Annotated in this window: 45 protein-coding genes and 1 pseudogene (1 of these 46 only partly in view); 22 read left to right on the forward strand and 24 right to left on the reverse strand. The window is 68.0% G+C overall.

The genetic code is table 11. The features are described from left to right. A protein-coding gene (locus ABY44_RS26445) for a PLP-dependent aminotransferase family protein (protein ID WP_060171167.1) crosses the window boundary here: on the forward strand, window positions 1–767 show its 3' portion. 718 nt of this gene lie to the left of the window's left edge; the window shows 767 of its 1,485 coding nt (coding positions 719–1,485); its start codon lies off the left edge, out of view; it ends in the stop codon at window positions 765–767. Window positions 768–848: 81 nt separating this feature from the next. Here the strand turns inward: ABY44_RS26445 and ABY44_RS26450 are convergent, their stop codons facing one another. The 3 genes from ABY44_RS26450 to ABY44_RS26460 form a co-directional block, all read right to left on the reverse strand. Further along, window positions 849–1,124: a hypothetical protein gene (locus ABY44_RS26450; protein ID WP_027791352.1), complete on the reverse strand. Its 276-nt coding sequence runs from the start codon at window positions 1,122–1,124 to the stop codon at window positions 849–851. A 97-nt stretch (window positions 1,125–1,221) separates the two neighbouring features. Further along, window positions 1,222–2,634: a cytochrome-c peroxidase gene (locus tag ABY44_RS26455; protein ID WP_060171164.1), complete on the reverse strand. Its 1,413-nt coding sequence runs from the start codon at window positions 2,632–2,634 to the stop codon at window positions 1,222–1,224. Beyond that, window positions 2,631–4,094: a metallophosphoesterase family protein gene (locus tag ABY44_RS26460; protein ID WP_060171162.1), complete on the reverse strand. Its 1,464-nt coding sequence runs from the start codon at window positions 4,092–4,094 to the stop codon at window positions 2,631–2,633. The genes ABY44_RS26455 and ABY44_RS26460 overlap by 4 nt, the downstream gene beginning before the upstream one ends. A 199-nt stretch (window positions 4,095–4,293) precedes the next feature. Here ABY44_RS26460 and ABY44_RS26465 point away from each other — a divergent pair, with 199 nt between their 5' ends. Then, window positions 4,294–5,142 (forward strand): class I SAM-dependent methyltransferase, encoded by an 849-nt coding sequence (locus tag ABY44_RS26465; protein WP_060171160.1) that lies wholly within the window; start codon window positions 4,294–4,296, stop codon window positions 5,140–5,142. A gap of 99 nt (window positions 5,143–5,241) precedes the next feature. Here the strand turns inward: ABY44_RS26465 and ABY44_RS26470 are convergent, their stop codons facing one another. From ABY44_RS26470 to ABY44_RS26490, 5 genes are all read right to left on the reverse strand, one after another. Further along, a complete protein-coding gene (locus ABY44_RS26470; RefSeq protein WP_021156648.1) occupies window positions 5,242–5,553 on the reverse strand; it encodes a hypothetical protein in 312 nt (103 codons plus the stop codon). 58 nt (window positions 5,554–5,611) lie between these two features. Beyond that, window positions 5,612–7,633: a BCCT family transporter gene (locus tag ABY44_RS26475; protein ID WP_027791357.1), complete on the reverse strand. Its 2,022-nt coding sequence runs from the start codon at window positions 7,631–7,633 to the stop codon at window positions 5,612–5,614. A 318-nt stretch (window positions 7,634–7,951) separates the two neighbouring features. Beyond that, window positions 7,952–9,139, reverse strand: a complete 1,188-nt coding sequence (locus tag ABY44_RS26480) for a porin (protein WP_027791358.1) — start codon at window positions 9,137–9,139, stop codon at window positions 7,952–7,954. Between the two features lie 107 nt (window positions 9,140–9,246). Continuing rightward, window positions 9,247–11,667, reverse strand: coding sequence for a glycoside hydrolase family 31 protein (locus ABY44_RS26485; protein ID WP_060171158.1), 2,421 nt, complete (start codon window positions 11,665–11,667; stop codon window positions 9,247–9,249). A gap of 27 nt (window positions 11,668–11,694) precedes the next feature. Further along, window positions 11,695–12,966, reverse strand: coding sequence for an MFS transporter (locus ABY44_RS26490; RefSeq protein ID WP_060171156.1), 1,272 nt, complete (start codon window positions 12,964–12,966; stop codon window positions 11,695–11,697). A 472-nt stretch (window positions 12,967–13,438) separates the two neighbouring features. On the opposite strand from ABY44_RS26490, the gene ABY44_RS26495 reads away from it, so the two are divergent. The 8 genes from ABY44_RS26495 to ABY44_RS26530 all read left to right on the forward strand — a co-directional run bounded on the left by ABY44_RS26495 (window position 13,439) and on the right by ABY44_RS26530 (window position 22,821). Then, window positions 13,439–14,383: a MurR/RpiR family transcriptional regulator gene (locus ABY44_RS26495; protein ID WP_027791360.1), complete on the forward strand. Its 945-nt coding sequence runs from the start codon at window positions 13,439–13,441 to the stop codon at window positions 14,381–14,383. Then, window positions 14,380–15,381, forward strand: coding sequence for an isoaspartyl peptidase/L-asparaginase family protein (locus ABY44_RS26500; RefSeq protein ID WP_060171155.1), 1,002 nt, complete (start codon window positions 14,380–14,382; stop codon window positions 15,379–15,381). Before ABY44_RS26495 ends, ABY44_RS26500 begins: the two co-directional genes overlap by 4 nt. Before the next feature lie 29 nt (window positions 15,382–15,410). After that, window positions 15,411–17,324 carry a dipeptide ABC transporter ATP-binding protein gene (locus tag ABY44_RS26505; RefSeq protein WP_027791362.1) on the forward strand — a complete coding sequence of 638 codons (1,914 nt, stop codon included), beginning with the start codon at window positions 15,411–15,413 and terminating at the stop codon, window positions 17,322–17,324. A 127-nt stretch (window positions 17,325–17,451) separates the two neighbouring features. Continuing rightward, window positions 17,452–19,014 (forward strand): glutathione ABC transporter substrate-binding protein GsiB, encoded by a 1,563-nt coding sequence (gene gsiB / locus ABY44_RS26510; protein WP_027791363.1) that lies wholly within the window; start codon window positions 17,452–17,454, stop codon window positions 19,012–19,014. A 79-nt stretch (window positions 19,015–19,093) separates the two neighbouring features. After that, entirely contained in the window at window positions 19,094–20,014 is a 921-nt protein-coding gene (gene gsiC / locus ABY44_RS26515) for a glutathione ABC transporter permease GsiC (protein WP_042972832.1), read from the forward strand. Window positions 20,015–20,021: 7 nt separating this feature from the next. Next, the gene (gene gsiD / locus ABY44_RS26520) at window positions 20,022–20,915 is read left to right on the forward strand and encodes a glutathione ABC transporter permease GsiD (RefSeq protein WP_021156639.1); all 894 of its coding nucleotides are present in this window, start codon (window positions 20,022–20,024) and stop codon (window positions 20,913–20,915) included. Further along, entirely contained in the window at window positions 20,915–21,997 is a 1,083-nt protein-coding gene (locus ABY44_RS26525; RefSeq protein ID WP_060171153.1) for a P1 family peptidase, read from the forward strand. Before gsiD ends, ABY44_RS26525 begins: the two co-directional genes overlap by 1 nt. After that, window positions 21,994–22,821, forward strand: a complete 828-nt coding sequence (locus tag ABY44_RS26530; RefSeq protein ID WP_060171151.1) for a M55 family metallopeptidase — start codon at window positions 21,994–21,996, stop codon at window positions 22,819–22,821. The genes ABY44_RS26525 and ABY44_RS26530 overlap by 4 nt, the downstream gene beginning before the upstream one ends. 35 nt (window positions 22,822–22,856) lie before the next feature. Here the strand turns inward: ABY44_RS26530 and ABY44_RS26535 are convergent, their stop codons facing one another. Continuing rightward, window positions 22,857–23,636, reverse strand: coding sequence for an alpha/beta fold hydrolase (locus tag ABY44_RS26535; RefSeq protein WP_059492357.1), 780 nt, complete (start codon window positions 23,634–23,636; stop codon window positions 22,857–22,859). 143 nt (window positions 23,637–23,779) lie between these two features. Between ABY44_RS26535 and ABY44_RS26540 the strand changes: the two genes are divergently transcribed. Next, window positions 23,780–24,559 carry an AraC family transcriptional regulator gene (locus ABY44_RS26540; protein WP_060171150.1) on the forward strand — a complete coding sequence of 260 codons (780 nt, stop codon included), beginning with the start codon at window positions 23,780–23,782 and terminating at the stop codon, window positions 24,557–24,559. A 467-nt stretch (window positions 24,560–25,026) separates the two neighbouring features. Here the strand turns inward: ABY44_RS26540 and pcaG are convergent, their stop codons facing one another. From pcaG to ABY44_RS26555, 3 genes are all read right to left on the reverse strand, one after another. Then, window positions 25,027–25,620 carry a protocatechuate 3,4-dioxygenase subunit alpha gene (gene pcaG / locus ABY44_RS26545; RefSeq protein ID WP_059683233.1) on the reverse strand — a complete coding sequence of 198 codons (594 nt, stop codon included), beginning with the start codon at window positions 25,618–25,620 and terminating at the stop codon, window positions 25,027–25,029. Between the two features lie 3 nt (window positions 25,621–25,623). Next, window positions 25,624–26,331, reverse strand: a complete 708-nt coding sequence (pcaH, locus tag ABY44_RS26550; protein WP_059683235.1) for a protocatechuate 3,4-dioxygenase subunit beta — start codon at window positions 26,329–26,331, stop codon at window positions 25,624–25,626. 274 nt (window positions 26,332–26,605) lie between these two features. Further along, window positions 26,606–27,172, reverse strand: a complete 567-nt coding sequence (locus ABY44_RS26555) for a YiiX/YebB-like N1pC/P60 family cysteine hydrolase (RefSeq protein WP_060171148.1) — start codon at window positions 27,170–27,172, stop codon at window positions 26,606–26,608. 120 nt (window positions 27,173–27,292) lie between these two features. On the opposite strand from ABY44_RS26555, the gene ABY44_RS26560 reads away from it, so the two are divergent. From ABY44_RS26560 to ABY44_RS26575, 4 genes are all read left to right on the forward strand, one after another. Continuing rightward, window positions 27,293–28,030, forward strand: coding sequence for a helix-turn-helix domain-containing protein (locus ABY44_RS26560; protein WP_060171146.1), 738 nt, complete (start codon window positions 27,293–27,295; stop codon window positions 28,028–28,030). Window positions 28,031–28,107: 77 nt separating this feature from the next. After that, window positions 28,108–29,094 (forward strand): pca operon transcription factor PcaQ, encoded by a 987-nt coding sequence (pcaQ, locus tag ABY44_RS26565; RefSeq protein ID WP_060171144.1) that lies wholly within the window; start codon window positions 28,108–28,110, stop codon window positions 29,092–29,094. Between the two features lie 128 nt (window positions 29,095–29,222). Then, window positions 29,223–29,582, forward strand: a complete 360-nt coding sequence (locus tag ABY44_RS26570) for a type II toxin-antitoxin system RelE/ParE family toxin (RefSeq protein ID WP_060171258.1) — start codon at window positions 29,223–29,225, stop codon at window positions 29,580–29,582. Between the two features lie 73 nt (window positions 29,583–29,655). Beyond that, window positions 29,656–29,952, forward strand: coding sequence for an XRE family transcriptional regulator (locus ABY44_RS26575; protein ID WP_027791374.1), 297 nt, complete (start codon window positions 29,656–29,658; stop codon window positions 29,950–29,952). Window positions 29,953–30,111: 159 nt separating this feature from the next. On the opposite strand, the gene ABY44_RS26580 is transcribed toward ABY44_RS26575, so the two are convergent. From ABY44_RS26580 to ABY44_RS26595, 4 genes and pseudogenes are all read right to left on the reverse strand, one after another. After that, window positions 30,112–31,386, reverse strand: coding sequence for an APC family permease (locus ABY44_RS26580; RefSeq protein ID WP_431642654.1), 1,275 nt, complete (start codon window positions 31,384–31,386; stop codon window positions 30,112–30,114). A gap of 135 nt (window positions 31,387–31,521) precedes the next feature. Continuing rightward, window positions 31,522–32,046, reverse strand: coding sequence for an Lhr family helicase (locus tag ABY44_RS26585; RefSeq protein WP_431642664.1), 525 nt, complete (start codon window positions 32,044–32,046; stop codon window positions 31,522–31,524). After that, window positions 32,041–36,051 (reverse strand): annotated as a pseudogene (locus ABY44_RS26590) (DEAD/DEAH box helicase); the annotation flags it as partial. The pseudogene ABY44_RS26590 and the gene ABY44_RS26585, both read right to left, overlap by 6 nt. Window positions 36,052–36,272: 221 nt before the next feature. Continuing rightward, the gene (locus tag ABY44_RS26595) at window positions 36,273–36,797 is read right to left on the reverse strand and encodes a metal-dependent hydrolase (protein WP_027791377.1); all 525 of its coding nucleotides are present in this window, start codon (window positions 36,795–36,797) and stop codon (window positions 36,273–36,275) included. A 421-nt stretch (window positions 36,798–37,218) separates the two neighbouring features. Between ABY44_RS26595 and ggt the strand changes: the two genes are divergently transcribed. Then, window positions 37,219–38,940 (forward strand): gamma-glutamyltransferase, encoded by a 1,722-nt coding sequence (gene ggt, locus ABY44_RS26600; RefSeq protein ID WP_027791378.1) that lies wholly within the window; start codon window positions 37,219–37,221, stop codon window positions 38,938–38,940. 86 nt (window positions 38,941–39,026) lie between these two features. On the opposite strand, the gene ABY44_RS26605 is transcribed toward ggt, so the two are convergent. Beyond that, entirely contained in the window at window positions 39,027–39,950 is a 924-nt protein-coding gene (locus ABY44_RS26605) for an alpha/beta fold hydrolase (RefSeq protein ID WP_060171138.1), read from the reverse strand. Window positions 39,951–40,302: 352 nt separating this feature from the next. On the opposite strand from ABY44_RS26605, the gene ABY44_RS26610 reads away from it, so the two are divergent. Further along, a complete protein-coding gene (locus ABY44_RS26610; RefSeq protein WP_027791380.1) occupies window positions 40,303–40,752 on the forward strand; it encodes a winged helix-turn-helix transcriptional regulator in 450 nt (149 codons plus the stop codon). Window positions 40,753–40,796: 44 nt separating this feature from the next. Here ABY44_RS26610 and ABY44_RS26615 read toward each other — a convergent pair whose 3' ends face one another. The 7 genes from ABY44_RS26615 to ABY44_RS26645 all read right to left on the reverse strand — a co-directional run bounded on the left by ABY44_RS26615 (window position 40,797) and on the right by ABY44_RS26645 (window position 48,481). After that, the gene (locus tag ABY44_RS26615; protein ID WP_027791381.1) at window positions 40,797–41,408 is read right to left on the reverse strand and encodes an ANTAR domain-containing response regulator; all 612 of its coding nucleotides are present in this window, start codon (window positions 41,406–41,408) and stop codon (window positions 40,797–40,799) included. Window positions 41,409–41,414: 6 nt separating this feature from the next. Then, window positions 41,415–42,557, reverse strand: a complete 1,143-nt coding sequence (locus ABY44_RS26620; RefSeq protein WP_060171137.1) for a transporter substrate-binding domain-containing protein — start codon at window positions 42,555–42,557, stop codon at window positions 41,415–41,417. Between the two features lie 32 nt (window positions 42,558–42,589). Continuing rightward, on the reverse strand, window positions 42,590–44,149 hold the full coding sequence (locus ABY44_RS26625; RefSeq protein WP_060171135.1) for a nitric oxide reductase activation protein: 1,560 nt from the start codon (window positions 44,147–44,149) through the stop codon (window positions 42,590–42,592). Then, window positions 44,146–44,985 carry a CbbQ/NirQ/NorQ/GpvN family protein gene (locus ABY44_RS26630; protein ID WP_060171133.1) on the reverse strand — a complete coding sequence of 280 codons (840 nt, stop codon included), beginning with the start codon at window positions 44,983–44,985 and terminating at the stop codon, window positions 44,146–44,148. Before ABY44_RS26630 ends, ABY44_RS26625 begins: the two co-directional genes overlap by 4 nt. Then, complete coding sequence (locus ABY44_RS26635; RefSeq protein ID WP_021159494.1) at window positions 44,985–45,467, reverse strand: AmiS/UreI family transporter; 483 nt, start codon at window positions 45,465–45,467, stop codon at window positions 44,985–44,987. Before ABY44_RS26635 ends, ABY44_RS26630 begins: the two co-directional genes overlap by 1 nt. A gap of 68 nt (window positions 45,468–45,535) precedes the next feature. Next, window positions 45,536–46,573 carry an aliphatic amidase gene (locus ABY44_RS26640; RefSeq protein WP_021159493.1) on the reverse strand — a complete coding sequence of 346 codons (1,038 nt, stop codon included), beginning with the start codon at window positions 46,571–46,573 and terminating at the stop codon, window positions 45,536–45,538. A 492-nt stretch (window positions 46,574–47,065) separates the two neighbouring features. Continuing rightward, window positions 47,066–48,481 carry a TolC family protein gene (locus ABY44_RS26645; protein ID WP_060171131.1) on the reverse strand — a complete coding sequence of 472 codons (1,416 nt, stop codon included), beginning with the start codon at window positions 48,479–48,481 and terminating at the stop codon, window positions 47,066–47,068. A 278-nt stretch (window positions 48,482–48,759) separates the two neighbouring features. Between ABY44_RS26645 and ABY44_RS26650 the strand changes: the two genes are divergently transcribed. The 5 genes from ABY44_RS26650 (at window position 48,760) to ABY44_RS26670 (ending at window position 53,921) form a co-directional block, all read left to right on the forward strand. Further along, entirely contained in the window at window positions 48,760–48,936 is a 177-nt protein-coding gene (locus ABY44_RS26650; protein ID WP_006479216.1) for a hypothetical protein, read from the forward strand. A 225-nt stretch (window positions 48,937–49,161) separates the two neighbouring features. Next, window positions 49,162–49,347 (forward strand): hypothetical protein, encoded by a 186-nt coding sequence (locus tag ABY44_RS26655; RefSeq protein WP_027791386.1) that lies wholly within the window; start codon window positions 49,162–49,164, stop codon window positions 49,345–49,347. Window positions 49,348–49,491: 144 nt separating this feature from the next. Next, complete coding sequence (locus ABY44_RS26660) at window positions 49,492–51,612, forward strand: peptidase domain-containing ABC transporter (protein WP_059683259.1); 2,121 nt, start codon at window positions 49,492–49,494, stop codon at window positions 51,610–51,612. Continuing rightward, complete coding sequence (locus ABY44_RS26665) at window positions 51,609–52,613, forward strand: hypothetical protein (RefSeq protein ID WP_060171256.1); 1,005 nt, start codon at window positions 51,609–51,611, stop codon at window positions 52,611–52,613. Before ABY44_RS26660 ends, ABY44_RS26665 begins: the two co-directional genes overlap by 4 nt. A gap of 12 nt (window positions 52,614–52,625) precedes the next feature. Continuing rightward, a complete protein-coding gene (locus ABY44_RS26670; RefSeq protein WP_027791389.1) occupies window positions 52,626–53,921 on the forward strand; it encodes an HlyD family secretion protein in 1,296 nt (431 codons plus the stop codon). Window position 53,922: the final 1 nt, after the last annotated feature.

Genomic DNA, 53,922 nt, shown 5'->3' on the forward strand with positions numbered 1-53,922 from the left:
TCCCGGCCAGCCCGACGACCGGCCTGTCGATCGAGGCGCTCGAAGTGGCGCTGACCGCGTATCCGGACATTCGTGCCGTGGTGGTTGTGCCGAACCTGCAGAACCCGCTCGGCTGCGTGATGCCCGACGGGCGCAAGGCCGCGCTCGTCTCGCTCTGTTCGCGCCACGGCGTGGCCGTGATCGAGGACGAGCCCTATCGCGAACTCGTCGAAGCGCCGCAGACGGTCAAGCCGGTCAAGGCATGGGACCGCGACGGCACGGTGATCTACTGCCCGTCGTTCAACAAGGTGCTGGCCCCCGGGATGCGGCTTGGCTGGATAAGCGCGGGGCGCTGGCACGCGCGCGTGAAGATGCTGAAATTCGCGCACAGCCGGCACAATGCCGCGTTACTGCAGGCCGTTGCGGCCGAATTCGTCGGTTCGGGCGCGTTCGATCGCCATCTGCGCCGGTTCCGCGAACAGCTGCGCGTGCAGCGCGACGTGACGATCGACGCGATTGCACGGCATTTTCCGGCCGGAACCCGGATGAACCAGCCGCCGGGCGGGATGCTGCTGTGGATCGCGTTGCCGGACGGCGTGCGCTCCGAGGCGCTGTTCGATGCCGCGCTGGCGCACGGGGTCAGGATCGCGCCCGGGGCGATCTTCTCGAATTCCGACCGCTTCGACGGCTATATCCGGCTTGCTTGCACGCGCGTGTTCGATGCGGCGCACGAAGCGGCGTTCGAAACGCTCGGCCGCCTCGTGCGGGAAGCCATGGCGCCCAGGTAGGCGCGGTGGCCGCCGGCCGGGCTTGCGAAACCGCAAGCGCACTGGCTTTCCGGGCCATCGACGCAGCCAGCCGCCGCCATTTCATCGGCTGGCCGAGTGTGTGGCGAGGTGCTGGCGGATCAGCGACAGGTAACGATCGCCGACCGAGAAATCGCGCGCGGCGCGCGGCCGTTCGGCCTGGCGCAGCGTGGCCGGTGCGCTCATGCCCAGATAACGGCAAACGGCGGACGGGAAGGGCTTGCGTGTATGCCCGAGCTGGCGAGCCGCGCGCTCGACGCGGGCGTCGCCGACCTGGGCGCGGAGCCATGCCAGCACCTGGCGATCGGCGTCGTTGACGATACGAACGAGTTGTTCCATCACGCACCTCACTGTTCATAAATACAGTGCTGTAAATATAACCAGTGTTTTGGGCGACCGCAAGCGGATGCACGCGCGGCTGGCCGTTCGGCCAGGATCAGCGAGCCGGCGCGGCGGTGCGCGTGACCCGGGCAACAGCGGCCGCAGGGGTGACCGAGGCAGCGGGCGCCGCGGAGGCGGTGCCCCCCGTATAGCGCGCGTCGGTCAGCGTGCCGAGGAACGCGACGATGTCGTCGATCTCCGCGTCGGTCAGCGCGGGCGGCGTGCCGGGCCGGCGGTTCATCGGCGTCGAGTTGACGTTGATGTTGCCGCGATAGGCGGCCGGCACATCGTCGAACGTTCCGGCCCCGTGATACCAGAAGCCCGGGTCGGTCGAGCGCGTGTTGTAGAACGCGACCGCGTCGCGCAGCGTCGTGAACACGCCGTTGTGCATGAACGTCTGCTTGAGCGCGACGTTGCGCAGCCCCGGTGTGCGCAGGTAGCCGCACCATTGCGTCGGCTCGGGCCAGCGCAGCCGCCGGGCGGTGTCGCACAGCCCGTTGTCGAAATGCCGCGGATCGCGGTTCGCCGGCAGCGCGCGGTTGCGCGGCACCGCGATCGCGTCGTAGCCGAAATCGGTGAAGAGCGAACGCTCCGGTCGGCTCGACGTCTCCGACAGCGTGTGGCAGCTCGTGCAGTTGCCCTTGTCCGGATTCCGGAACAGCGCGAGGCCGCGCATCTCGGCCGGCGCGAGCGGCTTGCGCGTGCGCAGGAACGCGTCGAAACGCGACGTGAACGGCGCCATCTCGTCGCTCTGCAGATAGGCCTCGACGGCCAGGCCCAGCGCCCGCACCAGTTGCCCGGGATCGCGCCGCACCGACGCGCCGAAGCGCGCGGCGAGATCGGGCGCGAGTTCGGTTGCGTCCACCTTGCGCAGCAGCGCGGCCGGCGACCGGTTGTTCATCTCGTTCGGATCGAACAGCGGCCCGCGGATCTGCTCGGCGAGCGTATCCGCGCGGCCGTCGCTGAACAGGCCGCCGAACGGCGACGGTGCGGGCGCGTCGTCGTCCTGGTAGAAGTGGCGGCGCGGCACGTAGCGCACATAGAGCAGCGACGGCGCGTTGCGCTGGCTGAAACGCCCGGGACGGCTGCCTTCCGGCACGCCGGGCCCCGCGAGCGAGGCGGCCGACAGCGTCGGCGCGAACGCGCGGCCCGGGTCGTGGCAGCCCGCGCACGACATGCCGCGCGGCTCGGACAGCCGTGAATCGAAGAAGATCCGGCGGCCGAGCGCGACGAGCGTCGGGTCGGGCGCGAAGCGCGCGGTCGCCGCATCGATCTTGCCCGTCACCTGCGGCGTGCCGTTGCCGATCGTGCCGACGACTCGCGACGGCGGCGCACCGGGAAGCAGGACGGTTTCGGCCGGCGCGGCGTGCGCCGCGAGCGTCAGGCCCGCGAGCACGGCAGCGGCCAGCGTGCGCAGCGTTTGCCGGCCGCGCGCGTGGCGGTCGGCACATCGAACTCCTTCACTCACGGCGCGATGAACCCCGTCTTGTCGCAGGCGAGCGTCCTGCCCGACTGGTTGCACGACGCGAGCAGCTTGCCGGCCGCCGAATACGCGTGGAAGACCCAGCCCGTCGCCGGGGCGGCCCGGCGTTCCATCATCAGGAAGCCGAAGCTGTTGTTGTGCGACAGCCGCTCGATCACGGCGCCCGGTGCCGGTGTCAGGCCGGCCGGGAACGGGTCGGGCAGCGCGACGTCGAGATTGTCGCCGCCGTTGCCGGACACGATCGTCGCCGGGTGCCCGGACGAGAAGTTGATCGCCTGGAAATCGTGCACGTGCCCGTGCAGCGCCACGTGCACGCCGGGCGGGTAGTACGCCTGGGCGTTGAGGCTCGACATCACCGACTGCAGCGCGAGGTTGCCGGGCGCGGGCGTGCTGCCGGCGATCGGCGCGAACGCGAGGATCGGATGGTGGTTCGTGAAGATCGTCGTCGTCATGCCGGCCGTCGACGCGAGCGCGGCGACCGTCTGGAACTGCTTCTGGTAGATGCCGAACTGCGCGTCGGTCGTCTTGAGCGGCGTGCGGCCGACCTTCGCGGTGTCGAACACGATCACCTGCGAGCCGCCGCCGAGCGATACCGCATAGGGTTCCGAATAGTTCGCGTTGCTGTCGTTGGCCGGATCGTCGCACGAGCGCGCGGCCGAATACGGGCGCGGATCGAGGAAGCGGAACCAGCCCTGGCCCGCGCGTGCGCATTCCTCGTGGTTGCCGCGCACGACGACCCACGGGGCCTTCGCGAGCAACGGCGCGGCCGGGCGGAACAGGTCGGCCTGCCATGTATCCCAGCCGTAGCCCCACGGGCTGTCCTTGCAGCCGGCGATGTCCGGCGGGCATGCGTTTTCGCGGTAGTGGTAGTCGCCGATGTGCATCACCAGGTCGGGCGACAGCTTCGCGACGCTGGCCGCGATCGTGTCGAGCGGCCAGACCGTCGCGTCGTTGCACGCCTGCCATGCGTTGTCGGCCTTCTTCATGCGGCAGCCGGTGTCGGCGATGATCGCGATGCGTTGCGGCTGCACCTTCGGCAGCGGCAGCGTGCGGCCCGCGACGCTCGCCGCCAGCGCGCCGGCCGGCAGCGTCGCCTCGCAGACGGACACCGGGAAGCTCGACGGCTTCGAATCGGACGGATCGCTGGCGGTCGGCCGCTGGGCGATGGTCGCGGCGCCCGCGCGCAGGGACATGCGCGACAGCTTGCCGTCGACGCTCAGTTGCGGGCACAACGGATCGCTGGCCGACGCGGGGGTGTAGTTCGTGATGACGCGCGCGATCGCCTGGTTCGTATCGCCGATCTCGACCCATGCGGCCTGGACGTTGACCGACGCACTCGCCGGATCGTCCGGCGAATCGATGTGGTTCGAGCACGCGGACAGCGCGGCGAAAGCAACAAGGGGAGCGCAGCGGACGAGCAGGGCGCGCGGGAGGAGTCGTCGCATGGGAGGCACCGTAGGAAAGTCGTCGACGATACGCAACATGAATGTAAGAAATATGAAAAACGGGGCGCGACGGAGGGTTCGCGCGCGGGCCGGGCGTCGACGTTGCGGCGGCGGGTCGCGGCCACGGGGGCTTGACTTCAAGCCGGCTTGAAGCAGCAAAGTGCGATGCACGATCAATGAACCGGAAAGGGAATCGACGATGGAAACCAGACGTCCCAATGACGAACAATCCGCGCTTTGGAACGGCCCGTCAGGGCGCGCCTGGGTCGAGACGCAGGCGCTGATCGACCGGATGTTCGAGCCGTTGGAGCGGTTGCTCGTGGAGGCGGTTGCCGCGTCGTCCGCGCGCAGCGTGCTCGACGTCGGCTGCGGCACGGGCGCGGTCACGGTTGCGATCGCGCGGCGGCTCGGCGCGCATGCGCAATGCACGGGTATCGATATCTCGGCCCGGATGATCGACGCCGCGCAGGCGCGTGCCGAACGCAGCGGCGTCCACGCCCGCTTCGTGCGTGCCGATGTGCAGACGCACGCGTTCGAGCCCGCGAGCGTCGACCTGATCGTGTCGCGCCTCGGCGTGATGTTCTTCGACGATCCGGTTCGCGCGTTCGCGAATCTGCGGCAGGCGGCGCGGCCGGATGCGCGGATGCGGTTCGTCGCATGGCGCAGCGCGGCAGACAATCCGTTCATGACGATCGCCGAGCGGGCCGCGGCGCCGTTGCTGCCGAACCTGCCCGCACGGCGGCCCGGCGCGCCGGGGCAGTTCGGCTTCGGCGACCGGCAGCGGATCGCGTCGGTGCTGGCGGACAGCGGCTGGGCGGACGTGGCGATCGAGCCGGTCGAACTGGCGTGCGCGCTGCCCGCGTCCGCGCTGGACGACTACATCACCCGGCTGGGCCCGGTCGGGCTGGCGTTGCTGGAAGTGGACGACGCAACGCGGCGGCGCGTGGTCGACACGATGCGTGCCGCATTCGAGCCTTACGTCGACGGCGCGGAAGTGCGCTTCGATGCGGCATGCTGGCTCGTGACGGCGCGTGCACCGTCCGTGTGACACGTTGCGGCGAGGAAGCGGATCGGGGAAGGGGCGGCCGCTTCGCCCCGCGCGTTGCCGTTCGCGCGGGACGTGGCCGGGCTGCATGACATACGCGCGTCAGCGTCGCCGCGCGCGCAGCATCAGCCACGCGCAACCGCCGGCGACCAATGCGAGACCGAGCAGGACGGCTTCGACGCCGAGCGCGAACCCGGGCGGCATGTCTCCGGTGTCCGGCATCGGCGACAGGTTGATGCCCATCGCGACGGCGCCGCCGGCGAGCAGCGCCGCGCAGACGATCCAGTAGACCTTGCCGCGCGGCGCCGCGGCGCGGATCCGCCACAGCGCGATGCCGGCTCCGCCGAGATAGAGCACGGCGAGCGTGCCGAGCGCGATGACGTCGGAGGCGCGGCTTTGCAGGAGCCCGGTCATCGTGCGGCTCCGTCGGGCGTGGCAGGCCGCCGCGGCGCGGCAATGACGGCGGGCAGGGTCATTCGGCCTCCGTCGCATGCCCCGGCGCGCGGCTCAGCAGATGCGTGCGCTTGTCGGCCGCGAGCGACACGTAGCGTTCGTACTGGCGCAACACGTCGGCAATCACTTCGTCGCCGCGCAGGTATTCGACGTCGTAGCCGAGCCGCCCGTCCTCGAAGAACGTGACGATCCCGTACACGTGGGCCCGTGCCGCTTCCGGCCCGGCCGTCTCGCGCACGAGGAACGCGGCCGCCGATTTCACCGTCACGCGCACGCCGTACACGAAATCGCGGTGGTCGGCGGTCGGCACGGTCAGGCGCACGGCGTCGTCGCTGTCGCGCTGCACGTGCGCATCGACGCCGCCCGCGCGCAACTCGTCGGCGACTTTGCGCAGCGCCGGCTCGACCGTTTCGGCGACGAACTGGCGTGCTTCGGCTTCGGTCGTCTGCCGCAGGATGTGCGTCAGGCGGTGGCGCCAGTGCTGGCCGGTCCAGAAGCTCGTCGCGGGCGCGACGTCCTGCGAATAGTGCACGCGGTCGGCCGCGAGCCCGCGCCACAGCCCGTAGCAGAGCGCGATCATGATGATCGCGACCGGCAGCGCGGCGATCAGCGTCATCGCCTGCAATGCGCCGAGCCCGCCTGCGACGAGCAGCACCGCGGCCGTCACGCCGAGCAGCGCGGCCCAGAACAGCCGTTGCCAGACGGGCGAGTGCGCGTGGCCGCGCGTCGCGATCTGGTCGATCACGAACGCGCCCGAATCGGCGGACGTCACGAAGAACACCGCGATCAGCACGATCGCGGCGATCGACAGCCCTTGCGACAGCGGCAGGAAATCGAAGAAGCGGAACAGCAGCGCGTCGACATTGGTGGCCGTCTGCGCGAGCGCGCCGGCCGCGCCATGCGTATCGAGCCAGATCGCGCTGTTGCCGAACACGGTCATCCACACGAGGTTGAACGCGGTCGGCACGAGCAGCACGCCGATCACGAACTGGCGGATCGTGCGGCCGCGCGAGATGCGTGCGATGAACATGCCGACGAACGGCGACCACGACACCCACCATGCCCAGTAGAGGATCGTCCAGCCGCCGAACCAGCCTTCCTCGCGCGGCGACGCATACGCGTACGTGCGGAACGACAGGTCGACGAGGCTCGACAGGTACTGGCCGATGTTGTCGCCGAGCGCGCGCAACAGGAACGCCGTCGGGCCCGTGACGGCCACGAACGCGAGCAGCAGGAACGCGAGCAGCAGGTTCAGTTCGGACAGCCGCCGCACACCCTTGTCGAGGCCGCTTGCGGCCGACAGCCCTGCGAGGATCACGACGAGCGCGACGAGCCCGATGCGAAACGCATTGCTGCCCGTATCCCAGCCGGCGACCGTATGCAGGCCCGCGCTGATCTGCATCACCCCGTAGCCGAGCGTCGTCGCGATGCCGGCGACCGTGCCGACCAGCGCGAACGCGTCGACCGTGTGGCCGATCCAGCCGTTGATGCGCTCGCGCAGCACCGGATACAGCCCCGAGCGGAGCGTCAGAGGCAGGTTGTAGCGGAAGCCGAAGTACGCGAGCACGAGCCCCATCAGCCCGTAGATCGCCCACGCGTGGAAGCCCCAGTGGAAGAAGGTCATCAGCATCGCCTCGCGGGCAGCGGCGGGCGTGCCGGGGTCGACGGTCGGCGGCTTCAGGAAGTGCTGCATCGGCTCGCCGACGCCGAAGTACATGAGGCCGATGCCCATGCCGGCCGCGAACAGCATCGCTGTCCACGACACGAAGCTGAATTCGGGTTCGGCATCGTCGGGGCCGAGCCGGATGTTGCCGAAATCGCTCGCGGCGATCAGCACGAGAAACACGAGGAAGCCGGTGACGGCGAGCACGTAGAACCAGTCGAAGCGCGCGACGACCCATTGCTGGCCGGCGGAGAACAACGCGCCGGCTTCGCTCGGGAGCAGTGCGCACACGACGAGCAGTGCGCCGATGACCGCGAGCGCGGGCAGGACGACCTGCGGCTTGAATGTCGTGCGGGGCGAGGGGCGGGAATCTGGCATGGCTGGCATCCAGTTGTGGGCGCAACGAGGCGCGACGCCGCCCGGCGCGCGTGTCGCGCGTCGGACCCTGATACGGCGTGCGTCGAGTGTACCGCGGTGTCAGGACTGCAAGAAGGGGTATGCAGGAGGGTTGAACCTGACGAATTGTAAGGTATCGAGGGGATCGAGAAAACCCGTGCAGTTTGCGCGGCGTGCGGACGGGGCGTTGAAAACGCCCCGCGGCGGCCGCGTATCGGGTGCCCGGACAGCACGCGGGCATCCGAGCAATGCGTGTCGCCCGGGGCAGGGGCAGCGCGCCAAAGGCGCTGCCGCGATGGCTCAGAACGTGACGGCGATGCCGGCCATGCCGACGAACTGGCCGTGCGTCGTCGAAGGCGTGAGCTGCTGCGAATCGCCGACGATCGGCGCCGCGTCGATCACGTGGCCGGCACCTTGCGCACCGAGCGTCCGGCCGCTCGAATGCGTGTACGCCTGCAGCGCATAGAGCGTCGTGCGCTTCGACAGGCTGTAAGACTCCTTCAGCGAATACTGCTGGTAGCGGGCCGCGCTGTCGATGCCGTTCGCCTTCGATGCGAGCGTATACGCGAACGCGCCGGCCACCGAGAATGCCGGCGTGAAGCGGTATGCGGCGAGCGCGCCGTAGGTGTTGAACACGGCCGTGTCCGTGAACGCGGAGCCGTTGCCGGGCAGGTACTTCACGTTCGAATAGTTGACGCCCATCGTCAGGTTGCCGAGCGTGTAGTTGCCGGCCGCCGCGACCTGCTCGACGGCCTTCGCGGTCAGGTAGCCCTGGTTCAGCACGGACACCGCGAAGCTGCCCGACGCGGCGGTCGCCGGATTCAGGAAGCCTGCCGACGAGCCCGAGCTGTTGATGCGCAGGTAGCCGGCCGCGACGCCGATCGGCCCGTTCGCATAACGCAGTGCGGCGCTGAACGTGTTGCCCTTGCCGGTCGCGCCGGCAATGCCGCCGAATGCGTACATCGCGCTCGCGGTCAGTCCGGCGAAGGTCGGCGACGTATAGGTAACCGAATTGTTCACGCGGATCGTCGTGTCGAGGCCGTCGATGTCGCCCGGGTGCGCGCCTGTCGCACCGGTCAGCCAGCTGCTCGACGCGTACGGGCCGACGAACAGGAAGTAGGGCGTGTACTGGCGGCCGGCCGTCATCGTGCCGTAGCGATCGTTGCGCAGGCCGACGAAGGCCTGGCGATTGAATATCAGGCCGGCGGCGGATTGCGCGCCGTTGTTCAGGTTGAAGCCGGACTGCAGGTCGAAGATCGCATGCGTGCCGCCGCCCAGATCCTCGTCGCCGCGCAGCCCGAACTTCGACGCATACAGGTTGCCGTCGCGCATGTAGAGGTTCGAATGGCCCTGCTGGTTGTTCACGTACGCGAGCGAATCGTCGACGACGCCGTACAGCGTCACGCTGCTCTGCGCATGGGCGGCGGTCGCGCCGAGCGACGCGGTCGACAAAATCAGGATTGCATAGCGGTTGACGGGTGCTTTCACTGTCGATCTCCGGATCTCTTCATCTTTTCAAGGTGGGGGGGAGGCTCGATCGCCTCCTCTGTGGCGGGCGGCGGGCCGCATGAACGGCCCGCCCGATCGGGTTTGCTTCAGTTGTCGAAGGCGACGACGATGCGGCGCCATGTACCGCTCTGCGCATCCTGTTCGACGCGTGCGCCGCGCACGGCGACCGCGCCTTGCACCGACGCGGGCAGCAGGATCTCGACGCGGTCGGCCGGGCGTGCCGGGCGGCCGTCCCAGCGCACCGACACGTCGAGCACGCCCGACGCCTCGCGGCCGGTTTCGACGCGCCACAGCCCGTATTCGCCGTCGCGCCATGCTTCCGTCTCGCCGTCGTCCTCGATGCATTCGCCGTACGCGACGCCGTCCTCGACGCGCGGCGCGACGACGAAGCCGCGCGTGTCGGCACGTGCGCCGAAATGCTGTTCCGCGACGTTCAGCGGCAGCACGCGGCCCTCGCGCAGCAGCATCACCGGCGTGTCGAGCGGGGCGGGCAGCGTTACGCTCGCGCCGCCGTCGAACGACCGCGCGCTCGCACAGCACATCCAGCGCGCGCCCGACGGCAGGTAGACGGTGCGCTCCGTCAGGCCCGGATCGACGACCGGCGCGACGAGCAGCGCGTCGCCGAGCATCATGTCGTCGCATGCGTCGTAGCAGCGCGCGTCACCGGGGAAATCGGCGAAGGTCGGCCGCAGCACGGGCTCGTAGCGCGTCGTCGACAGCCACAGCAGGTGATAGAGGTAGGGCAGCAGCCGGTAGCGCTGCTTGATCAGCGATGCGACCTGCGCGGTGATCTCCGGGTACATCCACGGTTCGTTGACGCTGCCGTCGTCGTTCCACGAATGGATGCTGAAGCGCGGCATGAAGATGCCGAACTGCACCCAGCGCAGCAGCAGTTCGGGCGACGGCGCGGGCCCGGAGAAGCCGCCGATGTCGTGGCCGATGTTCGACACGCCCGACAGCGCGAGCCCGAGGCCCATCTTCAGGTTGTAGCGCAGCGTTTCCCACGACGTGTAGTTGTCGCCGGACCAGGTCTGCACATAACGCTGCATGCCGGCGCCGCCGGAGCGCGACACGAGGAACGGGCGCTGCGCCGGTGCATGCGCACGCTGCGCTTCGCGCGACGCGCGCATCATCAGCATCGTCTGCAGCACCTTCGCCTCGCGCGCGGGAAACGGCTGGCCGAAGCCGTGCGCGATCGCGTCGGGCGACCAGATCTCGTATTCGTTGTTGTCGTTCCAGGTCGACTCGATCCCGTATTCGAGCAGCGCCGACGTGACCTGCTCGCGCCACCAGCGGTACGCGTCCGGCTGCGTGAAGTCGAGATACGCGCCGACCTCGTCCCAGAACTGCACCCAGGCCGGCTCGCCGGACGCCGAGCGGATCAGCAGCCCGCGCGTTGCGGCGTCTTCGAAGGCGGGATGGTCGCGCAGCAGGCACGGCTTGATGTTCGCGCACAGGCGGATGCCGTGGTCGCGGTAATGCTGCACGAAGCCCTTCGCGTCGGGAAACTTGTCGCGGTTCCAGTTGAACACGTAGCGCTTCGCGCCGATCGACGTATAGCCCGACGACAGGTGGAACGAATCGCACAGGATGTCGTGCGTGTCGCACTGTTCGACGAACTGGTTCATCTGCTGCTGCGCGTCCGGCGCATCGGTGTAGCTCATCGTCGAGCCCGAGTAGCCGAGCCCCCATTTCGGCGTGCGCGCGGGGCGCCCCGTGAGCCACGTGAAGCGCCGCGCGGCCGCGAGCGGCGTGTCGGGCGACGCGATGAAGTAGTAGTCGAGATCGCCATGCTCGGCGACGAAGTAGCGGTACGGGCCGTGATAGTTGTCGAGCTCGCGGCCCATGTCGAACGCGCAGTCCGACAGCGTGTCGTAGAACAGCCCGAACCCCTGGCACGCATCGGGCGACCACGTGATGTAGAACGGGATGTGCTTGTACAGCGGGTCGGTATGTTTCGCGCTGTAGCCCATCGCGTCGATGTTGCGCATCTCGAAGCGCGCGCCGGTGCGGTCGAGCTCGCCCGCGCGTTCGCCGAGGCCGAACACCTTGTCGCCGCGGTCGCGGGCGACGTAGTGATATGCGCGGTCGTCCCACCAGCCGAAGTTGTAGGCCTGCGTCGGGCGGTCGGCAAGCGCGACGCGCCACGCGCCGTCGGCGCCGCGCATCGACCACGTGCAGTGGCCGCCTTGCCGGCTCACGGCGAGGCGGATCTGCGCGGTTTCGATGTACACGCCGTCGTCGTCTTCCAGGAGCGTATGGGAGGGCAGCGCGAAGCCGCTCAGGTCGAGGCGGTCGCGCCCTTCGAGCGGCACGTCGTCGAGGCCCGGCGCGATCGTCCACGTGCGCGGGTTGCGCGCCGTCGCATCGGGCAGCACGCGTACCCGCACGATGTCGTCCTCGAGCACGAAGATCTCGAGGGTCGCGCCCGTATCGGACGCGAGCAGCACACGGTTCGCGTGCTGGCCGGCGACGCGGAACACGGGCGGATGAAGAAGCGAAGTCATGAATGCGGTTCCAGTTAGGGGCGAAGGTCAGGCGTGCCGTGCGAGCAGGCGTTCCTGCTTCGACTGCCCGCGGATCAGCACCGCGAGCAGCGTGACGCCGATGATGTCGAACAGGCCGAGGCACGCGAACAGCGGCGCATAGCCGATCTTGTCGGCGAGCGCGCCGACCAGCAGCGAGAAACCGAGCCCGCCGATCCACGCGGCCATCCCGGCGAAGCCGCTCGCGGTGCCGACTTCCTCGGAATCGAACACGTCGGCCGACAGCGTGTTGACGAGCGCGGAGATCATCTGGTGCGCGAAGCCGCCGACGCAGAACAGCGCGATGGCCGTGTACGGCGACGACACGAGCCCGATCATCGCGGGCCCGAGCATCAGCACCGCGCCGAGCGCGACGCCGGCGACGCGCGACCACACGAGCGGCAGGCTGAACCGCTTCGCGAGATACGGCGACAGGTAGCCGCCCGCGATGCCGCCGGCGTCGGCCGCGAGAAACGGCATCCACGCGAAGATCGCGATCTGCGTGAGCGGCATGTGGCGCTCGGTCGCAAGATACAGCGGAATCCAGAAGCTGAAGGTCTGCCACGCAGGCTCGGCGAAGAAGCGCGGCAGCGCGATGGCCCAGAAGCGCCGCGCGGTGACGACGTCGCGAATGCGGCGCTTCGACACGGGCGGCATCGTCGCCTGGCCGTCGCGGATCAGCGTGCGTTCCTGCGGCGTGATGCGCGGATGGTCGGCGGGCGACCGGTATTGCGTGTACCAGAGCGCGGCCCACAGGAAACCGAGCGCGCCGGTGGCCATGAACGCGGCCTGCCAGCCGAACCGCATCGACAGGAACACGACGAGCGGCGGCGCGATCGCGGCGCCGAGCGACGTGCCCGCGTTGAAATAGCCGACCGCGACGGATTTTTCGCGATCGGGAAACCATTCCGCAACCGCCTTCATCCCCGACGGAATCGCGGCGGCTTCGAACAGGCCCAGGAGGCCGCGCAGGATGCCGAGCGACAGCCAGCCCGATGCGAAGCCGTGCGCGACGCCGACCACCGACCACAGCATTGCGAACAGCGCGAACCCGAGGCGCAGGCCGATCAGGTCGACGATGAAACCGCACACGGGCTGCATGATCGTGTAACCGATCTGGAATGCGCCGACGATGTACGAATACTGCTGCGTCGAGATCGCGAACACGTGCTTCAGCTCGGGGGCGAGCACCGCGAGGGAATTCCGTGCGAGGTAGTTGAGGATCGTGCCGAGACATACGAGCACGATGATCCACCAGCGCAACGCCTTGACTGTCTTCACTGCTGTCTCCTGTCGGGCAGGGCCGGCGCGCGGCGCCGGCCCGATCCATGACGACCATCCGTTCGGGATGGCCTGTTTCGCTTTATTCGTACGATGTCCGATCTTGATCGGTGCCAGTTTTCCCGGTTTGACGCGGAATGATGGCGTTCAAGCGAACACTTCGCCGTTGTTGGAGGCTGAAGTTATCGGACGACTGATCATTTTCGAACATCGTATGTTCGAATTCGAATCCGGTCAACGCGAAATTGCATTCGAACGAACTTGCTTGGGGTTTTCCCCATGGGCAGGCGCAGGCGACGCACGTGCAGACCTGCGGCGATCACGCGCCAAAGGCCCGTGCGGCGGGGCTGTGCGGGCGTCGGGCGATCGCGGGGCGGGGGAACGGGGCGCCACAACCCGGATGAAAATTTATTTCTTTTCGCAATTGGGATTGTGTAAATTCATTTCCATCATTCTTTCAACAACCCTTCGCATGACGCCTCTCGCTCCGCACGATGCCAGTCACGACGAACCCGCGATCGCCGAACGGATCGCGTCGGCGATGCCGTTGATGACGCCGATCCACCGGCGCATGGGCGAGTTCGTGCTCGCGAATCCGTTCCGCGCGGCGACGATGCGCATCGACGAACTCGCGCAGGCCGTGAATGCGTCGATCGCGACCGCGAACCGTTTCGCGAAGGCGCTCGGTTTCGACGGCTATCCGGCGATGCGCGCGGCGCTCGTGCGCGGCTTCGAGGCGACGCTCGGGCCGGTCGAGCGGCTGCGTTCCGCGCAGGAGCAGGAGTCCGGGGTGCGCGGTGCCGCATGGATCGACGCGGTATTCGACCAGGCCGTCGCGAACATCGAGAACACGCGCGCGCAACTGGACGCGGCCGATGTCGAGGCCGCGGTCGAGGCGATCGTCGGCGCGCGGCGCGTGCTGATCCTCGGCGCGGGGTCGAGCGCGTTCCTCGCCGGGCTGATGGAGCACGGGCTGTCCGTCTGCCACGACAACGTGCAGTCGCTCGCGCTGCTCGGCGGCCCGTCGCACGCGGCACGGCGGCTCTATACGGCCGACTCGCGCGATCTCGTGATCGCGCTCGCGTTTCCGCGCTACGTGAAGGACACGATCGAACTGGCCCGCCGCGCGGCGGCGCGCGGTGCACGCGTACTCGGTATCTCCGACGGCCCGCAATCGCCGCTGGCGCCGATCGCGTCGCTGAACCTGTACGTCAAGGCCGAACGGCGCTTCGCGGCCACGTCGGAAGCCGCCGTGCTCACGATGATCGAGGCGCTGATCGACGCGGTCGCGCTGCGCACGCACCGGTCCGCGAAATCCGCCGCCGAGATGACCGAATTCCTGCTGCCGTGGCTCATGCAGCCGCAAGCGACGCAGCCGGCCGCCAACCCTTCTTCCCACCGTCCGAAAAAAACATGACTTCACCCGCGATCGTTGCGATTCACGGCGGCGCAGGCACGATCCTGCGCGATGCGATGGATTCCGATACCGAACGTCAGTACCGTGCCGAGCTGACCGCGATCCTGACGGCCGCCCAGCAGGTGCTGGCCGACGGCGGCAGCGCGCTCGACGCCGTCACCGTCGCGGTGCGGATGCTCGAGGACTGTCCGTTGTTCAACGCCGGGCGCGGTGCCGTCTATACGGCCGAAGGCAAGCATGAACTCGACGCGGCGGTCATGGATGGCGCGACGCTCGGCGCGGGTGCGATCTGCTGCGCGACGCGCGTGCGCAATCCGGTGCTCGCCGCGCGGCGCGTGATGGAGGCGAGCGAACACGTGCTGTTCGCCGGCGCGGGGGCCGATGCGTTCGCGGCCGCACAGGGGCTCGAACTCGCGGAGCCCGGCTATTTCGACACCGAAGCGCGTCACGCGCAGTGGGTCAAGGCGCGCACGGCAGCCGGCGCGATGCTCGACCATGACGCGGCGACGTTCGCGTTCGGCAAATCACAGTCGCAGCCGCAGCCGGCCGAGCCGCTCGATCCGGACCGCAAGCACGGCACGGTCGGCGCGGTCGCGTGCGACCGGCACGGTCACATCGCGGCGGCGACGTCGACGGGCGGCATCACGAACAAGCAGCCGGGGCGCGTCGGCGATTCGCCGATCATCGGCGCAGGCTGCTATGCGGACGACGCGACCTGCGCAGTGTCGTCGACGGGCACCGGCGAGATGTTCATCCGGCTCGCGACCGCGCATGACGTTGCCGCGCAGATCGCGTATCGCGGCGCGTCGCTCGCCGATGCCGCGCACGACGTCGTGATGAACAAGCTGCCGCGCCTCGCGGGCCGCGGCGGGATCATCGCGGTCGACGCGCAGGGCAACGTCGCGATGCCGTTCAACACCGAAGGGATGTATCGCGGTTACGCGCGCGTCGGTGAAGCGCCGGTGGTCGGCATCTACCGCGACGACGACACGGCCTGATCCCTGCCAGCACGAAGAGGAAATCCACGATGACTTCGAGCCGTAACCCGTCCGGCCTGGTGCTGCCCGAGCAGCGCGTGGTGGCCGTCGACGACCTGTCGGTCACGTTCCGCCGCGAAGGCGCGACGTTCGACGCGGTGCGCAACGTGTCGTTTCACGTCGATCGCGGCGAGACGCTCGCGATCGTCGGCGAATCGGGCTCGGGCAAGTCGGTCACGTCGCTCGCGCTGATGCGGCTCGTCGAGCACGGCGGCGGCGCGATCACGAACGGCCGGATCGCGTTCCGCCGGCGCGGCGGCGCGCTCGTCGATCTTGCGCAGGCAAGCGGTGCGACGATGCGCGGCATTCGCGGCGCGGACATCGCGATGATCTTCCAGGAGCCGATGACGTCGCTGAACCCGGTGTTTACGGTCGGCGACCAGATCAGCGAGGCGATCGCGCTGCATCAGTCGAAGAGTGCATCGGAAGCGCGCGCGGAGACGCTGCGGCTGCTCGAACTCGTGCGCATTCCGGAGGCGCGCCGCGTGTTCGCGCGCTATCCGCACCAGTTGTCGGGCGGGATGCGGCAGCGCGTGATGATCGCGATGGCGCTGTCGTGCCGGCCCGCGCTGCTGATCGCCGACGAGCCGACGACCGCGCTCGACGTGACGATCCAGGCGCAGATCCTGCAACTGGTGCGCGGGCTGCAGGACGAAATGAACATGGGCGTGATCTTCATCACGCACGACATGGGCGTGGTGGCCGAAGTGGCCGACCGCGTGCTCGTGATGTATCGCGGCGAGAAGGTCGAGGAGGGCGAATCGGATCGCATCTTCGCGGCGCCCGCGCATCGCTATACGCGTGCGTTGCTCGCGGCCGTGCCGAAGCTCGGCTCGATGCAGGGCACCGACGCGCCCGAGAAATTCCCGCTGCTGAAGGTGGAGGGTGCAAACACGGCAGCACCGGCGGCATCGCCGGCGCCCGCACCGGCGGCGAAGAGCGATGCGCAGCGGGGCTTCGATCAATCCGCGTCGCCGATCCTGCGCGTGCGCGATCTCGTGACGCGCTTCCCGGTGAAGAGCGGCGTGTTCGGCCGCGTATCGCAATACGTGCATGCGGTCGAGCGTGTGAGCTTCGAGTTGCGCGCGGGCGAGACGCTCGCGCTGGTCGGCGAATCGGGCTGCGGAAAGTCGACCACCGGCCGCTCGCTGCTGCGCCTCGTCGAATCGCAGAGCGGCTCGATCGAGTTCGACGGCCGCGACATCAGCGCGCTGAAAGGCCCCGACCTGCAGGCGCTGCGCCGGAACATCCAGTTCATCTTCCAGGACCCGTTCGCATCGCTGAACCCGCGCCTGACCGTGGGTTTCTCGATCATGGAGCCGCTGCTCGTGCACGGTGTCGCGAGCGGCCGCGAAGCGCAGGCGCGGGTCGACTGGCTGCTCGACAAGGTCGGCCTGCCGCCCGAGGCCGCGCGTCGTTATCCGCATGAATTCTCGGGCGGCCAGCGCCAGCGGATCGCGATCGCGCGTGCGCTCGCGCTGAACCCGAAGGTCGTGATCGCCGACGAATCGGTGTCGGCGCTCGACGTGTCGGTGCAGGCGCAGATCGTCAACCTGATGCTCGACCTGCAGCGCGAACTCGGCGTCGCGTACCTGTTCATCTCGCACGACATGGCTGTCGTCGAGCGCATCAGCCATCGCGTCGCGGTGATGTATCTCGGCCAGATCGTCGAGATCGGCCCGCGCCGCGCGGTGTTCGAAGCGCCGCAGCATCCGTACACGAAGAAGCTGATGAGCGCGGTGCCGGTGGCCGACCCCGCGCGCCGGCACGCCCCGCGCCAGCTCGCGGCGGACGAAATCCCGAGCCCGATCCGCGCGGCCGGCGACGAGCCGGTCGTCGCGCCGCTCGTCGCGGTCGGCCCCGATCACTACGTCGCGACGCACCGCGTCGGCGGCGCGTACTGAACGCGCGCAGGTTGCCATGGACCGCAGCTGCGCACGAGCGAGGCAACGACGCATTTTCCCCGAGCGGGCGCCGTCCCGCCGCGACTCTCACCACGCGTTATCGAATCACCCACAGGAGCCCAGCAAGATGAACAAGCCGTATTCGTTCCCGATGTTCCGTCCACGCGCACTGCTCGCAGCGGGTGCCGGCGCGCTCGCGCTGTCGGCCGCGGTGCCCGCGTTCGCGCAGCAGACCGCGGTGATGGCGGTGGATTCGACGTTCACGACGATGGACCCGTACGACGCGAACGACACGGTGTCGCAGGCCGTCGTCAAGTCGTTCTACCAGGGGCTGTTCGGCTTCGACAAGGACATGAAGCTCGTCAACGTGCTGGCAACCGGCTACGACGCGAGCCCGGATGCGAAGACTTACACGATCAAGCTGCGCCAGGGCGTGAAGTTCCACGACGGCACCGATTTCAACGCGGCGGCCGTGAAGGCGAACTTCGACCGCGTGACCGATCCCGCGAACCACCTGAAGCGCTACAACATGTTCCGCGTGATCGAGAAGACCGAAGTGGTCGATCCGTACACGGTGAAGATCACGCTGCGCGAGCCGTTCTCCGCGCTGATCAACACGCTCGCGCACCCGTCGGCCGTGATGATCTCGCCGGCCGCGCTGAAGAAGTGGGGCCGCGACATCGCGCTGCATCCGGTCGGCACGGGGCCGTTCGAGTTCGTCGAATGGAAGCAGACCGACGACCTGAAGGTGAAGAAGTTCGCCGGCTACTGGAAGAAGGGCTACCCGAAGATCGACGCGATCGACTGGAAGCCGGTGGTCGACAACAACACGCGCGCGGCGCTGATCAAGACGGGCGAGGCCGATTTCGCGTTCCGCATTCCGTTCGAGCAGGCTGCCGACCTGAAGGGCAACCCGAAGGTCGACGTCGTGGAGCGGCCGTCGATCGTGCAGCGCTACGTGTCGCTGAACCTGCAGCAGAAGCCGTTCGACAACCCGAAGGTGCGCCAGGCGCTGAACTATGCGGTGAACAAGGAAGCGCTCGCGAAAGTCGCGTTCGCCGGCTTCGCGACGCCGTCCACCGGCGTGGTGCCGCAGGGCGTCGACTACGCGACGAAGCCGGGCCCGTGGCCGTACGATCCGGCGAAGGCGCGCGCGCTGCTGAAGGAGGCCGGTTACCCGAACGGCTTCGAGACGACACTGTGGTCCGCCTATAACAACTCGACGTCGCAGAAGGCGATCCAGTTCGTGCAGCAGCAGCTCGCGCAGGTCGGCGTGAAGGTGCAGGTGCAGGCGCTGGAAGCCGGCGAGCGCGTCGCGAAGGTCGAGAGCGCGCCGGATCCGGCGAAGGCGCCGGTGCGGATGTACTACATCGGCTGGTCGTCGTCGACCGGCGAGGCGAACTGGGCGATCACGCCGCTGCTCGCCGGCTCGTCGGCGCCGCCGAAGCTCCTGAATACCGCCTACTACAAGAACGACACGGTCGACGGCGATCTCTCGAAGGCACTGGAGACGGTCGACCGCACGAAGAAGGCCGAGCTCTACGCCGATGCGCAGAAGCAGATCTGGGCCGATGCGCCGTGGATCTTCCTCGTGCAGGAGAAGATCGTGTATGCGCGCAGCAAGCGGCTTCAGGGTGCGTACGTGATGCCGGACGGTTCGTTCAACTTCGACGAAATCTCGCTGAAATGACAGTGGTGATGACGGCGGTTCGTCCGCCACGCGGTGCCGGCGGCGCAAGCCGCCGGCACGCTGATTCGATCGGTGCCCCATGCTGAATTTTCTCGTCAAACGCCTGTTCGGCCTGCTGCCCACGCTCGCGATCGTCGCGGTGCTGGTGTTCCTGTTCGTCCACCTGCTGCCGGGCGACCCGGCGCGGCTCGCGGCCGGGCCCGAAGCCGACGACGCGACGGTCGCGCTGGTGCGCACCGATCTCGGCCTCGACCAGCCGCTGCCCGCGCAGTTCGTGAACTTCTTCGTGAAGATCGCGCACGGCGATTTCGGCCTGTCGACCCGCAGCAAGCGGCCGGTTTCGACCGAGATCGGCGAGCGCTTCATGCCGACGCTGATGCTGACGCTCGTCAGCATGGCGTGGGCGACGGCCTTCGGCATGGCGATCGGCATCGCGTCGGCGGTGTGGCGCAACCGCTGGCCGGACCGCCTCGGCATGACGCTCGCGGTGTCGGGCATCTCGTTTCCCGCGTTCGCGCTCGGCATGCTGCTGATGGAAATTTTCTCGGTGAAGCTCGGCTGGCTGCCCGTTGTGCCGGACGGTTCGTGGCGAAGCTACGTGCTGCCGTCGCTGACGCTCGGCGCCGCGGTCGCGGCCGTGATGGCGCGCTTCACGCGTGCGTCGTTCGTCGAGGTGCTGAACGAGGATTTCGTGCGCACCGCGCGCGCGAAAGGCGTGCACGAGCCGATGGTGGTGCTCAAGCACTGCCTGCGCAACGCGATGATCCCGGTCGTCACGATGATGGGGCTGCAGTTCGGCTTCCTGCTCGGCGGCTCGATCGTCGTCGAGGTCGTGTTCAACTGGCCGGGGCTCGGGCGCCTGCTCGTCGATGCCGTGACGATGCGCGACTACCCCGTGATCCAGGCGATCGTGTTGCTGTTTTCGCTCGAATTCATCCTGATCAACCTGACCGTCGACGTGCTGTACGCGGTCATCAACCCGACCATCCGGTTCAAGTGAGGCGCGCATGAACGCGACTGTCCAGACCGCGGCGCCGGCCGCACCCACCGCGATCCGCACGCCGTGGCGCGAATTCTGGCGCAAGTTCCGCAAGCAGACCGTCGCGCTCGTCGCGGGCGGCTTCGTGCTGGCGCTCGTCGTGCTGGCGTTCGTCGGCCCGCACGTCGTGCCGTTCGATCCGGAGAACTATTTCGACTACGACGCCCTGAACGCGGGGCCGTCGGCCGTGCACTGGTTCGGCGTCGATTCGCTCGGCCGCGACATCTTCAGCCGGATCATCACGGGCACGCGCATCTCGCTCGCGGCCGGCTTCTTCTCCGTCGCGCTCGGCGCGGTGATCGGCACGTTCTTCGGGCTGCTCGCCGGCTACTACGAAGGCTGGTGGGACCGCATCACGATGCGCGTGGCCGACGTGCTGTTCGCGTTCCCGGGCATCCTGCTCGCGATCGGCGTGGTCGCGATCCTCGGCAACGGGATGGTCAACGTGATCTGCGCGGTCGCGATCTTCAGCATCCCGGCGTTCGCGCGGCTCGTGCGCGGCAACACGCTGATGCTCAAGCACATGACCTATGTCGAGGCCGCGCGCAGCATCGGCGCATCGGACTGGACGATCATCATGCGGCACATCCTGCCGGGCACCGTGTCGTCGGTCGTCGTCTACTTCACGATGCGGATCGGCACGTCGATCATCACGGCCGCGAGCCTGTCGTTCCTCGGGCTCGGTGCGCAGCCGCCGACGCCGGAGTGGGGCGCGATGCTCAACGAGGCGCGCGCGGACATGGTGACGGCGCCGCACATCGCGATCTTCCCGAGCCTCGCGATCTTCCTGACCGTGCTCGCGTTCAACCTGCTCGGCGACGGGCTGCGCGACGCGCTCGATCCGAAGCTGGAGCGCCGCTGATGCGCATCGCACCGATGTGGCCGGCGACGCTGCCGGCCGGGCCGCGCGGCACGATCGCCGACGTGCCGGGCGTGACGGTCGGCCATTGCACGCTCGATGCCGGCAACGTGCAGACGGGCGTGACCGTCGTGAAGCCGCATCCGGGCGACGTGTACCGCAGCAAGGTGCCGGCGGGGGCCGCCGTGATCAACGGCTTCGGCAAGAGCGTCGGGCTCGTGCAGGTCGACGAGCTCGGCACGCTCGAGACGCCGATCGCGTTGACCAATACGTTCGGCGTCGGCGCGCTCGCGCACGCGCAGATCCGCGCGGCGATCGCGGCGAATCCGCAGATCGGCCGCGACTGGCCGACCGTCAACCCGCTCGTGTTCGAGTGCAACGACGGCTATCTGAACGATATCCAGGCATTCGCGGTCACGGCCGCGCATTACGACGACGCGTGCCGCGCGGCGTCGCGTGACGTCGCGCGCGGCGCGGTGGGGGCCGGGCGCGGGATGTCGTGCTTCGACCTGAAGGGCGGGATCGGTTCGGCGTCGCGCGTTGCGGTCGCGGCCGGCCGGCCCTATACGGTCGGCGCGCTCGTGCTCGCGAATTTCGGCCGGCTGCCGATGCTGACGCTCGGCGGCGTGCCGCTCGGGCGCATCGTCGCGCAACGGCGGGCGGCCGAGGCCGCGCACGCGGCGCCACCCGAGCAGGGCTCGATCATCCTGTTGCTGGCCACCGATGCGCCGCTCGACGCGCGGCAACTGTCGCGGCTCGCGCGCCGTGCGGGCGCGGGGCTGGCCCGCACGGGCTCGGTCTACGGGCACGGCAGCGGCGACATCGCGCTCGCCTTCTCCACCGCCTATACGATCGCGCACGATGCGTCGACCCTCGCGCTGCCGGCCCTCGTCGCCGACGCGGCGCTCGATCCGCTGTTCATGGCTGCCGCCGAAAGCGTCGAGCACGCCATCGCCGATGCGTTGCTGCAGGCCGTGACGGTGGCCGGGCGCGACGGCCACGTGCGGCAATCGCTGCGCGATGCGGTGCCCGATCTCGATCGCCTGTTCAACGAAAGTCACGAAGGACGTATTGCCCAGTCATGAAGATCCTGATTTCGACCGACATCGAAGGCGTCGCCGGCGTGTTCGCCACCGAGCAGACGCGTGCCGGCAATCCGGAATACGAACGCGCGCGGCGCTGGATGACCGCCGAGGCGAATGCGGCGATCGAAGGCGCGTTCATGGGCGGCGCGCAGGCCGTGTGGGTCAACGATTCGCACGGCGGTTTCCGCAACCTGCTGCCCGACGGGCTCGATGCGCGTGCGCGTGTCGTGCTCGGCAAGCCGCGCACGCTCGGGATGATGGCGGGCCTCGAACAGCAGCCCGACCTCGTGTTCATGATCGGCTATCACGCGAAATCGCAGACGCGCGGCATCCTCGCGCACACGATCAACAGCTTCGCGTTCACGCAGGTGTGGCTGAACGGCGTCGAGCTCGGCGAAGCCGGGCTGTACGGCGCGCTGGCCCGCGAATATGGCGCGCACGTCGCGCTGGCCACCGGCGACGACGTGTTCGCGGAAGAAACGCAGCCGCTGTTTCCGGATGCGCATTTCGAGACGGTCAAGACGGCCGGCGGCGCATCGAGCGGCGATACGCTCACGCCGTCCGCATCGTGTGCGCGGATCGCAGCCGCTGCGCGCGAGACGGTCGTACAGGCACTGTCGGCAGGCGTGCGCGCCGGTGCCCGTCGGCCCGCGCCGGCCGCCTGCACGTTGCGTGTGCAGACGGCGGCGCTGGCCGACCTGTTCTGCGTGCTGCCGTCGCTGGAGCGCGTCGATGCGGTGACGCTGCGCTTCGACGGGCCTTCGGTCGAGCACGTGGTGCGCACGTTGAACAGCCTGTCTGCGATGTCGTTCATGCTGCGGTGATGCGTGCCGCGGCGATGTCGCCGGCGTGCGACCGGTCAATGGGCGGCTGCAGGGCTCGCTGTCACGGCAAGCAGGAACGTTTCCATGGCCGCGACCAGCGCGAGCGGCGTCTCGTTCATCGGATAGTGGCCCGCATTGCGCAATACGTCGACGGTGGCGAGCGGGTAGCGCCGCAGGTAAGTGCGAGCCATCAGCGCCGCGTCGAACGCCGGATCGTGCTCGCCGATCAGCACTTTCACCGGATGGGTGCCGGCGATCTCGTGGCTGAAATCCGTATCGGCCCAAGCGCGGAAGTACGCGCCGAACGCCGGCGGCGACGAACGGGCTGCCGAATACGCGGCTTTCCACGCGACCCAGGCGGCGGGCAGCCGGCCGCCGGTGCTGCGATCGATGATGGTCCGGCGATCGGCGACGTGGTCGGCGGCCCGCTCGAATAGCGCGCGTTTCTCCGCGTCGAACGGCAGGCCGCCGCAAGGCACGGGCGTGACCGGCACGAGCGCGCGCACCCGGTCGGGCGCGATGACGGCGATTTTCTCGGCCGCCATCGCCCCCATCGAGTGGCCGACGACGCTGAAGGTCGGGAATTCGAGTGCGTCGGCAAGCGCGAGCGCGTCGGCGGCGATCTCGTCGATCGTATAGTCGCCGGCTGTGTCGCGCATGCGGCCGTAACCTCGGTAGTCCATGAACACATAGCTGAAACGCTCACGCGACAGCCACGCTTCGACGGGTTCGAACGCGTGGGCGTCGCCGAACCAGCCGGGCAGTACAAGAACAGGGTGGGGGCCGTCCCCCACGCGATGAAACGTATTCGGCATGTCCGCTCCGATGCAGTGGTAATCCGGCCGATCAGGCCGACGGGTCTTGCGGCCGCGAGGTCGCGCAAGGGGTGGAGCGGATCGTAGATCGCGCGAAGGAGACCCGCCTTCGATATCGGGTCATTGATGATGGAATTCGGGCCGTGAGAAATACGCTGCTAGATCCCTACGAACACATTCCGCGAAGCGTGGTCGTGACCGCGAACGACTACGCGGCGGGTACGACGTTTCCGGAACACGCGCACGTGCGCGGGCAATTCGCGTTCGCGTCGCGCGGCACGATCAGCGTGTCGACGCCGCACGGGCGCTGGCTGGTGCCGCCGCAGCGCGCGTGCTGGGTGCCGGCCGGCGTGCGGCACGAAATGACGATGACCGGGCCGGTCACGATGCTCAACACGTTCGTGTCCGGCGACGCCGCGCTCGAGGCGGGTCTGCCCGGGCAGTGCGGCGTCTATGGCGTATCGGCGCTGCTGCGGCAACTGATCGACGATGCGATCGACCTGCCGGCCCTGTACGACGTCGACGGGCGCGCGGGCAAGCTGATGGCGCTGCTGGTCGCGGAAATCGCGACGATGCCGCGCCTGTCGCTGCATGCGCCGCTGCCGGCCGACGCGAGGCTGGCGAAGGTGTGCCGGCACCTGCTCGCGTCGCCGTCGATCGCGGCCGATCTCGACCAGGTGGCCGCCGATGCCGGCGTGAGCCGGCGCACGTTCACGCGGCAGTTTCGCGCGCAGACGGGCGTGAGTTTTGCCGCATGGCGCCAGCAGGTGTGCATGCTCGCGGCGATCGCCCGCCTGAGCGACGGGCAGCCGGTCACGCGCGTCGCGCTCGATCTCGGGTACGCGAGCGCCAGCGCGTTCACGTCGGCGTTTCGCCGCATTCTGGGCGATACGCCGAGCCGCTATCTGGAGATTCGGCGCTGACCGGAAGGCGTCCGAGCGCACTACGCCGATGTGCCGGTCGCCACAAAAAAATACGCGTCTGCCAACTTCGGTCAGACGCGCTTAAAGGCACTCGGTCAGAAAAAATGCGCGCACGGCCCGGTGGGGTCGATATCGCGCATGACATGCGTAATTGTTGCCGATCCTGATTTAATTCCGTTTGAACGTTGCGGATAACGCAGGATACGCCGCATAACGCGCAAACGATATCCTGCCGGGGCGATGATTCATGTGCAGTCGCAGCATGCGTTTCAATCGCGCGTTCGATGCGGGGGCGGCAGCCCCTGGCACCGGGCATCGATGCCCGCAGCCTGGCGTGCTGCGATGCGGCATCAAATGATGGCGCCGCAGCACGAAAAACGCCGCGTAGCGCGATGCCTGTCGGTATCGCGCCACGCGGCGTTGCGGTTTGCGGTAGCGGGCGAAGCCGGCGTGCGCCGGCTCGCGCGTCACACGTCGAAGAACACCGTTTCGTCGGGCCCCTGCATGCGGATGTCGAAGCGGTAGACGACCGGGCGGCCCGGTTGCGCGTCGCGTTTCGCGACGAGCGTCGCGCGACGCTCGGCGGGCACCGCGTTCAGCACCGGGTCGGCGGCGTTCGCGGCGGCTTCGTCGTCGAAATACACGCGCGTGAACGCATGGGTGAGGATCCCGCGCATCATCACGGTCACGTTGATGTGCGGCGCCTCGCCGGCGGTGATGCGGCCCGGCTTCACCGTCTCGACGACGAAGCGCTGCTGCGCATCGGTGCCGGTGCCGACCCGCGCGAAGCCCGTGAAGCCGGATTTCGCGATGTCGTCGCGCGACGCGGGGTAGCGGCCCGCGCCGTCCACCTGCGTGAATTCGAGCACCGCGTCGCCAACGACGTTGCCGTCGCCGTCGAACACCTGGCCGACCAGCAGCACGTGCTCGCCTTCGGCGTGTGCCGCGGCGATCGTCGGCGTGAACAGGCTCTTCAGGTCGTAGTCGTATTGCTGCGGGCACAGGCCGTACGCGAAGTACGGGCCGACCGTCTGCGAAGGGGTTTGCTTCAGCGTCGTCATGGTTCAGCGCTCCATCGGGGTAGCGTCGCGGCCGCGCAGCACGATGTCGAATTCGTAGCCGAGCGCATAGCCTTCTTCGGTGATGTCCATCGAGAAGCGCGAGATCAGGCGGTCGCGCGCGGCCTCGGGCGTGCCCTGGAAGATCGGGTCGTACGCGAGCAGCGGGTCGCCGGGGAAGTACATCTGCGTGACGAGACGCGAGCCGAAGTAATCGCCGAACAGCGAGAAATGGATGTGATTCGGGCGCCACGCGTTCGGATGGTTGCCCCACGGATACGCGCCGGGCTTGATCGTCAGGAAGCGGTAGCGGCCTTCGTCGTCGGTCAGGCAGCGGCCCGCGCCGAGGAAGTTCGGGTCGAGCGGCGCGTCGTGCTGGTCGACCTTGTGCACGTAGCGGCCGGCCGCGTTCGCCTGCCACACCTCGACGAGCGTGTTGCGCACGGGCTTGCCGCCTTCGTCGAGCACGCGGCCCGTGACGACCATGCGCTCACCGAGCGGCTCGCCGTTCTTCACGGCGTTCTTCGTCAAGTCGTGGTCGAGCGCGCCGAGATCCTCGGCGCCGTAGACGGGCGCGTACTGGTCGCGCAGTTTTTCCTTCAGCGGGATCAGCGGGCGGGTCGGGCCGCGCTTCACGGACGAACGGTACTCGGGGTGGATATAGGCCGGATGCGACGGCCAGTCGCGCGGCGTGAGGATCGTGGGGGAATCCATCGGGCGTCTCCTGATAGGTATTTCGCGAAGTGGATGGCAGGACTTTAGCCAATCCGGAAAGTTATGCAAAATGACCTTTTTTCGCGAATCACATAACCGTTCGTTATGTTCGACGCGCCAATGAAAATTCCGCCGGACAGGATGCCTGTCCGGCGGAAAAAGCGATCGGGCTTCGCGTCGTCGGTGACGACCCCGTGCACGGCCCTCCAGCCAGCCCGTCGCTGCTTTTTGTGTTTTCGTTCTTGTTGTTATCCGGCCTCCCTGAGCGCGCCCGTCATGACTGGCGGCCGGGATCGAACACGATCCCGTCGAATTCGAGTGACAGCGTGCCGCCGCGCAGCAGTGCCGCAGGCGTCGCGTCCCGGTCGGCGCCGAGCACGTCGCTCACGTAGTCCGCGCAGAACGCGCGCCGCGTCCGCAGGTTGAAGCGGTTGCCGAGCAGCGCGTCGATCCGTTGTTCCGCCGTTGCATGCACCCGGCGCTGCGCGTCGGCGGTCGGTGCCGCGACGCGGCGTGCCAGTGCGATGCGCCCGCCGTCGGTACGGGCGACGAAGCGCGACAGCGGCGTGAGTTTCGTCCACGCAAACCCGGATTCGGCGATCACGGGCTCGTCGCCCGACGTATCGACGACGATGCCGAAGCGATTGGCCCACGTGCCCACCGTGCCCGCCGCGTCGCGCGGCGCGCTCGCCGGCACGCGGATGAACACGAGATCCCCGACGTGCGCGCTGGCGGCCAGCGTGCGGATCGTGGCGAGCGGCATCGTGCGATCCGTGTCGCGTGCATCGCGCGGGGCGGTGTGGCGCGATTCGTAGGCGGCGGTTTCGGTTCGGGTGGTCATTTCGGCTCCGTCGTTCGGTGACAGCACGGAGCGGATTATGCAGACAAGTATCCGAAAGTGTTCATTTGCGTGTGCAGGTAGCCTAATATCTGACCTTGAGCATCATTTTTCGATACCAAAATGACCGAAACCGCCCAACTCATCGAAATGCTGAAGCGCCAGTTGAAGGCGCAGGGCATGACCTACCGCGACGTCGCGCGGGCGCTCGACGTCTCCGAGACGAGCGTGAAGCGGCTGTTCGCCAGCGGCCGCTTCACGCTGGAGCGTGTTGTGGAGATCGCCCAGATGCTCGGCTATACGCTCGCCGAACTCGTGCAGGAGGCTTCCGCGTCGGCGCCGAGGCTGCGCGTGCTGACCGAGCAGCAGGAGGCGCTGCTCGTGTCGGACGACAAGCTGCTGCTCGTTGCCGTTTGCGCGATCAACTACTGGACCGTGCAGGACATCGTGTCGACCTATCAGGTGACCCAGGCCGAGTGCGTGAAATACCTGCTGATGCTCGACCGGATGAACGTCGTCGCGCTGCTGCCGGGCGACCGGATTCGCGTACGCGTCGCGCGCGATTTCGACTGGCTGCCCGGCGGACCGATCCGCCGCTATTTCCATGCGCACGCGCTCGGCGATTTTCTCGACAGCCGCTTCGACGGGGAGGGCGAGACGATGACGTTCTCGCAGGGGATGCTGACGGAGGCTGCCGCCGCGGAGCTCGAGCTGGAGTTGCGCCGGCTGCGCAGCAAGGCGGCCGCGCTGCATGCGGAATCGTCGTCCGCGCCGCTCGCGCAGAAGCACGGGACGAGCTTGCTGATCGCGAAGCGGATGTGGGAGCCGGCCGGTTTCCAGGCCCTGCGGCGTCGCGCGTGATGCCTCGTCGAATGCTTGGGGCGATCCGGAAAGTTATGCAAAATGGCGTTTCATCGTCAATCGCATAACCACCCGTTATGAATAACCGTATCGCCGACGGCCGCGTCAAGTTCCGGCACCTGCAGTGCTTTCTCGCGGTCGCGCAGCTGGGCGGCGTGCAGAAGGCGGCGGAAAGCCTGTCGATCACGCAGCCGGCCGTCTCGAAGACGATCGCCGAACTGGAGGCGATCCTCGGCGTGAAGCTGTTCGAGCGCGGCCGGCAGGGCGCGCAGCCGACCCGCGAGGCGCAGCTGTTCATGCCGCATGCGAACGCGTGCGTGCTGGCGCTGCGGCAGGGTGTCGGGCTGCTTGCGCGTGAGGGCGGAGCCGCCGCGGCGACGCTGGAAATCGGCATGCTGCCGACGGTCGCGGCATCGCTCGCGCCTGCGTTGATGAAGGCGCTCGCCGCGCGCTGGCCGCGCGTCGTCGTGCGGATCACGACGGCCGCGAATGCCGATCTGCTCGAGCGCCTGAAGTCCGGCGCGATCGAGTGCGCGATCGGGCGGCTGTCGGAGCCGGAGCGGATGATCGGGCTCGCGTTCGAGCAGTTGTACAACGAGCCGCTGGTTGCGGTCGTGCGTGCCGGGCATCCGCTGCTTTCAAGCGCGGCACCGGCGGCCGAGCTCGCACGCCATCCGGTCGTGCTGCCGCCGTTCGGCACGCTGATCCGCCAGTCGGCCGAGCAGTTGCTCGGCGCCTGCGGCGCGCCGCCGCTGGATTCGTTCATCGAGGTGCTGTCGGTATCGGTCGCGCGCGCGCTGACGCTCGAGAACGATGCGGTCTGGTTCGTGCCGCTCTATGCGGCCGAATACGACCTGTCGGCCGGGGCGCTGGCACGCCTGCCGCTGCCGTCCGCGGGCACCGACGAGCCGGTCGGGCTCATCCTGCGTACCGATGCGCAGCCGTCGCCGGTCGCGCGGACGCTGATCGATGCCGTGCGCGACATCGCGCGGTCGCGGTTCGGCGATGCGCGAGCGCACCAGTCGCCACGCGCGGCGCGCAAGCGGGCTCGTCGCGACGAATAACCCGGGGCAGATCGCGCGGGATGCGCGGACCGAGCCGTCCCCGGCTATCGAATTGGCCGTCCGGCCAGTAGCTGTCCCGGTGGTGCTTGGCTTATCGTACCGATTTTGGTACGATGGGTGTCAAGACGATGACGAGACAGCAGATCCAGGTCACGCTCGGCGTGCGGTTCTTCCAGACGGCTCGTGGCAACGAGCCGGTGCGCGAATGGCTGAAGTCGCTTGGGCAAGCGGAGCGAAGGGTGATCGGCGAGGAGATCAAGACCGTTCAACTCGGCTGGCCGCTCGGCATGCCGCTGGTCTGGAAGATGGCACCGGATCTGTGGGAGATCCGCGTGGCGCTGCCGGGGCGGAGCGCCCGTGTGCTGTTTACGGTCGTCGGCGACACGATGGTCCTGCTGCACGGCTTTTTCAAGCAGTCGCGGGCCACGCCGTCGGACGATCTCGATGTCACCGTCGCGCGTCTCAAAGCGTTGACGCATGCCATCTGAATTTCCCGGTTGCGCCGGAACGCACCGCCTTCGACGGGCAGGCAGCCGGCAACGCCATGCACTGGAGTACCTCATGACGACCACGAACCATCCGCATATCGGCAGCGATTTCGATACCTTCCTCGAGGAGGACGGCAATCTCGAAGCGGCCACCGCCACCGCGATCAAGCGCGTGATCGCGTGGCAGATCGGGCAGGAAATGAAGGCGCAGCACATCACGAAAACCGCGATGGCCGCGCGGATGAAAACCAGCCGCGCCGCGCTCAACCGGCTGCTCGACGAAACCGACACGAGCCTCACGCTCGCGACGCTCGCGAGCGCGGCCGCCGCGCTCGGCAAACGGCTCAGCTTCGAGCTGGTGCCGGCCTGACGAGCGTGAAGCAGCGGCGTATGGCCGGGTTCGCGCCCATATGCGTGATGCGCACGATGCGCACGGCGCAGTGGCCGGCCCTCCGGTCGGCGGGTCGGCCATGATTCGCCGGCGTGTTGCCGCAAGCCGGCGAGTGCCGGCCCGCGCGCACATGCCGGGTCACTGGCGCGGTCCGGTCACCCGCAGATAGAGCAGCGCACCGCCCGCGAGCAGCAGCGGGCACAGGATGGCCCAGCCGGTCGTCAGGAACAGCCCGGCAACCGCGACCAGCGAAACCCACGCACAGCGGTAAGCGATGCCGCCGCGCGGCAGCAACTTCAGCGCGGCGGCCGCACCGAGCCCATACACCATCACGAAACATCCGGACGTCACGAGCACGAGCGGTTTCGGCCCGACGTCCGAGAGCGTCGTCGCGGCCAGCGCAACGGCTGCGAGCGTGGCGATCACGCCGAGGCTGCGGCGCGGGACGCCGCCGACCTGGCTGCCTTGCGCGAGCCACGCGGGTAATGCACCGTCGCGACCGAGCGCCGCACCGAGCTTGGCCGCGCCTGCGAAATACGCGTTCATCGTGCCGAGCGTGAGCAGCAGCGCGGCCGCGGCGGCGAGCACCTGGGCATGACCGCCGATGCCGCCAGCGATCAGTTCGGCGAGCGGTGCCCCCGAAGCGCCCGCGGAAGGCCCGAGCACCGTCACGCTCGCGGCGGCGACCGACAGATACAGGAACCCGACCACCACGACGGCGATCCCGGCCGAGCGCGGCATGTCGTGTGCGGGCCGTCGGAACTCGGCCGCGAGGTGCGTGATCGCTTCCCAGCCGGCGAAACTCCACACGAGCAGCGCGGCGGCCTGGCCGACCGCGAGCCAGCCGTGCGGGGCGAACGGATGCAGGTTCGCCGTGCGCGCATGCGGCGCGGAGGCGAGCACCGCCGCGAGCAGCAGCGTGACGAGCAACGCCGACAACACGAGCTGCATGCGGCCCGAAACGGTGACACCGAAAGCATTCGCGGCCGACACGGTCGCGATCAGCGCGGCAGCGGTAACGATGACGGTCGTGTGCCCGCCGCCCGTCACGGCCGCGACGTATGCGCCGGCGAACATCGCGGCAGCCGGCGCGCCGGCCGGGACCGCGAAGTAGAAGCACCATCCGACGACCGCCGCGGCTTTCGGCCCGAATGCGCACCGGGCGTAGGTCGAGACCCCGCCTGCATCGGGATAACGCGCGCCGAGTGCGGCGAAGGTGGCCGCGAGCGGCCCGGACAACACGACCAGCGCGGCCCACGCGAGCAGGGATGCCGGGCCCGCGACCTCGGCGGCCAGCGCGGGCAGCGCGATCACGCCGGTGCCGAGCACCGCGCCGATATAAAGCGCGGCGCCCTGGAAAATGGTCAGCGAGCCCGCGTGATGTGCGGCGGACGAGTCGGCATGCGAGGGCATGGACAGCAGTCTCCGGAAATCTTGTTGTGCTGGAGCGCGGGCGTCCGCGCGGAAAGTCGTTCGATGCTACCCGAAGGCAGGCGGTCGCGCGGCCCCGCGATCAGTAGTCGGTGTGGTGCCGCGTGTCAGCCGATGTCAGTGGCTGCGCGCGAGCCGCAGGCGCGCATCCTCGCGCGCGGCGGGCGACAGTTCGGGGGCGTAGTGGAACGCCCCGGAAACCAGCGAGGCGACGGGCACGCCGTCGCGGAACAGCACGCGATTTCCCGCGAGGGCCGGCACCTTGTCGCCTGGCAGCAGCGTGCCGGCAAGATTCAGCGGATCGGCGCCCGTCACGCAAACGTACTGTCCGTCGCCCGGTTGCCGCCGCAGTTCGCGCAGGACCGGGATCGCTTCAGGCAGCGCGAACTGTTCGCCCGCGAGCCCGGCGACGAAGCGTCCGCCGCGAATTTCGCCGCGCGCTTCGAGGCGTTGCAGCACGCGCACGAGCTCGCGCCAGTTCGGCAGCCAGTCGGCTTCGCGTTCGAGCAACCGCCAGAACACGACGCCATAGCGGCGCAGCAGCGTCCAGACGATGTGTTCGAGTGCGTCGGGATCGGTCGCGGGCGCACCGCGCTTCGGTGCCGGCGTTGGCGTGTCAGTCGGTGCCGAAGCACGTTGCACGAGCGCCCAGCGGCCGGCGTCGTCCATTCCGCCGATCAACGCACCGCCGCGCCGCGTGCGCGGCGCATAGGTCGCGCTGCGCTTGACGGCAGGCTTCAGCAGTGCGCGGAGGCCCGCGTAGCTGTCCGCATTCACGAGGCCGGCCGAAACGAGTTCGCCGAGCGCCTGTTCGAGTTCGACGGGCAGCATGTGCAGGTCGTCGAGCAGCGCATCGAAGAACATCGCGCCGTGCGCGGCGAGGGTGTCGCGCACCTGGGCAGCCCGTGCGGACAGCGCCGGTTGCGCGTCGGGATCGCGCAGCGCCTGCCAGGCAGAGAGGTGGCGGCGCGGCAGCAGCACGATCGGTGTCGTCTTAACGGGCGTGCCGGCTGCGCGGGCCGGCGCGCCGATGCGCGTCCACACGAGCTTGCCGGAGCGGCACAGCTCGTCGAGCCCGCCCGCCGTGTAGTCGGTGAGGCGCGCGGGCAGCAGCGCGTCTTCCCATGCGCTCGCCGCGGCCTCGAAGCCTTCGAGTTGTTCGACGACGGCAGCGAGCGCGTCGCGGCCCGTACCGCGCGTGTCGGGTGTCAGGTGTTGCCAGTGGAACAGGAAGCGCATGAAGTCGGCACGCTCCACCGGCTCGATTTCGCGGCGCAGCCGTTTCACCGTGTAGCGATGAATGCGTGCAAGCAAATGGCGTTCGCACCATTCGTCGGTCGTCGTGCCCGGTGTGAACCGGCCACGCATCACATAACCTTCGCGCTCCAGCGCCGCGAGCGCCGTCGCGACCGACGCAGGCGGCAGGCCGAGCGGTGTCGCGATCGCGTCGAGTGCAAGCGGGCCGAAACCGGTGAGCCGCGCGCGGATCACGTCGACGAGTGCGGCATCCGCTTCCCACGGCTGCGCGCAGGCAGCCGGCACCTTGAGCACCGGCGCGATGCGGGCATCGGGATGCAGCGCACGCAGGCACACGAGCCGTTCGACCGGCACCCACAGGGCGCCGCCGCCGGGCGTCACGAGTTTCGTCGCGCGGCGGCGTTCGGCAAGTTCCGCGAGCCGGTCGGGCCAGCCTTCGTGCGCGTGTGCTTCGCTGTCGGCGATGCATGCGAGCGTGAGCAGCGCGTCGTGCATTTCGTCGGCGTCGCGCACGAGCGGCCAGGCCTCGTCGCGCACGGCATCGATCGCGTCGGCGTCGAGCGCGCCGAGATCGTCGGCCGATTCAGGGTCGCTCCAGCGGCGCGACTGTACGGCCTGCGTGCGGCGCTCTTCCAGCGGCGCGTCGTCGAGGAACGCATACGGTTTCGCGTTCAGGATCTCGGCCGCGAGCGGCGACGGCGCGGGCAGGTCGCGCGCGATCAGCTCGATCGCACCGCTCTCGATCCGGCGCAGCAGGGCGAGCCAGCCATCGGTGTCCATTGCGTCGTGCAGGCAGTCGTCGAGCGTCTGGTCGACGAGCGGGTGATGCGGTATCTCGCGTTCGCCGACGATGTTCTCGAGGCAGGCGACCTGATCGGGAAACACGGTCGCGAGCAGATCCTCGCTCTTCATCCGCTGCAGTTGCGGCGCGGTGCGCTTGCCGCCGGTGAAGCGCGGCAGCGCGAGGGCCGTCGTCGCGTTCCAGCGCCAGCGCACGCCGAACATCGGCGCGTCGAGGAGTGCCTGAACGAGGACGTGTTCGGCGCTGGCCGAACGCAGGTAACGCCACACTTCGTCGAGCGCGAAGCTGTGCGCGAGCGACAGCGACAGGATGATCGCGTCGTCGGTCGCGGCCGCCTGCAACTCGAAGTTGAAGCTGCGGCAGAAGCGCTTGCGCAGTGCGAGCCCCCATGCGCGGTTGATGCGGCTGCCGAACGGCGAATGGATCACGAGCTGCGTGCCGCCCGATTCGTCGAAGAAGCGTTCCATCACGAGCGTGTCCTGCGTCGGCAGCGCGCCGAGCGCGGCGCGGGTGCGGGCGAGGTAGTCGACGATCTGGCGGGCGGCGTCGGGCGACAGGCGGAGATCGTCGACGAGCCAGCGCAACGCCGGCGCGAGGCGGTTTTCGGCGGTGGCGACGACGACGGTGTCATGCCGCAAGCCGGTCGAGGCGTCGGTATCGGCTTCGATCCCGGCCTTCGATTTCGCCTTCGCGCCCGCTTTGGCGTCGGTCCGGGGCACGGGCTTCCCGCCAGTCCCTTCACCGATGCGTTCACGGTTCTTGCCATGTGCGAGCCGGTCGCCGTCCGCGAATAGCCCGTCGAGCCGCGCGCGCAGCCGGCCGACCGCCGCCGACAGCTCGTCGCTGCGCCCCGGCGCCTCGCCGAGCCAGAACGGAATGTTCGGCGACTGGCCCTGCGCGTCCTCGACACGCACGCGGCCCGTTTCCACGCGAATGATCCGGTACGACTGGTTGCCGAGCTGGAACACGTCGCCCGCGAGGCTCTCGATCGCGAAATCCTCGTTGACCGTGCCGACCTGGATGCCCTGCGGTTCGAGCAGCACCGCGTAGTCGGCCATGTCGGGGATCGTGCCGCCCGACGTGGTCGCGGTCATCATCGCGTTGCGGCGCCCGCGCACGGTGCCGCCGACCACGTCGCGATGCAGGTACGCGCCGCGCACGCCGCGCCGGCTCGTGAAGCCTTCGGCGAGCATCTTCATCACTTCGTCGAAGCGCTCGCGTGTCAGCCGCGCGTACGGCGCCGCGCGCGTGAAGCTCGCATACAGCGCGTCTTCCTGCCATTCCGTGCACGCCACTTCGGCGACGATCTGCTGCGCGAGCACGTCGAGCGGCGCTTCGGGAATCCGCAGCGCGTCGAGCTCGCCGCGTTGCACGCAATCGAGCAGGGCCGCGCATTCGACGAGCTCGTCGCGCGACAGCGGGAACAGGCGCCCCTTCGGCACGCCGCCGACATGGTGTCCGGAGCGGCCGACGCGCTGCAGGAACGGCGCGATGCCGCGCGGCGAGCCGACCTGGCAGACCAGATCGACGTCGCCGATATCGATGCCGAGTTCGAGCGATGCGGTGGCGACGAGCAGCTTCAGTTCGCCGCGCTTCAGCCGCTGTTCGGCGTCGAAGCGGTGCTCCTTCGCGAGACTGCCGTGATGCGCGGCGATCGCATCCTTGCCGAGCCGGTCGGCGAGATGGCGCGCCATGCGCTCGGCGGTGCGCCGCGTGTTGACGAACACCAGCGTCGTGCGGTGCGCGGCCGCGAGGCCGGCAATGCGGTCGTACACCTGTTCCCACACGTCGGTGGCCATCACGGGTTCGAGCGGCACGTTCGGCAGTTCGAGCGCGAGATCGCGCTCGCGTGTGTGGCCCGTGTCGACGATCGTGCAATCGCGCGGCGCGTCGGCCGGGCCGCCGACGAGGAAGCGCGCGACCGCGTCGATCGGCTTTTGCGTGGCGGAGAGCCCGATACGCGGCAGCGCACGGCCGGCCAGCGCGTCGAGACGTTCGAGCGACAACGCGAGATGGCTGCCGCGCTTGGACGATGCGAGTGCGTGGATCTCGTCGACGATGACCGAGCGCACGTTCGATAGCATCTGCCGCCCCGACGTGGACGACAGCAGCACGTACAGCGACTCGGGTGTCGTGACGAGGATGTGCGGCGCGCGCTTGCGCAGCGCCGCGCGCTCGGCCTGCGTCGTGTCGCCGGTGCGCACGGCGGTGCGGATCACCGGCACCGGCAGGCCGAGTTGCGCGAGCGAATCGGCGATGCCGGCGAGCGGCGCATCGAGGTTCACGTGGATGTCGTTGGACAGCGCCTTCAGCGGCGACACGTACACGACGAGCGTCGCGTCGGGCAGCGTGCCGTCATGCGCGAGCGCATCGCGCACCAGATCGTCAAGCGCGCACAGGAACGCGGTGAGCGTCTTGCCGGAGCCGGTGGGCGCGGCGACGAGCGTCGAACGGCCGGCCTTGATGTGCGGCCACGCGAGCGCCTGCGCGCCGGTGGGCGCGGCGAACGTGCGCCGGAACCACGCGGCGACGGCCGGGTGGAACACGTCGAGCGCACGGGCGGCAGGGCGGGTAGCGGTGACGTCCATCGGAGCGTTGAAATAGGGTGCAAGCAGGGCGCAAAGCGTGCGCAAGGCGCGCACGAATCGAATCGTCAGTGTGCCAGACGTCGCGCGTGCGTGCCGGGTGCGCGTGTCGGCGAACGGGACTCAAATGGGGGCCTGCACCGTACTTTCAATGGACGGAAAGTTGCATGCGCGCCGGCGTGCCGATAGCACGCCGAATCGCATCAAATTGCGCCGAATTGCAACTAGACGCGATGCAGCCAGCCGAGCCAGTGTTCGAGCAGCGGCGTACGCGAGCACAACGACTGCGCGAGCCACAGCGTGCCGCCCCATGCGGCGCCCACGACGATCAGGTCGCAACGCCCGCTGTTCCACAGGTTGAGTGAATGACGCCGCCAGATCCACGGTACGCCGAGCGGGTTCGGCCAGTCGGCGAGCAGGTGCATCACGCCGCCGCATGCGAAGCCGAACAGCGGCGCGGCCCACAGCGGATGCGGATGATGGATGAGCCCGTGCCAGCCGAGCGCGAGCAGGGCGATCCAGCCGATGCCCCAGTGCGTGATGGTTCGATGCGTGACCCACAGGCGGCGCTTGCGGCGCCACCATGCGACTTCGAGCCAGTCGGGCGCGGTACCGCCCGCGACGCCCGCCGCGAATGCGGCGAACATGCCCGAATGCCACGGGCCCGTGGCGCCGGTTTGTGCGACGAGGGCGGCGGCGGCGACGCCGGCCGCGAAGCCGGACGCATGATGCGCGTTGTGTGATGCCATAGGAAGCGAGACGAAGAAACGTGAGGCGGCGCGTGAACGAACCAGTGATGCGGTGTGAAAGCGGGGCGCTATCTTCGCAGATCGGATCGCGCAGCGGGACGGACGTTTGCAGATTTTTTTTCACGCGTCACGTGGCCTGTCGCGCAGTTCGCAACTTTCGGTTTTTGTGCGCTGCGTGATGACATGAACCGGTGTGAATTGCGGCCGCGCGCCCGGTGCAATTTCGACCTGTCCGCATCCGTGTCGAGAAGCAGCGGCATGACCAGGCGCACACAGCGAATGCGCTTTCATCGCATGTCACGTGTTCGACCCTTTTTGTCCCCCTATACTACGAAACCGGATATGGCCGTCGGTGCGCCGGCGGCCATGCGCGGGACAGGTGCTTTTCCTGCCTGAAGGAGATCCACATGGGGGACATGCAATGACTACGCTGAATCGCTTCAAATCATCCGCTGTCGTGCTCGCGACGGTGGCCGGCATCGGTTTCCTGCCGAACGCACCCGTCTATGCGAAGGGGCCGCAGCCGGCCGTCCTGACGAGCTCGGCGGTCGCGGTGGCCGACAAGTACAGCGCGGATGCCGCGGAGCGGATCTTCAAGGAAGGCGGCAACGCGATCGACGCGGCCGTCGCGATCGCCTTCACGCTCGCCGTCACGTATCCGGAAGCCGGCAACATCGGCGGCGGCGGCTTCATGACGATCTACAAGGACGGCAAGCCGTACTTCATCGACTACCGCGAGCGTGCGCCGCTCGCCGCGACGAAGGACATGTATCTCGACAAGGACGGCAACGTCGTCAAGGGCATGAGCCTGTACGGCCCGCGCGCGGTCGGCGTCCCGGGCACGGTCGCGGGCATGTGGGAAGCGCAGAAGCGCTTCGGCAAGCTGAAGTGGAAGCAGGTGCTCGCGCCGGCGATCCACTATGCACGCGATGGCTTCGTCGTCGACGAGCAGCTCGCGCAGCGCGGCGTCGACGCGTCGAAGGAGTTCGGCGGCAAGACCAACTTCGACAAGTATTTCTCCGGGCTGAAGGCGGGCGTGAACTTCAAGCAGCCCGATCTCGCCGACGTGCTCACGCGCATCGCGAACGACGGCGCGGAAGGTTTCTACAAGGGCAAGACGGCCGAGCTGATCGCCGCGTCGATGAAGACCGGCGACGGCAACGGGCTGATCACCACCGAGGATCTCGCGCAGTATCGCGCGGTGTGGCGCCAGCCGGTGCAGGCGAAGTGGAACGGTTATGACGTGATCACCGCGCCGCCGCCGAGCTCGGGCGGCATCGGCCTCGTGCAGTTGCTGAAGATGAAGGCCGACCTCAAGCAGGACTTCGAGGGCGTGAAGCTCAACTCGCCGCAATACATCCACCTCGTCGCGGAAATCGAGAAGCGCGTGTTCGCCGATCGTGCGCAGTATCTCGGCGATCCCGATTTCTACAAGGTGCCGATCGCGCAGCTGACCGACGACGCCTATATCGCGAAGCGGGCGGCCGAAGTCAACCCGAAGGAGCCGTCGGATACGAAGAGCGTGCAGCCGGGCCTCGGCACGACGATGCCGGAGAAGGCCGAAACGACGCACTTCTCGGTGGTCGACAAGTGGGGCAACGCGGTGTCGAACACCTACACGGTCAACGGCTATTTCGGTTCGGGCGTGATCGCCGACGGCACGGGCATCGTGCTGAACGACGAGATGGACGACTTCTCCGCGAAGCCGGGCGTGGCGAACATGTTCGGCGTGGTCGGCAGCGACGCGAACGCGATCGAACCGAAGAAGCGCCCGCTGTCGTCGATGTCGCCGACGATCATGACGAAGGACGGCAAGGTGTCGCTCGTGATCGGCACGCCGGGCGGCTCGCGCATCTTCACGTCGATCTTCCAGGTGATCAACAACATCTACGATTTCAAGATGCCGTTGAAGGAAGCGGTCGGCGCGATGCGCTTCCATCACCAGCTGCTGCCGCCGAACACGATCTTCTGGGAGCCGTACCACCCGATCGAAGGCGAACTCGCGAAGCAGATCGAGGCGCGCGGCTACACGCTGAAGGGGCAGGATTTCAGCGGCGACATCCAGGTGATCAAGATCGACGGCAAGACGCCGGAGGCGATGGCCGACCCGCGCGGGCGTGGTGTGACGCGGGTCATTCGCTGATGTGAAGCGGTGCGTGCGCGGTTGCGAAGGCGGCCGCGCACGCCGTGTTCCGCAGCGGGGCGCCGGATGCCCGCTGCGGAACGCACTCAGCCGGTGGCCCGGATGAAGCCGGCGATCCGCACCGCGATGGCGTCGGGCGCATCCTCGAAGCAGTAGTGCCCGACGCCCGCCAACCGCTCGACGGGCGCGGACGGAAACAGCGCAGTGAAGAGCGGCAGGAAATGTTCAGCGCCGAGTGTCCGGTCGGCGTCTCCCCAGATCGCGAGCGCGGGTTTGTCGCGTATCGCGCGCAATGCCGCCGCATCGGGCACCTCGAACCGGTGCGCGCCCGCGGCAAACCCGCGGGCCCATCCGATCGCGCCGAGACAGTCCGCCGGTTGCGCGAACGGCGCACCGTATGCGGCGATCCACGTGTCGGTGATGACTGCGTGGTTCTCGAAACCGTTCAGCTTCAGCGTGCTCAGGATGTTGAAGCCGAGCTGACCGAGCACGGTTTCAAGCGTGTCGTCGGCCGCCGCACGCATGATCCACTGGAACCACGGCGCATCGCGACCGTTCGCATTCAGGCGCTCGACGAGATCGGGCTGGCCGAACGGCGTCGGCCCGTTCGCCGACACGATGCGCCGGATGCGATCCGGATGACGCGCGGCGAGCCCCATGCCGACCGGGCCGCCGAAATCGTGCATCACGAGCGTGATGCGCTCGAGGCCGCGCGCGAGCACGAAGCGCTCGAGGTTGTCGATATGGTCCTGCAACCAGTAACTGCGATCCTGCGGCGTCGCGCTTTTGCCGAATCCCATGTGATCGGGCACGACGATGCGGTGCGTCGGACGCAGCGCCGCAACCAGATGGCGGAACAGGTAACCCCACGTAGGTTCGCCATGCAGGCACAGAACGGTTTCGCCGTCGTGCGGGCCTTCGTCCACGTAGTGCATCCGGAAGCCGGATGCGTCGTCGAAATGCGGGGTGAAAGGAAAGGTGCCGTCGAACGTGGCATCGGACCGGATCATCGAGCGCTCCTTCGGTAGTCGGATAGTTTGGTTTCAAATTGAAACCGAATCGAAGCGTAGGATATCGGGTTGCAAGTTGCAACCAAAAAGAGGGCCGCGGCAATCGGCGGATGCTCGGCACGTTGGTGCGGGATGATGTGCCGGAACGGGGAAATGCCGGAATTTATAGGCCAGATGTACGAACTGAAGTGCCAATGAGACCCGAATCGGCCATGGCGTTCATCGATCGGGAACAGTCGAGCCCCGCGCGATTGATCTTTCGTGTGACGAGTTTTATATTGCAACCATTCATTTCAACGAGAGTAACCGCCGTTCCGGCCGCATTCCCGGAACGGCATTGCCTCATGCATCGATGAACAGACGAACCACGCACGAAGATTCCCTTTGCGGCGTTGCCCGCCCGCTGGACGCGATCGGCGACTGGTGGTCGCTGCTGATCGTCCGCGACGCGTTCGACGGGTTGCGCCGCTTCGGCGAATTCCAGAAGAACCTCGGGCTGGCCAAGAACATCCTGGCCGCGCGTCTGCGCAACCTGGTCGCGCACGGGATCATGGACATCGTGCCGGCCGCGGACGGCGGCGCACATCATGAATACGTGCTGACCGAGAAAGGGCGCGGCCTGTTTCCGCTGCTCGTCGCATTGCGGCAGTGGGGCGAGGATTTCTTCTTCGAACCCGACGAGGCGCACGTGCTGCTCGTCGACCGGAAGACCGGGCTGCCCGTCAGGAAGCTCGAGCTGCGTTCGCAGGACGGGCGCGTGCTCGGGCCGGAGGACACGGTCGTGTTGCCGCCGCCGGACTGACGCGCCTGACGCGCGGCGATCGGCGATCGGCGTTCGCGTCCGCGTTACCGCTTCAACAGCGCATGCGCGTGCACGATCTGCTCGGCGAGCTGGTTGATCGAGATGCGCCGCTCCATCGCCTGCGAGCGGATCTGCTGATAGGCCTCTTCCTCGCTGATCGCGTTGTGCTGCATCAGCAGCGTCTTCGCTTCCTGCAGCGTGCGAGCGGACATCACGCGCTGTTCCAGCTGCGCGATGCGGCGCCGGTATTCGTCGTGCCGCCGGCTCTGGTGACACGCGAGCGCCATCGCGCTCAACAGGCCGAACGAACGCACCGGCGTCGTCACCGCGCTCTGCGCGTCGATGCGCAGCATCAGTTCGAGGATCGTCGGGCTTTCGTAGGTCGTGACGGCGATGAGCGGCGGCCGCGCATCGTCCTCGAGCCACGGGATCGACAGGTGCAGCAGGTCGGGCCGGACCGCGAGGATCACGAGGTCGACGCTCTCCGGCAGCGCGGCGGGCGGCGGCCAGCGCTGCTCGCTCGGGCAACCGATGCGCGAGAGCTGCTCGACGAGCAGCAGCCCGTTGTCGTCATCCGGGTAGTACACCATCACGCGCAGCGAGCGCAGTTCGGCGAGCAGGCGCGGCGTCGAGCGGATCGGGGTGCGGGCGCGCATCGTCGGTTACGCCTTCTGTTCGTCGGGCGCGTGCACGCGGTCGCCGAGCGAATGCGTGACGAGGTACGGATCGGGATGCACGCGCCGCGTCGCTTCGCGCACGATCGTGAAATTGCCGTCGGCCGTCGCGCAGCCGATGCGCGGGTACAGGCACGTGTGCTGCGTAAGCCGGTCGATCTTCACGCGGCCCTGCGGTGCGTCGAATTCCGCGTCCGCGAGATGTTCGACGAGGCGGTCGCGCTGGTCGGTGCCGGCGCGCGCGAGTGCATTGGCGAACAGGTGAACCTGGAAATACGCGGCTTCCCACGGCGCGGAGGCGCTCGCGTCGTCGCCGAAGCGCGCCTTGAGCTGCGCGATGCAGCGCCGGTTCACGTCCGAATCGATGGTCTGGAAGTAGGGCGACGACGTGTAGTGGCCGGCCGCGGCCGCGCCCATCTGACCGAGCTCGATCTCGGAGGTCGTCAGGCTCGCGATCGGCATCCTGCGTGCATCGAGACCGGCTTGCGCATACGCACGGTAGAACGCGGCCGTGCTGTCGCCGACGAGCGTGCTGAACACGAAGTCGGGCGCCTTCGCGCGGATGTCCTCGACGACCGCCGCGAAATCCTGCTCGGACGCGACGAGCGGCATGTAGACCTCGCCGAGGATCTGGCCTTCCGGATGCTGCGTGACGAGGTCGATCATGATGCGGTTCGACTCGTACGGGTAGATATAGTCGGACCCGACGAGATACACGCGCGCACCGAACTGCGCGGTCATGAACGCAGCGAGCTGCACGCTGTTCTGGTTCGGGGCCGCACCCGTGTAGATCACGTTCGGCGAGAACTCGAAGCCTTCGTAGAGCGTCGGGTAGAACAGCAGCTTGTCCCACTTCTCGACGATCGGAATCAGCGCCTTGCGGCTGCTCGACATGTATCCGCCGAACAGCACGTTCACGCGCTCGGTGGCGATCAGTTCCTCTGCGAGCCGCGCATAGACGGCCGGGTCCGAACAGGCGTCGTGCACGACGGGCACGATCTCGCAGCCGTTCGCGCCGCCCGCTTCGTTGATCTCGGCGATCGCCTGCAGCGTGCCGCGCAACTGGCTCCGGCCAAGGTGCGACGTGCATCCGCTCTGCGAGAACAATACGCCAACCTTCACACTGTTCATTCGGTCGTTCCTGTCTCTTCCGGGTGGGGCCGTCACGCGGTCAGTCGTCCGGCCGCGTGCGCGACGACGGCCGGCAATGCGTCGCCGTTCGCCGCGTGCACGCAGCGCGGGCCGACGCCAAGTATTGTAGACAACCCGGGCGGCTCGCCGAACGACAGACCCGCAATCGCGACACCGCGCCGCCGGCCCTGGCGTGCCGCGTGACGCGCATCCTCGACGAGGTAGCGTGGGTCGAACACGTCGATGTCGGCGGCTTCGCCGTCGCCGATCAGCAGCACGGCGGCCCGCGCGCTCGCGGCTTCGCGGCGCAGCAAGGCCAGCGCATGCCGCAGTGCCGCGCCCGTGCGCGTGCTCATCCCGCTGTCGGCCGCGAGCAGCGCCGCGCGGCGGCCGGCGTCGAACGCTTCGCCGAAATCCTTGAAGCGCACGTAGTACACGCGATGCCGTCCGTCCGACGTATAGCCGTGCACGGCCCAGCGGCGCCGCTGCCGGTCGAACAGGTCGCCGAGCACGAACGCCGCGCGTTTCTCGAGCGTGGCGACCTGCGCGGCCGTCGACGCCGACAGGTCGAGCAGGATCAGCACGGGCCCGCGCGCGTCGTGCGGCACGCGGCGACGGAACACGCGCGGATCGGGCGCGTGCCCGGCGCACCGGGCGATGCGTGCGGCGATCGCCGCATCGACGTCGAGCGCATCGCCGTCGAGCTGGCGGCCCACGCGCCGCAGCAGCTCCGATGCGCGCGCGGCCGGCATTCGCTTTGCCGCGCGCCGGTCGGCGTCGATCAGTGCGGAAAGCGACGGCGGCGGCGCCGACGTGGCGGGCGCGCGTTCGACGATCGTCGTCCAGTCGTGTCGTTCGCGCTGCGTGTGGCAATTCCACTCGGGATAGCGCGGCGCATCGGGTGCGGACGGCGGTGCGTCGTCGGGTTCGTCGCTGTGGCCGCCGGTCGAGGCCGACATCTCGACGCCGTCGTTGCCCGCCTGTTCGGCCGCCGCGGTGGCCGGCTGCGCCCACAGCCACGCATTGTCGTCGCGATAGGGCAGCCATGCGCCGTCGTCGGGTTCGAAGCGGACGCGCATCTGGCCGAGATCGTTCGCGAGCCTCGACGCAATCGTGCGAAACGCACGGTAATCGTCGAGCGTGTCGCGCCGCTCGGCGAACAGCTGCGCGCCCTTGTCGACCCACGGGTTGCCGTCGAGATAAGACGGATCGAACAGCGCTTTCGCGAGCCGCGCGCACAGGCAGCCGAACGTGAGTCCTTCACGGCCGATCGGTGCGAACGCCGGCGCCCAGAACGTTGCGAGCCCCGGCCATTCGCGGGCCAGCAGCGCCTCGACGCGCGCATCCTCGATCACGCCGGCGACGGCCGAACCGATCTGCGTCAGCGTGTCGGCCGGCTCGCTGGACGGCGAGTGCCGCCAGTGAGCCAGCGCGTGCGCGGCCGCCGCGATGCGCGCATCGGGCGGCAACGCACGGGGCACGCGCAGCGCGGCATGGCCGAGCGTCGCGCGCGGCGCCGCGTCGTCGAGGCGCACGTCGGTCTCGTGCGCGGTCATCCCGTGCAGGAAGCGGGCGAGTGGCAGTGCGCTCATGTCGCGAAGTACGCGGCGGCCATCATCTGCAACGCGGCACGCGTGTCGGCGTCGTCGGTCGCCGCGTCGCTGATCGCGACCCGGCAGGCATCGAGCGGCGCGAGCCCCGCGACGATCAGCCGGGCCGCGTGCACGAGCAGGCGCGTCGACGCGCCTTCGTCGAGCCCGTTGCCCGCCTGCGCCAGCGCCCGCGTGCGCTGCGCAAGATCGACGAGCCGGCGCGCGGTTTCGCGGTCGGCGCCGCTTTCGCGCACGACGACGTCGGCCTCGTGGGCGGCATCCGGATAGCCGAAGTCGATTGCGACGAAACGTTGCCGCGTCGACGGCTTCAGCCGCCGGTGCTCGCCGTGATAGCCGGGGTTGTACGAGATCACCAGATGGAAATCCGGATGCGCATGGACGACTTCGCCGAGCCGGTCGAGCGGCAGCACGCGCCGCGAATCGGTCAGCGGGTGGATCACGACCGTCGCGTCGGGGCGCGCCTCGACGATCTCGTCGAGATAGCAGATCGCGCCATGCCGTGCCGCGAGCGTGAGCGGCCCGTCGGCCCAGTAGGTGCCGTCGGCGTCGAGCAGGTGGCGGCCCGTCAGGTCGGCCGCCGACGTGTCGTCGTTGCACGCGACCTGGATCAGCGGCAGGCCCATGCGCCACGCCATGTATTCGACGAAACGCGTCTTGCCGCAGCCGGTCGGCCCTTTCAGTAGGACCGGCAGGTGATGGCGGCAGGCCGTCTCGAACCAGTCGGCCTCGGCACCGGCCGGCTGGTAGAACGGCACATCGGCGATGCGGTGCCCGGCGAGCGGATCGGTGGCCAGCGGCGTATCGCGTGCGCTCATTACCACCTCCCCGTCATCATCAGCATGCCGGGCAGCCAGCAGGTGCCGACGCCGATCGCGATCGTGTAGCCGGGCAGGAAGCGCACGGTCCGCTTCAGCCCGAGCGCGACGAAGAACAGGAACCACAGGCTCGACCACAGCAGCCACATCGCCCCGAAACGCGCGTCGCTCGACGTGCCCGCATAGACGAGTGCGCTGATCGCGACGAACAGGCAATACCAGCCGAGGCCGGCGCCTTGCAGCCCGCGCCACTGGACGGCGGCGAGGTACAGGTACGTGAACGCGAACAGCAGCCCGCCCGCGCTCGAGAAAAACTGCGGCGGCGCCGACGCCTGCACGAGGCCGGCGAGGTTGATCAGCAGCGCGAGCAGCCCGACGAGCAGGTTCAGGCCGGCCGCGTCGCGCGGTTCGATGCGGCCGGTGAGCGCGACGCCGTTGACGACCAGCACCGCGCCGATGAAGAAAAGAGCGACACCGAGCATGATGAAGGCTCCAGAGTGAGACGGCGCCGTTCGCGCAGGCAGCGCGAACGGCCGGGCGGGGCGCGGGTTCAGCGATGCGCGGGCGCTTCGGACGGAATGCCTTCGATCGGGCATTCGGGCGTGCCGGGTGTTGCGCGTGTCAGGCGTTCGACGGCCTGGCGCGTGCCGTCCGGGTCGTTCACCCAGTTCGCATAGAACTCGAACGGGCATTGCGCGACGCCGTTCGGCGATTCGCCGGAACCGATCTTGCCCGTGTAGCCGCGGTGCAGCAGCTTGTACAAGTGGTTCTGCGACTGCATGTTGCGTCGCGCGTCGCGGATCAGGCTCACCGACAGCTCCGCGTACTGCACGCCGTTCTCTTCCTCGCCGCATTCGCCGAGCGTGCGGCCGTCGAAGCCGACGATCGCCGAGTGGCCGAAATACGAGTACACGCCGTCGAATCCGGACGCATTCGCGACTGCCACGTAGCAGTTGTTCATGAACGCCATCGCTTTCGACACGAGCACCTGCTGGTCCTTCGCCGGGTACATGTAGCCCTGGCAGCGCACGACGAGCTCGGCGCCGCGCATCACGCAGTCGCGCCAGATCTCCGGGTAGTTGCCGTCGTCGCAGATGATCAGGCTGATCTTCAGCCCCTTCGGCCCTTCGGCGACGTATGTGCAGTCGCCCGGATACCAGCCTTCGACCGGCACCCACGGCATGATCTTGCGGTACTTCTGCACGATCTCGCCCTGGTTGTTGATCAGCACGAGCGTGTTGTACGGCGCCTTGTCCGGGTGTTCCTCGTGGCGCTCGCCGGTCAGCGAGAACACGCCCCACACGTTCGCCTTGCGGCACGCGGCCGCGAAGATGTCGGTTTCCTCGCCGGGGATCGTCGATGCGGTGTCATACATCTCCTTCGCGTCGTACATGATCCCGTGCGTCGAATACTCGGGAAACACGATGAGGTCCATGCCGGGCAGGCCGCGCTTGATGCCGACCACGCGCTCCGCGATTTCGCGGGCGTTCGCGATCACGTCGGCGCGCGTATGCAGGCGCGGCATCTTGTACTGGACGACGGCGACGCCGACGGCGTCGTTGCTGCTGGAAATATCGCCATGACGCATGGTGTGCTCCTGGTTCGGGTGAAGACGTGCGTTTTCGAAAGACAAAAAAAAGCCCTTGCCTCGACGAGCGAGGCAAGGGCTTCTTTGCCGGTCTGTTCATCCGACAACGCTGTCGGATAACGGGAATGCGGATGGGCGGCCCGAAACGGGGCCGGCGAAGCGCGGGCTAGCGGGCGCGCGCTGCGCACGATCGTGGGACGTCTTTGTCCGCCGGATCGATGGGATGCACTCTAGGCAAAGTTTTTTTTGGACGCAACATCGCGTATACCCCTGCACGCGGTGAGGGCGCGGCGTGCGCCCGGGATCGTGTATTGCGCCGCGCGATCGAGCGGGGTCGGACGCACGCTTGCGTGAACGACGGCGCATTGTCGTTCCGCGCCGGCTTCGATGGATCGGCCGGCCGGCGCGTCGGCATCGGCCATCAAGGTTGCGTGTACAACCTTTTTGCGCGATGCCGATGCGCGATGCGCGCCGACCCACGCTCAACTACGCTTAACCGCGCTCGCTCACCGCATTGCTTTCGAGAAAGCTGTCCACCGCGATCAACGACTGCTCGTCGAGCGTGCCGAGCACGCTTTTCAGCTTCAGCTGCAGCTTCAGCGCGTCGAGATAGCTGTCGAACAGCTTCTGCCGGATGCCCGAGATGTCGCGCCGCAGGTTCAGCGTTTCGTACGTCGTGCTGTAACCGACCTGATGCGCCTTCATCGACGAATCGTATGCGAGCCGCGCGGCCTGCAGCGACTGCTGCAGCGCGCGGATGCGCTTGCCGACCGATTCGAGCGCGGACAGCGCCTCGCGATGATCGGTGCCCAGTTGCTCCTCGACTTCGCGCAGCCGGTTGCGGTACTGCTCGGTCACGTGCTCGGCTTCCACCTGCCGGTAGTACACGCTGCCGCCCGAGAAGATCGGGATCGTCACCTGCACGCCGACCGCGCTCTGATGGAAGTCGGAGCGATCGGTGAGCCCGCGCAGGTTCGGGTTGAGCCCGCGCGAATACGACGCGAACAGGTCGACGGTCGGCAAGTGCTCGGCGCTGACGCGCTTCGCGGCGAGCCGCGCGACCTGGACGTCGCGGTACGCCTGCCGGTACGCGGGGTTGTCCTGCGGCGCGTATTCGCCCGACGGAATGCGCGGCGACGAGCCGCGCATCGCGAGCCGCGGCCAGCGCGAGAAATCGATCGTCGAACCGAGCAGCGTCTCGTAGCGCGCGCGGCGCGCGTCCACGTCGGTTTGCGCGAGGGCTTCGTCGGATTGCGCAAGACTGCGGCGCGCCTCGATTTCGGCCGTGTCGCCGATCGTCTTCATGCCGAGCTGTGCCATGCGTCGCGTATCGCTTTCGAGCCGGGTGAGCGCGCTCACTTCGTCGTCGGCCGACTGCAGTTTCTCGCGTGCGCTCAGCAGGTCGAAGCACGCGTTCGCGACGCGCAGGATCAGGTCCTGCTTCGCGACTTCGAGTTTCTGTTTCGCCGATTCCTCGTACTCGGTCGCGCGCCGCATGTCGTACAGGTAGGGCACGTTGAACAGCGCCTGCGTGACCTGCGCGGAACCGTATGCGGCATTGCTCGAGCCGCTGACGTCGATGCCGAACAGGTTCGCGTGCGTACCGTAGCGTCCCCATTCGAGTTGCGCGGCGGCCTGCGGCAACATCTGCGCGCGTGCTTCGGGGAATTTCTGGCGGGCCGCATCGTATTCGCTGCGCGCCTGCAGGTAGCGTGGATCGTGCACGACCGCGTACTGGTAGGCGGTGTCGAGGCAGAACGCGCGCGCGTTCGCCGACAGGCCGGCTATCGTTACAGCGAACAATGTCACGGTTGCAAGTCGGGGATTCCACCTAGTCGTAAAACTTGATAGGGAATTACCCGAATTCCGCGTCGCCGATCCGTAATTCGCGCGCCTCGTTTCAAACATGGCCGTCTCCGTCTCCTGCCCGTGCCGCAATGCATTGCGGCGGGATTTAAACGTATTGAAATTGAAATTCAAACAGAATGAATGCCTGCCATCCGTGGCGCACCGGAAAACGCGCCTGTAAGAGTGTGTCCTCCATTGAATTCCGATGCGCCCGCATGATAGCCTGATTTCGGCTCGTAATCGCAGTGATTATTAGATTAACAAGTCGCTAGGGATTAAAAGCCGTTTGTCTTTCAATGAAGGTTCTTTGCATCATCTTTATTTTTTACGAGGAGAGAATGATGAAGGTCATGACGACGGAACAGGTCAGGAATGTGCATGGCGGCGGTGCGATCAGCTCGCTGGGTAGCCTCGCCGTTGACGCCGCGCCGGTGGTGACCGCGCTCGGCCAGTTCCTGCCGAGCCTCGGCAATTACCTGCAGAACCCGAAGACGTTCAATAACACCGGCAAGTAACCGCCGTGCGCGGGGAGGCGCCCCCCGCGCGAAATGCTGCGAAACAGAAGGAAAAGAATCGATCGCCGAAGTGGCAATAAAGCGAATCCGGAATGCATTATTTCCGGTTCGGGCGATTATCAGGAGGCGGGAGTGCCGGATTATCCCCGTAATAAAGTTAACGGCCATTGAAATTTCAATTGGCTGACGGTGGCGGGCATTCCGACAATATAAAGGCCACAACAAATGCGAGACATCACGGAAGAACAGGCCCGCCAGATTCGCGGCGGCGCGTCGCTTTACTCCAATTCGGCCGCCTATACGGTCGATCTCGTCAACCAGTCGATCGGGACCACGCTGCAGGGCCTGATGACCCAGTACCAGACCCGCGCCGTCGAACAGTTCCGGATGTCGCTCGGCTCGTCGCGCTGAGCGGCCCGCCAGGCGGCCGGTAACACCGGTCTTCCGTCGCAGCCGGCAGCGTGCCGGCTGTGCCCTTGCGTATCGCGCACGACCCGCCACGGGCCCGCATCGGCAGGCCCGGGCGGCGTGTCGTCGCGCCTCGGGTGCCCGACCATGCTCTTCAATACGCGTAAAGTCCGTCCGGTCCTGCAGGACGAGGTGACGGAGTGCGGCCTGGCCTGCCTCGCGATGATCGCGTCGTGGCACGGGCGCGAAACGACGTTGCGCACGCTGCGCAACCGCTATCCGGTCCGGATCGATTCCGGGCTGTCGTTCTTCGACCTGATGGAGATCTCGAACGATCTCGGCCTGCGCGCACGCGGGCTGCAGTTCGACGCGGGCGAACTCGACGCGCTCAAGACGCCGTGCATCCTGCACTGGGGGATGAACCACTATGTCGTGTTGACGAAGGTCGGCTACGGCAGCGTGCACATCGTCGATCCGGCGCTCGGCGAAACGAAGCTGCCGCTCGCGCAGGCGCTCACGCACATCACGGGCTACGCGCTCGAACTGAATCCCGATATCGGCTTCACGCGGGCGGGGCAGGCCGACCGGATCCGGCTGCGCGACTACCTCGAAGGGCTGACCGGCATTCGCAAGAGCCTCGCGATCGGCATCGCGGGCGGCGTCGCCGCGCAGCTCCTGCTGCTGCTCGGCCCGTCGTACGTGCAACTGACGATCGACGAGGCGCTGAAGAAGACCGACGTCGACATCCTGTACCTGCTGACGATCCTGTTCGCGATCGTGTTCCTGTTCGACACGCTCTACGCGAACCTCGTCGGCAACATCAAGAGCTACCTGCGCAACATCGTGTCGCAGCAGTTGTCGGCGAACATGGTCGGGCATCTCGCGCGGCTGCCGATCGGCTATTTCCTGTTCCACAACACCGGCGATTCGATCTCGCGCGTGTCGTCGGTGTCGGAGGTCGGGCGGTTTCTCGTCGACGGGCTGGTCGGCGGGCTGCTGAATATCGTCACCTGCACGCTGACGCTCGTGCTGATGCTGTACTACAGCCCGGTGCTGGCCGGCATCAGTCTGGCCGGGATGGTGCTGTTCGCGCTCAGCCGGCTCGCGATCCAGCCGCAGCTGCAGGACGCGATGTCGCAGATCCTCACGCGCGGCGCGGAAGCCGATGCGCTGCTGATCGAGAACATCCGCTCCGCGCACTCGATCAAGCTGCTGTCGGCCGAAACCGCGCGCAGCAGCCTGTGGGTCAACGCGTTCACGCAGAAGCTGCAGGCGATGCGCCAGCAGGAGCGGCTGCAACTGCTGTTCGATGCGGTGTCGAAGGGGATCGTGCACGTCGAGCAGCTCGTGATCGTCACATACGGCGCGTGGCTCGTCATGCACGGGCAGAGCACGATCGGCGTGATCTACGCGTTCATCCAGTACAAGAACCTGTTCGCGGACAAGTTCATCGACTCGATCCAGCTCTACGTGCGCCGCAAGGTGTTGCAGGTGCACATGGACCGCGTCGCCGACGTGTTGCAGACCGAGACCGAGGAACCCGCGCCGGACGCGGTCGTGCGGCCCGTCGACGGTTTCGACGGCACGCTTTCCATCCGCGCGCTGTCGTACACGCCGAAGGGCGGCAACCGCCCGATCCTGCGCGACATCGCGCTCGACGTGCCGGCCGGCAGCAAGATCGCGATCGTCGGCCGCACCGGCAGCGGCAAGACGACGCTGCTGAACCTGATCTGCGGGCTCGTGCGGCCCGAGCCCGGCACGCTGTTCGTCGGCGGCGTCGATCTCGCGGAAGTGAACCTGCGGCAGTACCGCAAGCATCTCGCGGCCGTCACGCAGTCCGACCAGCTGTTTCGCGGCACGATCCGCGACAACATCACGAACTTCGCGCCCGCGCCGCGCATCGGCGCGATGTTCGACGCGGCGAAGCTCGCGTGCATCCACGACGAGATCGAGCGGCTCGACCATCGCTACGACACGCCGCTCGGCGATACGCAGAAATTCCTGTCGGCCGGGCAGATGCAGCGGCTCCTGATCGCGCGGGCGCTGTATTGCGAGCCGCGCCTGCTGATCCTCGACGAATTCTCGTCGAACCTCGATCAGGCGACGACCCACGAGATCTGCCGCAACGTGCTGACGCTGCCGTGCACGATCGTGCTCGTCACGCACGACGCGTCGATCCTGTCGATGGTCGACCGGATCTACCAGATGCACGACGGCGTATTGACCGACGCGACCGATGCGTGGCGCGCGGCCGAGGAGGCACGGTGATGCTCGGGCGACTCTTCCTGCTCAATCCTTTCTCGTATGCGTTCCTGGTGCGGCGCGCGGTGCGCGCCGTCGCGCTGCGCACGTCGCCGGCGCGCGGGCTGCGGCTGATGCGCTGGTGCTCGGGCGCCTGCCTGCGCTGCTTTCCGTGCATTCGCGAGTCGATCGAGCGCGCGGTCGCATACATGCTGAGCGCGCACCTGAACGACGATCCGCGACGCGTGCGGGACGTGTCGGCGGCGATCGTGCGCGAACTGTTCGAAGCGGAATTCGCGGGGCTCAAGCTGCGCACGCACAGCCTCGAATCGATGAAGTCGATGATCGACGGGATGGCGTGCGAAGGCGACGAGCAGCTGCGGGCGGCACTCGCGTGCGGCGGCCCGCTGATGCTCGCGGGGCTGCACTTCGGCAACCTGATGCTGTTCGTCACGAAGCTGCGCTTCATGATCCCCGACGACCGCAAGCTGATGGTGATCCTGCACCGGGATGCGCCCGGCGCGTTCTTCGACGATGCGCTGCGGCTCGTCGCCGAATACGGCGCCGGCGAAGTCGAGTTCATCGACATCGAGGAGCGCGTGCACCTGCGGCGGCTAATCACGAGCCTGCGGCGCGAGGCGCCCGTGTTTCTGCTGTTCTCCGACCTGCACGGCAAGTTCGGCAAGACCAACCGCTGCCGGCTCGGCGGCCGCTGGGTGCGGATGGCCGGCGGCGGCGTGAAGCTCGCGGTCGAGCAGGGGATTCCGCTGCTCGTCGCGTATGCGACGGGCGTGCCGTTCCGCGATCGCTGCGCGGTGCATTTCACCGAGCTCGCGGCCAGCCCGCTCGTGCCGATGCTCGGCGCGGACGACGACGCGTCGCCGGTGCGCGCCACGCACCAGCGCATCGTCGACCGTCTCGAACAGGCGCTCGTGCGGCAGCCCGAGCAGTGGCATTTCTGGGAACACTTCACGCCTTACCTGATGCCGACGCCGCTGCTCGATGCGGCCGCGCGGCGTCGCTCCTGACGAGCCTGCCCCATGCCGACCTGGAACTCCGCCCTCCGAGAACAGAAGCCGTCGCGCAAGCTCGCGCGCGGCACGACCTTCGGCACCGTGATCCACGGCGTCGTCGACGTGCCGGTGTCGATGCGCTTCTTCTGCTACCTGTCGCTCGCGATGTTCGCGATGTTCGTGACCGCGCTCGTCGAACTGAGCTACGCGAACACCGAGAGCGTGTCGGGGATGCTGACGCCGCGTTCGGGGCTGATCGGCGTCAGCGCACCGCCGGGCTGGGCCGTGCGCGACGTCTACGTCGGCAAGGACCAGCACGTGAAGGCCGGCCAGCGGCTGCTGGCGGTGACGCGCGACACGAGCTTCGTGAGCCAGGCGAACAACGTGCAGGGGATGCGTGCGGCGCTCGACCGGCAGCGCGTCGAGGTCACGCAGCAGATCGACGCGGCACGCCTCGAATACCGGTCGTCGGTACAGCAGATCAACCAGCAGATCGCCGCGCAGGGCGAGAGCCGCGGGCTGATCGACCGGCAGATCCAGGACCAGAAGCGCATCGTCGACGAGTACGGCGAACGGCGCGCACGCGTGAAGCAGCTGCTCGACGAACAGGTCGTGACGCTCGAGCAGTACAACCAGGTGAACACGCAGTACCTGCAGGCCGGGCAGGCGTACCAGGACCTGCTGCTCCGCCGCGCCGAGCTCGCGAAGAATGCGATGAAGCTGCGCGGCGACCTCGACACGATGCAGAGCAAGTACGACGGTGCGAACGCGGAACTGAAGATCAAGCAGGAGGAGCTGAACGCGAAGGAATACAACATCGACGAGAACGTGAACCAGGTGCTGTACGCGCCGGCCGACGGGCAGATCGTGCGGCTCGACGTCGTGCAGGGCGGCGTGATCGACCCGCCGGGTACGCGCGTCGTCGAGATCCTGCCCGCGAAGGCGGACGGGCTGATCGCCGAGGTCTACATTCCGTCGTCGAAGGCCGGCTTCGTGAAGAAGGGGCAGGAGGTGAAGGTTGCGTACGCAAGCTATCCGGTCGAGAAGTTCGGCACGTATCGCGGCAAGGTGCTGTCGATCTCGCCCGTCGCGTTTTCCGCGAAGGAGCTGAACCTGCCGGGCGATGCCGCCACGCCGCAGACCTACTTCAAGACCTGGGTCGAGCTGGCCGACCGCACGCCGGCGTTCGAAGGGCGGCCGCTGTCGCTGCGGGCCGGGATGATGCTGAAGGCCGACATCGTGCTGGAGCGGCGCAGCCTGCTCGAATGGCTGTTCGAGCCGTTGTACCGCATCCGTCAACGCCTGTTCGGCGTGCCGGCCTGAG

Source organism: Burkholderia sp. ZZQ-2, assembly GCF_050768715.1.
Classification (GTDB): Bacteria; Pseudomonadota; Gammaproteobacteria; order Burkholderiales; family Burkholderiaceae; genus Burkholderia; species Burkholderia cepacia.

Excerpts from the sequence above, each read along its gene's own strand:
- ABY44_RS26525 (WP_060171153.1), top strand. The coding sequence starts at position 20,915 with ATGCGCATCGCACCGATGTGGCCGGCGACGCTGCCGGCCGGGCCGCGC.
- ggt (WP_027791378.1), top strand. The coding sequence starts at position 37,219 with ATGACTACGCTGAATCGCTTCAAATCATCCGCTGTCGTGCTCGCGACG.
- ABY44_RS26460 (WP_060171162.1), bottom strand. The coding sequence starts at position 4,094 with ATGCGACGACTCCTCCCGCGCGCCCTGCTCGTCCGCTGCGCTCCCCTT.
- gsiC (WP_042972832.1), top strand. The coding sequence starts at position 19,094 with ATGCTGAATTTTCTCGTCAAACGCCTGTTCGGCCTGCTGCCCACGCTC.
- ABY44_RS26630 (WP_060171133.1), bottom strand. The coding sequence starts at position 44,985 with ATGAGCGCACGCGATACGCCGCTGGCCACCGATCCGCTCGCCGGGCAC.
- ABY44_RS26535 (WP_059492357.1), bottom strand. The coding sequence starts at position 23,636 with ATGCCGAATACGTTTCATCGCGTGGGGGACGGCCCCCACCCTGTTCTT.
- ABY44_RS26500 (WP_060171155.1), top strand. The coding sequence starts at position 14,380 with ATGACTTCACCCGCGATCGTTGCGATTCACGGCGGCGCAGGCACGATC.
- ABY44_RS26475 (WP_027791357.1), bottom strand. The coding sequence starts at position 7,633 with ATGCCAGATTCCCGCCCCTCGCCCCGCACGACATTCAAGCCGCAGGTC.
- ABY44_RS26555 (WP_060171148.1), bottom strand. The coding sequence starts at position 27,172 with ATGACCACCCGAACCGAAACCGCCGCCTACGAATCGCGCCACACCGCC.
- ABY44_RS26640 (WP_021159493.1), bottom strand. The coding sequence starts at position 46,573 with ATGCGTCATGGCGATATTTCCAGCAGCAACGACGCCGTCGGCGTCGCC.
- ABY44_RS26650 (WP_006479216.1), top strand. The coding sequence starts at position 48,760 with ATGATGAAGGTCATGACGACGGAACAGGTCAGGAATGTGCATGGCGGC.
- ABY44_RS26595 (WP_027791377.1), bottom strand. The coding sequence starts at position 36,797 with ATGGCATCACACAACGCGCATCATGCGTCCGGCTTCGCGGCCGGCGTC.
- ABY44_RS26655 (WP_027791386.1), top strand. The coding sequence starts at position 49,162 with ATGCGAGACATCACGGAAGAACAGGCCCGCCAGATTCGCGGCGGCGCG.
- ABY44_RS26470 (WP_021156648.1), bottom strand. The coding sequence starts at position 5,553 with ATGACCGGGCTCCTGCAAAGCCGCGCCTCCGACGTCATCGCGCTCGGC.
- ABY44_RS26605 (WP_060171138.1), bottom strand. The coding sequence starts at position 39,950 with ATGATCCGGTCCGATGCCACGTTCGACGGCACCTTTCCTTTCACCCCG.
- ABY44_RS26620 (WP_060171137.1), bottom strand. The coding sequence starts at position 42,557 with ATGAACAGTGTGAAGGTTGGCGTATTGTTCTCGCAGAGCGGATGCACG.
- pcaH (WP_059683235.1), bottom strand. The coding sequence starts at position 26,331 with ATGGATTCCCCCACGATCCTCACGCCGCGCGACTGGCCGTCGCATCCG.
- ABY44_RS26560 (WP_060171146.1), top strand. The coding sequence starts at position 27,293 with ATGACCGAAACCGCCCAACTCATCGAAATGCTGAAGCGCCAGTTGAAG.
- ABY44_RS26570 (WP_060171258.1), top strand. The coding sequence starts at position 29,223 with ATGACGAGACAGCAGATCCAGGTCACGCTCGGCGTGCGGTTCTTCCAG.
- ABY44_RS26575 (WP_027791374.1), top strand. The coding sequence starts at position 29,656 with ATGACGACCACGAACCATCCGCATATCGGCAGCGATTTCGATACCTTC.
- ABY44_RS26670 (WP_027791389.1), top strand. The coding sequence starts at position 52,626 with ATGCCGACCTGGAACTCCGCCCTCCGAGAACAGAAGCCGTCGCGCAAG.
- ABY44_RS26645 (WP_060171131.1), bottom strand. The coding sequence starts at position 48,481 with ATGTTTGAAACGAGGCGCGCGAATTACGGATCGGCGACGCGGAATTCG.
- ABY44_RS26580 (WP_431642654.1), bottom strand. The coding sequence starts at position 31,386 with ATGCCCTCGCATGCCGACTCGTCCGCCGCACATCACGCGGGCTCGCTG.
- pcaG (WP_059683233.1), bottom strand. The coding sequence starts at position 25,620 with ATGACGACGCTGAAGCAAACCCCTTCGCAGACGGTCGGCCCGTACTTC.
- ABY44_RS26485 (WP_060171158.1), bottom strand. The coding sequence starts at position 11,667 with ATGACTTCGCTTCTTCATCCGCCCGTGTTCCGCGTCGCCGGCCAGCAC.
- ABY44_RS26530 (WP_060171151.1), top strand. The coding sequence starts at position 21,994 with ATGAAGATCCTGATTTCGACCGACATCGAAGGCGTCGCCGGCGTGTTC.
- ABY44_RS26625 (WP_060171135.1), bottom strand. The coding sequence starts at position 44,149 with ATGAGCGCACTGCCACTCGCCCGCTTCCTGCACGGGATGACCGCGCAC.
- ABY44_RS26495 (WP_027791360.1), top strand. The coding sequence starts at position 13,439 with ATGACGCCTCTCGCTCCGCACGATGCCAGTCACGACGAACCCGCGATC.
- pcaQ (WP_060171144.1), top strand. The coding sequence starts at position 28,108 with ATGAATAACCGTATCGCCGACGGCCGCGTCAAGTTCCGGCACCTGCAG.
- ABY44_RS26635 (WP_021159494.1), bottom strand. The coding sequence starts at position 45,467 with ATGCTCGGTGTCGCTCTTTTCTTCATCGGCGCGGTGCTGGTCGTCAAC.
- gsiB (WP_027791363.1), top strand. The coding sequence starts at position 17,452 with ATGAACAAGCCGTATTCGTTCCCGATGTTCCGTCCACGCGCACTGCTC.
- ABY44_RS26610 (WP_027791380.1), top strand. The coding sequence starts at position 40,303 with ATGAACAGACGAACCACGCACGAAGATTCCCTTTGCGGCGTTGCCCGC.
- ABY44_RS26615 (WP_027791381.1), bottom strand. The coding sequence starts at position 41,408 with ATGCGCGCCCGCACCCCGATCCGCTCGACGCCGCGCCTGCTCGCCGAA.
- ABY44_RS26660 (WP_059683259.1), top strand. The coding sequence starts at position 49,492 with ATGCTCTTCAATACGCGTAAAGTCCGTCCGGTCCTGCAGGACGAGGTG.
- ABY44_RS26450 (WP_027791352.1), bottom strand. The coding sequence starts at position 1,124 with ATGGAACAACTCGTTCGTATCGTCAACGACGCCGATCGCCAGGTGCTG.
- ABY44_RS26465 (WP_060171160.1), top strand. The coding sequence starts at position 4,294 with ATGGAAACCAGACGTCCCAATGACGAACAATCCGCGCTTTGGAACGGC.
- ABY44_RS26505 (WP_027791362.1), top strand. The coding sequence starts at position 15,411 with ATGACTTCGAGCCGTAACCCGTCCGGCCTGGTGCTGCCCGAGCAGCGC.
- gsiD (WP_021156639.1), top strand. The coding sequence starts at position 20,022 with ATGAACGCGACTGTCCAGACCGCGGCGCCGGCCGCACCCACCGCGATC.